Below are 56,453 nucleotides of genomic sequence, written 5' to 3' on the forward strand. Positions count from 1 at the left end.
TTCATTGGCGACCTGCCGGTGCAGCTCACCGCGCTGATCCGCACCAATATCAACGTCCAGGAGCTGACGGTCCAAGCGCTGATGACCGAGAACCGCGAGCACATCTATCACGCGGCGATGATGGACCCGCACACGGCGGCCGAGCTCGACCTCGACCAGATATGGTCGCTGGTCGATGATTTGCTGGTTGCGCATGGCGATTGGCTGCCGGCCTGGGCGCGTGGAGCGCGCAGCGTTCGGGCGGCCTGAGGCGCAGGGCTGTCTGTTTCACTCACCTATGCCGACCATAGGGCCGGCTTTGAAAGCGGAGCGGCGTTGCCGGCAGATGTTTCGAAATCAAAGAGTTTCTGCGTTACGAGAGCAGCCGCTCCCCTTGCCCAGGAATTGTCCTCCCAGTCCAGCAGCATTGGTGGTGCCGCGCGAAAGGTATTTTTCCCAAGCGTCAGCCGCATTGGGCCAAACAGCGCATCGCCAAACGACACGGCTTCACCGCCGACGACAATGACCTCCGGGTCGGTGATGTTGACAAGATTGGCGAGATGCCGGCCGATGCCATGTCCGGCTTCTTCGAGAATGGCGACGGCTCGCGGTTCGCGGTCTGCCAAGGCTGCCATAAGGCTGACTTTGCTATCCGTTTCGTTGTGCCCGGTGGCTTCGCGCCAGGTGCGCAGGATCGCCGGCTCGGCGTAATAGGCCATCAAGCAGCCGCGTTTTCCGCACTCGCAAAGGCGGCCGTTCTCCTCATAAGAGCTGTGGCCGAACTTGCCGGCGGCACCGTTCGCGCCGCGATAGAGTTTGCCATCGAAGACGAGCGCGCAGCCGATTCCGACGCCGATCGCCAGCACGGCCATATTGCGGTGCTGGCGTCCGAGGCCGAAGAGTTGCTGGGCAATGGCATAGGCATTGGTGTCGTCCTCAAGCCACACGGGGACGTCTACCAGTTCGGCCAGCATCGGGCCAAGGGGAACGTTGTCCCAGTTGTAGCGATTGCTGCGGATACACACAGCCTTCTGGTTGTCTATGACGCCAGGCATTGAAATGCCGATCCCGGCAAGCTTGGCAGCGGGCCGATCGACAATCGAAATCAGCTCCGGCACCGCCTTGGCCAAGGTCGCTATGATATGGTCGGGATCGCTGTCCGAGAGCTTGACGCGCAGAGAGCCCAGCGGATTGGTCGCAAGATCGGTGACCACGCATTCGACCGATCCGACCATCAGCTTGAAACCTATGGCAAGGCCGTTGGCATAGTTGATATCCACCGGGATAGGGCGGCGCCCAGCCGAGCCCACGACTGTCTTGCCTTCGATCAGCAGGCCATCCTCGATGAGGTCGGCCACGACGAAGGTGACCGCTGCCGGACTAAGGCCGGTAACTGACGCTATGTCGGCCCGGCTGCGCGCTCCTTCCTGCCGCAAGAGATTGAGGATCAGTCTGCGGTTCATCGCCCGAGTCGTGCTCGGGTCACCCTTGAGCTTCACGGATCCGCTTTCTTAATTTTGTAAATTAATTATTGCCTCTCGAGAAAACGTATGCATAAGTTTGCCCGACTGTTCAACACCCGAACCGGGGGTCAGCGAAATTAATCCGGTTAGCAATATCACCGCGCTCTGAAGGAGCGGGCAAGCATATTCCCTTGCCCGGGAGGTGAGCGGTGCCGGTGAGAAGAACAACCGCGCCGGCCGGTGTGCCAGTAGAGAAATTGACAACACGGGAGGAGTAACAATGACGTTCAAGTGGATTGAAAAGCCGTCGACGCGGCGCAATTTCCTGAAGGGAGCTGGGGGCATTTCCGCTGGAGCCCTCGCGGGCTTCCCGATGCCGGCACTCAGCCAGTCGAGCGAAGTCACCATCATTTCAGACGAAAACAATGCCGATGCCCTGCGGATCTTGCGGCGCATTGCGGCCGACTTCGAGAAGCAGTCCGGCACCAAGGTTGTGATCAACAATATGGATCACGAGGCCCACAAGACCGCGATCCGCAACTACCTTGTCGCCGGGGCGCCGGATGTCTGCTTCTGGTTCTCCGGAAACCGCATGCGCGCCTTCGTCACCCGCGGCCTGTTCGACGACATTTCGGATCTGTTCGAGAAGGAAAAGTACAAGGACGTGCTGGGTGCCATGACCGGTGCCGTCACTGTCGACGGCAAGCAGTATGGCCTGCCGACTGGCGGCACGATGTGGGGCATGTTCTATCGCAAGGACGTCTTTGCCGAGCACGGACTGACGGTGCCGGCGACCTGGGACGAATTCCTGGCTTACGGCCAGAAGTCCAAGGCTGCCGGCCTTATTCCCGTCAGCATCGGCACCAAGGAACTCTGGCCGGCGGCCGGATGGTTCGACCAGATGAACTTGCGGATCAATGGTCTGGACAAGCACTTTGCCTTGATGAACGGCAAGATGGCTTACACCGACCCGGCGCTGACGCCTGTTTTCGACCACTGGGAAGAGCTTATCAAGCAGGGTTTCTTCACCCCGGATCAGACGTCGTTCGGCTGGCAGGAGGCCGGCGCCTTCCTCGCCCAGAAGAAGGCCGGCATGATGAACCTCGGCGCCTTCGTGAAAGCTACTTTCCCTGAGCAGGATCTCGAGCAGCTGACATTCGCGCCTTTCCCGAAGATTGACGGCGCCCTCGACCGCTACGAAGAATTCTCGGTCAATTCGGTCCACATCCCGGCCAACGCCAAGAACAAGGCGGGTGCCCGCGAGTTCCTCGCGTTCTTCTACCAGCCGGCAGGCCCCTATCTGGAACCCGGCGGCAACGTTCCGCCGCGCAACGACCTTCCGGCCAGCAAGGACCCGCTGGTCAACGCGGCTGTGGAAAGCCTGAAGACGGTGGCCGGCACGTCGCAATATTACGACCGCGATACCGATCCCGACATGGCCCAGGCCGGCCTGGTCGGCTTCCAGGAATTCATGGCCAAGCCGGAGCGCCGGGATGCCATTCTTCAGCGTCTCGAGGGAACTCGTCGCCGGATCTTCAAGATCTAGCGCCTCCCAGCGGAGGGGAGCGGGGTTCGTACTCTGCTCCCCGATGCTTTCCGTGAATGAGGTCTCCCAAAATGACGAAGCTTTGGCGCCGCCATCGCTGGTGGCTGACACCGACACTTCTGATTCTGCCCGCCGCTGTGCTGTTTTCCGTCGTCATTCTGGCATCTGCGGTCGAGAGCCTATGGATCAGCCTGCACGAATGGGACGGCTTCAGCCCGATGGTCTGGATCGGCCTCGGCAACTACCGCGAACTGTTCGCCGACCCGCAGTTCTATGTTTCGCTGAAGAACAATCTGATCTGGTTGGTGATGTTCATGCTGGCGCCGCCGCTCGGCCTCGCCATCGCGCTGCTCGTCAACCAGAAAATCCGCGGCATGCGCCTGCTCAAATCGCTGTTCTTCATTCCGCTGGTGCTGGCTTCGGTTGCCGTCGGCGTGGTCTTCACCTGGGTCTATACGCCGGAATTCGGACTTCTCGCCCTGATCTTCCGCACCTTCGGCGCGACCGCCCCGGCAGTGCTGTCGGATGAAAATTTCGTCACCTTCGCCGTCGTGATCGCAGCGTTGTGGCCGCAGATCGCCTTCTGCATGGTGCTCTATCTCGCCGGCCTCAACAATCTCAGCGAGGACCTGATCGGCGCCGGGCGGGTCGACGGCGCCAGGGGCTGGAACATGCTGCGCCACATCGTGTTGCCGCAGCTGACGCAGGTCACCTTTATCGCCATCGCCGTCACTGTCGTCGGCGCACTGCGTTCCTTCGACATGGTCTCGGTGATGACCAGCGGCGGCCCCTTCGGTTCGTCCGAGGTGCTTGCCTATCAGATGTTCGAGCAGTCCATATTTTCCTACCGCTTCGGCTATGGCGCGGCCATTGCCTCGGTGCTGTTCGTGATCATGGCGGTCTTCATCGCCTGGTACCTGACGCGGATGATCCGCGCCGATGAAAGAGGCGGCTGATGTTTCCCCGCCCGATTCCCGAGACTGCTATTTGGCAGCGTGGCCTCTATGTCGTGCTGGTGGTCGGCATCCTGATTGTCTGGCTGGCGCCGCTCTTTGCCATCATTCTTACCTCGTTCCGCTCTACGCAGGATGTCATGGGCGGCAATCTGTGGGGCTGGCCGACCCAATTCGGCCTGGTCGACAACTACACGGCGGTCTTCACCCAGACGCCGATGGCCCGCTACTTCCTCAACAGCCTGACGATCACCATCCCCTCGGTGATGGGCGTTCTCATCTTGAGCACGCTCGCTGGGTTCGTGCTCGCCCGTTACCGGTTTCGCGGCAACATGCTCGTCTTCGCCCTGTTCGTCGGCGGAAACTTCCTGCCGCACCAGATCATGATGATCCCGGTGCGCGATCTCATGGTGCGGCTCAACCTCTACGACACGATGGCGGCCCTGATCATCTTCCACATCGCCTTCCAGACCGGGTTTGCGACACTGTTCATGCGCAACTTCATCGCCGCCTTGCCGGGAGAACTGTTTCAGGCCGCCAGGGCCGAGGGCGCGACGCCGTTTCAGACATTGGTACATGTCGTGGTCCCATTGGTGCGGCCGGCTCTCGCGGCGCTGGCCATCCTGCTCTTCACCTTTATCTGGAACGATTATTTTTGGGCGGTCGTGCTCACCATCAGCGATACCGTCAAACCGGTCACCGCCGGCCTCGCCAATCTGCGCGGCGAATGGGTCTCGGCCTGGAACCTGATCTCGGCTGGCACCATCGTCGTGGCTTTGCCGCCGGTTGCCATGTTCTTCCTAATGCAGAAGCACTTCATCACCGGCCTCACCATGGGAGCGGTCAAGGGATGAGCGCCATGGCTTCAAGGCGTCGCCCACCCGATCCGAAACTGATTTCGCAAGCAGGGCTCCATGACCAGTCTTGAACTCCGGCAGATACAAAAGAATTATGGCAGCTACCACGCGCTGCGCGGCATCGATCTCAGCGTCGAACAGGGCGAGTTCATTGTCACCGTCGGGCCGTCCGGCTGTGGCAAGTCAACGCTGTTGAAGATCATCGCCGGGCTTGAAACCGTCTCGACCGGTGAAATTCTCATCAACGGCCGTGATGTCACCACCACCGAGCCGGGTGAGCGCGGCATTGCCATGGTCTTCCAGTCCTATGCGCTTTACCCGCACATGACGGTCGCCGAGAACATGGGTTTCGGCCTGCGCATGGCGCATCGCCCCAAGGCCGAGATCGATGCCGCCGTGCTGCGAGCCGCCAAGATCCTTCGCATTACCGACCAGCTCGACAAGCGGCCGAAACAGCTTTCCGGCGGCCAGCGTCAGCGTGTGGCCATCGGCCGTGCCATAACCCGCTCGCCCGACGTGTTCCTGTTCGACGAACCGCTATCCAACCTTGACGCAGCGCTGCGCACGCAGATGCGCGTCGAGCTTTCCGATCTGCACGCCAGGCTCGGCGCCACCATGGTCTATGTCACGCACGACCAGACCGAGGCGATGACAATGGCGAGCCGTATCGTCGTGCTCAATCGCGGCTCGGTCGAGCAGGTGGGCGCTCCGCTCGAACTCTACCGCAATCCGGCCAATCTCTTCGTCGCGGGCTTCCTCGGCGCACCCCGAATGAATTTTTTCGAAGTGACCGTCGCCGCTGTCTCCGGCGGCGCCGCCACGCTGTCGACCGCCGGCCTTTCTCCTTTGACTGTCGAACTGACGGAAGCGGCATCCGTACAGGTCGGCGATAGGGTGACGATGGGGATTCGGCCGGAGAGCATCAGCTTGGCCGCGGAAGGGACAGCGAGTTTTGCCGGACGGGTACGGCTGGTCGAGCATCTCGGCCGCGAGACCATCCTCTATGCCGACGCGGGCCCGCTGCAATGCGTCAGTTCTGAAAGCGGCAGCGGCAACGTCACCGTCCAGATCGGCCATGCGAGTGCCGTCGCTGCCGACGCGACCGTCGGCTTCAAGGTCGAGCCGCGTGACGTCTATCTCTTTTCCTCTGTCGATGAGCGGACAATCAGTGCCCGCAAATCCACCATCACCGACTGACCTGCAGGAGTATCCTTCGTGAACAAGACTTCAAAAGGCCGCGCCCTGTCGGTCTGGCGCACGATCCAGACCGACCGCTTTCTGGTCGGCGCGCCGCACTACCCCGAACATGTGGACGAGAGTTACTGGGACAACGACGCCCGGCGCATGGCCGAGGCCGGCTTCAACGTCGCCCGCCTCGGCGAATTCGCCTGGCACATTTTCGAACCGCGTGAAGGCATCTTCGATTTCAGCCTGTTCGACCGGGCAATCGAGGGCCTGGCGCGTCACGACGTCAACACGATCTTGTGCACGCCGACCGCCACTCCGCCGCGCTGGCTGACGGCAAAACATCCGGAAATCCTGCGGCGTGATGGAAATGGCCGGTCGATGAGCCACGGCTCACGCCAGTATGCCGACACCAGCAGCCCGGTGTTTCGCGACTATAGCCGCAAGATCACCAACGCGATGGTGGACCACTACCGCGACAACGCAAATGTCATTGGCTGGCAGACCGACAACGAACTCAACACCAGCATGCCGGAATCCTATTCGCCGTCGGCATTGAAGGAATTCCAGGCTTATCTCCAGGAAACCTACAAGACGATAGACAGGCTGAACTTCGCCTGGGGTGGCGATTTCTGGGCGACGGCTTACGGCGATTTCAGCGAAATTGTCTTCCCGCTGGAATTCTCACCGTCCTTTCCCGGTCCCGGTCACCTCCAGGACTACCACCGTTTTCTCGCCTTTTCGACAGCACGGTTCCAGCACGACCAGGTCGAGATCCTGAGAAAAGCGAATGCCAGTTGGTTCATTTTCCACAATCTCGGCGGATTGCGTGACATCGACTTTCGCGGCCAATTCTCTACCGATCTCGACTTCGTCGGCTACGACATCTATCCGTTCCTCTATGACGAGTTCTTTCGCCTAGGCAACCACGCCAAGATCCAGGCGCTGCATCTCGACATCTGCAGGGGATTTTCCGGCAACTACATAGTGCCGGAACAACAGTCGGGTTTTGGCGCCCAGCCGGGCTTCTGCACGCTGACGCCGGAGCCGGGCGAAATGCGACGCATGGCGATGTCGTCGGTTGCGCGTGGCGCCGATGGGATCATGTTCTTCCGCTGGCGTCCCGCACATTTCGGCGCCGAGATATACTGGATGGGCATCATCGATCACGATGATGTCGCTCGCCGCCGCTATGACGAAGCCAGGCAGTTCGCCACCGAGATGACGGCGCTTAAAGACAAGATCCTGGGCACCCATGTGCGGATGGATGTCGGCATCGCCGGCTCGGACTTCGACAATCAGGAAGCCCACAAGACCTTCCCCATCGGCCTGCCAAGTCCGCAGGATGATGCAATCTTGCTGCATCAGTATTGCTATGACCGCGGCATCGCCTGCGGCTTCATCCACCCGGAAGACGATCTGTCGAAGCTCAAGGTATTCTACGTGCCGCATTGGGTGATCTGGAAGGACAGCTGGACCGAGCGGCTGCAAGTCTTTGCCGAAAATGGCGGTACCGTCATCATCGGCGCGCGCACGGGAACCCGCGACGAAAACAACCACGTCATCCGCGAGACAGCGCCGGGCCAGTCGCTGTCGAAGCTGACCGGCGTTCGCGTCGAGGATTTCGGGCGGCTGGCGGCACCCGGGGCCAATGGCCTGTTCAATACCATGTCGCGCTCCGGCGGGCTCGTCATTCCTCCCGACAGACCGGCCGAATCCAGCCGCCGTATCCGTCGTTTCACCGTCGGAAACCACGAGTTCGATGCCGGTTATTTCTATGAGAACCTCGCAGTCGAACCGGAAGTCGAAATTGTAGGGGTTTGGTCGAACCGCTATGCGGCGGGAACGCCCGCAATTACCTCCCGCGCCGTCGGCAAGGGCCGTGTGCTCTATGTCGGCACTTATCTAACCCCGGAGCTGACAGCTCAACTCGCTACGCGCACTTTCGTGGATGCGAATGTGGAGCCTCTGGTTCCGGATCTGCCGGACGGCGTCGAGGTCACGATGCGCGAGAATGACGAACGCCGGCTGCTGTTCGTGCAAAACATCAAAGACACGCCCGTTGCGGTAACCGGCGTTCCCTTCGGCAGCAACCTGCTCGATAGCGAAGGACCTGTCTCCGGAGTGTTGACGCTGGACGGCTATGGCTGCGCTGTCCTCGAATTGATCTGAGCATTGTCGCGGACGTTAGCCATACGAAACCTGAGTACTCTTTGATCCTGGAATTCGACCGCCATCGGCAGCACGCCGGCATCGATCCATATCGAACCGGCGCTTTGACGTGCGCAAGGAACGGCCGGCGAACTGCTGTTGCTCCCATTCAACGACGGCAGTTACACTACCGGCCGCGACCATCGGAGCCGATGGCGGCATCTCGTTTCATCCTTGTGAGCGCCATGAATTTCGACATTTCCGTCCGAACCGAGGCCTTCCGCAGCCGGATCGCCGATTTCGTCGAGCGCGAAATCCTGCCGCTCGAGGCTGACAAGGCTCGCTATGACGGCCATGGCAATATTGCGCTGCCGCTGCTTGAAACGCTGCGGGGCAAGGCGAAAGCAGCCGGCCTGTGGTGCCTGCAACTGAAACCCGAGACCGGCGGGGCCGGCCTTTCCAAGGTGGATATGGCCGTCTGCTATGAAGAGATGAACCGCTCGATCTTCGGTCCGGTCGTGTTCAATTCCGCGGCCCCCGACGACGGCAACATGATGGTGCTGGAGCGACTGGGGACGCCGGAGCAGAAGCAAAGATGGCTGAAACCGATCGTCGAGGGCAAGGTGCGCTCGGCCTTTGCAATGACGGAACCGCACCCGGGCGGCGGCTCCGACCCGTCGATGATCATGACCAGAGCCGAACGGCGTGGCGACAGATATGTCGTCAAAGGCCGCAAATGGTTCATCACCGGCGCGCAAGAGGCGAGCCACTTCATTCTCATTGCGCGCACTTCGGACGATCCGCGTCACGGCCTTTCGGCCTTGCTGTTCCACAAGGACCAGCCGGGCTGGCGGATCGTGCGCCGCATCGAGATCATGGGACCGGAAGAACATGGCGGCCATTGCGAGCTGGAGTTCGACGGCCTGGAAGTCCCGGTCGAGGACGTGCTTGCCGGCGAAGGCAGCGGCCTCCGGGTTACCCAGGTCCGGCTCGGTCCGGCGCGGCTCACCCATTGCATGCGTTGGCTCGGGCTTGCCAAGCGCTGCATCGAGATCGCGCGCGCCTATGCCGCCGAGCGTAGCGGTTTCGGGCAGCTTTTGGCCGACCGTGAGAGTATCCAGCTGATGCTCGGCGACCTTGCCATGCGCATCGAGATCGGGCGGCTGCTGGTGATGAAGGCGGCCTGGGAGCTCGATCGCGGCGGCTTTGCCCGCAAGGAGGTCTCCATGGCCAAGATCCAGGTCGCCAACGTGCTGCACGACGCCGCCGACGTGGCGATCCAGATCAACGGCGCCCGCGGCTATTCGAAAGACACTGTACTCGAATGGATCTACCGCTACGCCCGCCAGGCTCGCCTGGTCGACGGCGCCGACGAGGTCCACAAGATGGTGCTCAACCGCTTTCTCAACGAGGAAGGTGCGGGCTTCTGGCGCTGGCATGTCGAAGCCGGCAGACAAGACGAAACAGGTCGCGGCGGGAACCGCTGAGCCGGCAATGAGGATGGATTTCGATGCAGTACGCCTGGAGGATTTTCTGAGAGCGCATTTTGGCGATGGCCAAATGTCGCTTGAGCGGATCGTCGGCGGCCAATCCAACCCGACCTATTTCGTCGACTATGGCGGCCGCCGCATGGTGCTGCGCAAGAAACCCCCGGGACCGATCCTGCGCGGCGCTCATGCCATCGATCGCGAGTACCGGGTGATCGAGGCGCTAGCATCGACAAAGGTGCCGGTGCCGCGGCCGGTGCTCTATCACGACGGCGACGAGCCGCTCGGCACGCCGTTCTATCTGATGCAGCGGCTCGACGGCCGGGTGTTCCACGATGGCTCGTTGCCGGGACTGGCGCCGGACGAGCGGCGCGGCATCTATTTCGGCATGGCCGAGGCGCTGGCAAAGCTGCACGCAGTCCGGCCGGAAGAGGTTGGGCTCGGCGACTATGGCCGTCCCGGGAACTATTTTGAGCGACAGATCGCGCGCTGGACCAGACAGTTGCGGGAATCGCCGAGCGAGCGCATTGCCGCGCTCGAAGCCGTCGCCGAATGGCTGCCGCGACATCTTCCGCCAGATGACGGCCACGTTTCGATCGCGCATGGCGATTTCCGTCTCGGCAATCTCATCTTCCATCCCGAGCGGCCCGAGGTGATAGGCATACTCGACTGGGAGTTATCGACCCTCGGCCATCCGCTTGCTGATCTCGGCTTCTGCTCGATGCCCTGGCATTCCTCATCGGACGAATATGGCGGCATCCTCGGCCTTGATCAGGCAGCCCTCGGGATTCCGACACAGCGCGAATTCCTCGATCATTACTTCGCCCACGCCGTGCCGACGGCGCCGCTGCAGCGGTTCCATCTGGTGTTTGCCATGTTCCGCTTTGCCGTGATCTTCGTCGGCATCGCCGACCGCGTGCTGGCCGGCAGCGCGGTTGCGGCCGATGCGGCCGACGTGGCACCGCTGGCCGGCCGTTTTGCTGCACGCGCCATGGAAGTCATCGACGGCGCGCGGCCCTGGTGACGTGAGGCTGGCAGTCGGCTGAGCGAGTTGCAGCGATACGCGTTCAGTTCATGCGAACTTCCGGTTCGGCAAGCAGTGGAATCTCCAAGCCACGCCGCAAGCCGGTCGCCACGACCGACACCCTGAATTTTCCGGCGAGTGCCTTGTCGAAGATGGCGCCGACGATGATGTCGGCATCGTTGTCGACCTCCTCGCGGATGCGGGTAGCGGCTTCGTCGACCTCGAACAGCGTCATGTCCATGCCGCCCGATATCGAGACAAGGACGCCCTTGGCGCCCATCATCGAAGCTTCGTCGAGCAGCGGGTTGGCGATTGCCGCTTCCGCTGCCTTCTTGGCGCGGCCTTCTCCGGCGGCTTCGCCGGTTCCCATCATGGCGCGGCCCATGTCGCGCATCACCGACTTCACATCGGCGAAGTCGAGATTGATCAGGCCTTCCTTGACGATCAGATCGGTGATGCAGCCGACACCCGCATAGAGGACCCGGTCGGCCATGGCGAAGGCGTCGGCGAACGTGGTTCTGGCGTCGGCGATCCTGAACAGGTTCTGGTTGGGAATGACGATGACGGTATCGGCGCTTTCGCGCAGGCGCTCGATGCCCTCATCGGCAGCGTACATGCGGCGCCTGCCTTCGAAGACGAATGGCTTGGTGACGACGGCAACGGTCAGTATTCCGGCTGCCCGCGCTGCCTGCGCTATAACAGGCGCGGCACCAGTGCCGGTTCCGCCTCCCATGCCGGCGGTCACGAAGCACATGTGCGTTCCAGCAAGGTGATCCATGATCTCGTCGATGGATTCCACGGCCGCGGCACGGCCGACCTCGGGCAGGGACCCGGCGCCGAGACCTTCGGTGATATGAGCGCCCAACTGGATCAGCCTCGTTGCCTTCGACATGGCAAGGGCCTGGGCATCGGTGTTGGCGACGATGAATTCCGCGCCCTGCAGGCCTTCGGCGATCATGTTGTTGACGGCGTTACCGCCGCCGCCGCCGACCCCGACGACGGTGATCTTGGGTCTCATCTCCGAGATTACCGGCCTCGTCGCGGTGTTCATTGCCGTTCTCCCTGGATACGCCGAGTGGTCGCTGGAAGCTTGTCCCGGGCGCACTGCGAAAACTCTGAACCGGGCAGTGCGAATCAGGACAGCCCAGAATGCAGGGAATCAGAGCGCGGAGCGGGCTGCAAGTGCGCGATGTGCCTCATAGGCGACTTGCGACTGAAAGTTCACGCGATGCGCCTTGATACAGTGCAGATCGCGGCGGGGCGCCGCACGCTACAACTTCGGCGCGAGGCACTGCGCGACATGGTCGGCAATCGTCAGGCAGGAGGTCAGGCCGGGGCTTTCGATGCCGAACAGGTTGACCAGGCTATCCACGCCGTGCACCGCCACGTCCTGGACGACGAAGTCGGCATTGGCCTCACCGGGACCGGACAGTTTTGGCCGGATGCCGCTGTAAGCGGGTTGCAGGCTGCCATCGGCCAGGTCCGGCCAGTATTTGCGGATCTCGCTGTAGAAGCGCTCGCCACGAGCCGGGTCGACGCGATAGTCGAGTTGATCGGTCCATTCGACGTCCGGCCCGAAGCGGGCGACGCCATCAAGGTCGAGTGTCAGATGAACACCGAGCCCGCCGGGTTCGGGCACCGGATAGACCAATCGCGAGAACGGCGCCCGGCCGGCCACCGAAAAATAATTGCCCTTGGCATAATGGAGCTTTGGCACGAATTGCTGATTGAGCCCTTCAAGCGAACCGGCAAGTGCTGCGGCGCCAAGCCCGGCGGCATTGACGAAACGCGGAGTGGCGATCTCGAAGCGCTCGCCGCCGGCAGCGTCCACCGTCTCGAGCACGACGCGGCCTGCTTCGATGCGGCCGGAGGCGATGCGCGTGTTGAGACTAAGTGCCGCCCCGTGCTCCTCGGCGTCGCCCAACAGGGCGAGCATCAGGGCATGGCTGTCGATGATGCCGGTGGCGGGCGACAGCAGCGCCGCCGTGCACTTAAGGCTGGGCTCCAGCGCATGCGCCTCGGCTTCGCGCAACGGCACCAGGTCGCCGGCGCCGCAAGCGCGTGCATTGGCCCGGATTGAGGCGAGCACCGGCTCCTGTTCGGCATTTGTGGCAACGATGAGCTTCCCGCAGCGCGCGTGCGGGATCGCCCGCTCCTCGCAATAGCGATAGAGTCTTTCCCGGCCGGCCACGCAGAACCGGGCTTTCAGCGATCCAACCGGATAGTGGAGGCCGGCATGGATGACCTCGGAATTGCGCGAACTTGTTCCGGTGCCGATAGCGCTCTCGGCTTCCAGGACCAGCGTATCGATGCCGCGCTGCGCCATCTCTCGCGCGATCGCCAGGCCAACAACGCCGGCGCCGGCGACAATGCAGTCGACATGGTCCACGGTCAGGTCAAGCCGAAGTTCTGCATGCGTCCATCCATCCGCTGGCCCTGTCGAAAGCGCTTGACACTATACCGTTCGAGAAAGATGCATCAAACGGCATAACGCACGGGGACCTGCTGAGCCGGACCGGCGGCAGGACTGTTCCGCGTGCAGCACAGGAGCCGTCATGGACGCAAGACCGAATTCACCCGAAGCCCGCGACATAAGCTTTCACATGCATGGCTATACGAATGCGCGCAAGCATCAGGAGTCGGGGCCGCTCGTCATCGAGAAGGGCGACGGCATCTATGTCGAGGACCTTGCCGGCAACCGCTATATCGAGGCGATGGCGGGGCTCTGGAGCGTCGCGGTCGGTTTTTCGGAGAAGCGGCTGGTCGATGCGGCAGTACGGCAAATGTCGAAGCTGCCTTACTATCACGATTTCGGCTCCAAATCGCATTCGCCGCTGATCGATCTCGCCGAGAGACTGGTGCAGATGGCGCCGGTGCCGATGAGCAAGGCGTATTTCACCAATTCCGGCTCCGAGGCCAACGATACGGCCATGAAGATGATCTGGTACCGGTCGAATGCGCTCGGCCAGCCGGCGCGCAAGAAGATCATCAGCCGCAAGAAGGGCTATCACGGCGTCACCATCGCCTCGGCAAGCCTGACCGGACTGCCCAACAACCACACTTCGTTCGATCTGCCGATCGCCAATGTGCTGCACACCTCGACGCCGCACCATTGGCGCGAGGCGCTGCCGGGTGAAAGCGAAGAGCTGTTTTCGACGCGGCTCGCCGACGAGCTGGAAAAGCTGATCCTCGCCGAAGGACCGGAAACCATCGCCGCCTTTTTCGGCGAACCGATCATGGGCGCCGGCGGCGTCATCGTTCCGCCGGCCGGCTACTGGGAGAAGATACAGGCGGTGCTATCGAGATACGACATCCTGCTCATCGCCGACGAGGTGATCTGCGGCTTTGGCCGAACAGGTGAGATGTTCGGCTCGCAGACCTTCGGCATCAGGCCCGACATCATGGTGTTGTCGAAACAGATCTCTTCGTCCTACCTGCCGATCTCAGCCCTGCTGATCAATGACAAGGTATTCGAGCCGATCGCCGACGAGAGCAACCGTATCGGCACCTTCGGCCACGGTTTCACCGGCGGCGGCCATCCTGTTGCGGCAGCGGTCGCGCTCGAGAACCTGAAGCTGATCGAGGAGCGCGACCTTGTCGGCAATGCGCGTGCGGTCGGCGCGCATTTGCAGAAGCGGCTGCGCACGCTCGCTTCGCACCCGCTTGTCGGCGAGGTGCGCGGCATCGGCCTGGTCGCGGCGGTCGAGCTGGTCGGCGACAAGGCAAACAAGACGCCGTGGGGGAAGACCGGTGAACTGGGCGGGCTCGTCAACGGCTTCATGCAGCAGAACGGCGTCATCTCGCGCAATATGGGCGACGCGCTGGCCTTCTGCCCGCCGCTGATCATCACCGAGCCGCAGGTCGACCAGGTGATCGACGCGTTTGAACGGTCGCTCGAGGCTGCCGTCAAGCAGGTCCGATCGCAGAGCTGAATAGGCAAAGTCGATTTTGAAACCTGAAAACAAAAACGCCTCGGCGACGGCTGGCAGAAGGTTACCCTCCACACCCGTTGCTGCCGTTTAGTCTCCGTGCTTTGTTTTCGCAGATGAGCCGCTGAATCCTTCCAGTTCCTCGCCGATTCCTGAAAGTGCGTTGACGATCGTCGCCTCGACGTCGCCACGCTGTTTCTGGGGAATCAAGCCAAGTCCTTTTTGTATCGCTTCACGCCAATGTTTCCCCCTGTCCCACGCTTCCGAAAACGCGATGGCGAGATCGTCCTGGCGACGGGTAGCTTCCAGTGCCTCGACCAGAAGTGCTGCCTGGTGGACATCCTTTTCCCGCTTGCCCACGCCGTTTGCGTTGTTCTGTCGGCGCGAGGCAACGATCAGCTTGTGAACCGCATATCGTCCGGGCGACGGTACCACGACAGGCACTCCCGATCGATGCAGCAGCACAGTTCTGATTGGTTCGTGGATCAGGAAATCGAGAAACCGAAGAGGCTGCGCGGATGCACCGCCCAAAGACGGCATCGAGGTTGCATGATCGGCGTAGTCATCGCTGCCCGTGTTCGGTGTAAGGAACTCGACCTTGTATCGGACTGCGTTCTCGAATTGCGTCGCGTGTCCGGGATCTGATCTGTAAGGGATTTCCCTGAAGGTTGGGTCGATCTCCCTCAAGATTTCGAGGATGGGCGGCAGGCTGTCCTCGACCGCGGCCGACACGGAATGGAATAGGGCGAAGTCTGCATCGCCCGTCTGCAACGCTGCACCGGGCAGCTTCACGCCCAGATAGCCCGCGTAGGACTGAAAGGCGACTGTGCCGACCAGGACGCCGCGCAAGCGGAAGATGCCAGCCTTCCCCAGCGCCTCGACGACATCCCCGGTGAACCTTTCGGGTTCTGTCAGCCCTGCCTCGCGCACGAGCGTGGATACCAGCTTCCTGCGGGCGCGGAGGTCGTCCTTGATCTGACGGAAGGATTCGACGCGTTTTGCAATCTCGGGATCGCTGTCAGGCCCGACATACCGTCGCGTCTTCGTCGGCTGCGTTTCCTCGAAATACCAGTATACCTTGCCCTTGACGGGCACCTTGACGAGATTGCCCGTCGTAGGGAAATCCGTTTCGAAGGCTGCGTCCAAGGATCGCTGGACGAGTTCCGCATACATCGTGCGGTAAACGAGGTCGACCGTCTTCATGTCAGGCGGCTCCGGTTATAAGAAAAATGCGGTTCTCTTATAGCGGCATGACCTCAAGGGACGCAAGCGGGAGTTATAAGAAAATCGCGAAAACCTTATAACGCCGCAGGAGAGGGTCAGGAATCCTTGTTGCCGGCGTGCAGCCAAATCAGAAGGGGTTTTGCTCATTCAGATAAACAAAGCCATCACGAAAACGCTGCTTGGATGTGGCGCTCGACCTCACCGCGTCCGCGAACGGCCCGAGCCTGTCATAGGCGTTTTTGGTCGACGCGCTATTTTGGCGATCGCATCCGGCACGACGACCAGCTTGCCAACGAAATCCTTGGCGATGAAATCCGCCTGGGCGCGATGGAAATCGGACAGCTTGTAGACGCCGCCGACCAGCGGCCGGATCTTCTTCTCCTCGATGTAGCGCACGATGCGGCGGAAATCCGCCCGTGTGCCCTGGCTCGAGCCATGCAGTTGCAGCTGTTTCAGATACATGGTGCGCAGATCCAGCTGCACGACCGGGCCGGCAATTGCACCAGCCGTGGTATAGCGGCCTTCCGGCCTCAAGATGCGCAGGAGGTCGTTGAAGATCGCGCCGCCGACCAGATCGGCCACCACGTCGATCGGCTGGCCCCCGGTCGCCGCGCTGACGGCGGCCGGCAGATCGGCAACGCCACGGGTGATCACCGCCTCGGCGCCGATGTCACGCACGGCCTGTTCCTTGCCCTTGCCGGCAACCGCATAGGGAATGGCGCCGCGCGCCCGCGCCAGCTGCACGATGCCCGAGCCGACGCCGCCCGAGGCGCCGGTGACCAGCACACGCTCGCCGGCCTTCAATGCGGCGCGTTCCAGCATCTGCTCGCCGGTGAGATAGGCGCAGCAGAAAGTGGCAAGCTCGACGTCGCTCAGATCGGTATCGACGACATGGGCATTCTCTGCAGGCACCGCCTGGTATTCGGCATAGCCGCCGTCTCGACCGTGGCCCATATAGTCGATGTCGGCGAGTGAATCGTCGTCGCGATTGTAGATGGAGAAATCGACCATCACCCGCTCGCCGATGCGGGCCGGCGACACGCCGTCGCCGACGGCAACGATGTTGCCGACCGTGTCGGTGCCCTGGATGCGCGGGAAGCTCAGCGTATTGCCCTGACGACGCCAGGTCGACACAGCGGCGGCATCCTCCTCCGTTCCATAGGCGCCCTGGCGCACCCAGACGTCGGTGTTGTTCATGCCGCAAGCGGTGACCTTGATCAGCACTTCGCCCCGGGCGGGCGAGGGCACTTTCACATCGGTGCGGTAGACGAGCTTTTCCGGTCCGCCGTGACCGATCAGCTGCACGGCGGCCATGGTGGCGGGGAGGGTCTTGGTCATGGCATTCATGTCGGTTCTTCAGATGTCGGCAAACACGCTTTTCACCGCATCGGCTGTTTTCGACACGACGATGTCGGCCTCTTCGCGGGTGAGGCAGAGCGGCGGCGCGAAACCGAGAATGTCGCCCTGCGGCATGGCCCGGCCGATGACGCCGCTTGCCGCAAGGGTGGTCGCGACCTGCGGCCCGATTTTTTGCGTGGCGTCGAAGAACACGCGATCGTTCTTGTCGGCGACGAACTCGATCGCCGCCAGCATGCCGTCGCCGCGCACCTCGCCGACGTTTTTGTGGCCGCCGACGGCTTTCGTCAGCTCGGCGCGGAGATAGGCGCCGGTCTCGCCGGCGTTCCGCACTAGGTCCATCTCGTCGATCAGTTCCAAGTTGGCGACGCCGGCGGCGACGCAGATCGGGTGCGCCGAATAGGTCCAGCCATGGCCGAGCGAGCCGAGCTTGTCGGAGCCTTGGACGAGCACCTGCCAGACCTTGTCTGAGACTATGACGCCGGAGAGCGGCGCATAGGCCGAGGTCAGGCCCTTGGCGATGGTGATCAGGTCAGGCTTGATGCCGTAATGGTCGGAGCCGAACATGGTGCCCAGCCGGCCAAAGCCGGTGACGACCTCGTCAGCAACCAGCAGCACGTCGTACTTCTTCAGTACCGCCTGGATCTTTACCCAGTAGCCGGCCGGCGGCGGCACGATGCCGCCGGTGCCGAGGATCGGCTCGCCGATGAAAGCAGCGACTGTTTCCGGCCCTTCGGCGAGGATCATCTCCTCGAGCTTGTCGGCACAGTATTGCGAAAACTGCTCCTCGCTCAGCGAGCGGTCGGCGCGGCGGAAATAGTAGGGCGCCTCGGTGTGCAGGACCGGCGCGCGGGGCAGGTCGAAGGCGTTGTGGAACAGGTCGAGGCCGGTCAGCGATCCGGTCATGATGCCGGAGCCGTGATAGCCGCGCCAGCGCGAGATGATTTTTTTCTTCTCCGGCCGGCCGAGCACGTTGTTGTAGTACCAGATCAGCTTGATGTTGGTTTCGTTGGCATCGGAACCGGAGAGGCCGAAATAGACCCTCGACATGCCCTGCGGCGCGCGGTCGATGATCATCTTGGAAAGCGTGATCGATGCCTCGGTGCCGTGGCCGACATAGGCGTGGTAATAGGCGAGGTTCTTGGCCTGCGCGGCGATGGCGTCGGCTATCTTCTGGCGGCCATAGCCGACATTGACGCAGTAGAGCCCGGCGAAGGCATCGATGCTCTTGCGACCGTTATTGTCCCAGATGGTGACGCCTTCGCCACCGGCGATCACACGCGTCGGGCTCTCGCCACGCGCATGCGTGCCCATATGGGTCGAGGGATGGAAGAAATGATCGCGATCCCAGGCGGCGAGTTCGTTGGACTGGTCGAGCATTTTTTACTCCTTGAAAGCAAAAGCCTGACGGGGCGTTACGCCACGTCGAGGCAGAGATATTTGAAGTCGGTAAAGGCTTCGAGCCCGTGACGCGAGCCCTCGCGGCCGATGCCGGACTGCTTGACGCCGCCGAACGGGACCGGCGCGCCGGTGATCTTGACGCGGTTGATGGCGACCATGCCATAGTCGAGCGCGCGGCCGATGCGCAATTGCCTACCGCCGTTTTCAGTCACGACATAGGCGACCAGGCCGTACTCTGTCGCATTGGCGCGGGCGACGACTTCGTCTTCGCTGTCGAAAGGCGTCACTGCCGCAACCGGACCGAAGGTCTCCTCGCGCATGATCAAAGCGTCGTCTCCAACGTCGGCCAGCAGGGTCGGCTGGTAGAACAGCGGCCCGGCAGGATGGCGCTTGCCGCCGGTCAGGCAACGCGCGCCTTTGGCGAGCGCATCGGCCACCTGCTCCTCGACCTTCTTGACCGCGCGTTCGTGCATCAAGGGTCCGATTTCGGTGTCGTCAGCGAGGCCATTGCCGGCCCGCAATGCCTCGACGCGTTTAGCGAAAGCAGCGCAGAACCGATCGTATATCGGACGCTGGACATAGATGCGGTTGGCGGCGAGGCAGTCCTGGCCGGAGGTGGCGAATTTAGCGTCGACGGCGATGGTCACAGCCTTGTCGAGATCGGCGTCGGCGAAGACGATCAGAGGCGCATGACCGCCAAGCTCCATCACCAGACGCTTCATCGTCGGCGCACTTTGCGCGGCGATCAACCTGCCGATCTCGGTCGAGCCGGTGAAGCTCATGGCGCGAACCCGCGGGTCTTCGCACATCCGCCCGACGATGATCGAAGCCCTGCCGGTGAGGGCGTTGAACACGCCAGCCGGCAGGCCGGCACGTTCGCCAAGCTCGGCCAACGCCAGTGCAGACAGCGGCGTTTCCGAGGAAGGATGCGCGACGATGGTGCAGCCGGCGGCGAGGGCGGCCGCCGCCTTGCGGGTCAGCATGGCCGCGGGAAAATTCCACGGGGTGACGACGCCGACGACACCAAGCGGTTCGCGTCGCACCACCATCTCGGCGTTTGGCAGATGGCTGGTGACGCTTTCGGCGTTGAGGCGTTTGGCCTCCTCGGCATACCATTCGACAAAAGAGGCGGCGTAGTCGATCTCGCCGCGCGATTCCTTCAGCGGCTTGCCTTGTTCTAGCGTCATCAGCAGGGCCAGGTCATTTTTGGCGGCGACGATCAGATCGAACCATTTTCGCAAGATTTTCGACCGTTCCTGCGGCAGCAATGCGCGCCAGGCAGGAAAGGCGCGCGATGCCGCATCGATCGCCAATGTGGTCTGCCGGGCATCGAGCGCGGCAACGAAAGCGACGGTGGATCCGGTGGCCGGATCGGTCACCTCGAAACTCTCCGCGGTCTCGCTCGCCGTCCAGTGGCCAGCGACATAGGCGAGTTCGCGCAGCAGCCGCCGGTCGGCAAGGCGATCAAGCGCTTCATGGCGGTGCGAGCGGGCAAAATGTGCGGACATCATCGGGCTCCCGGTTCGGGTGATGCCGCAAGACTATCTCTGCCGCGCAAACAGAGAGGCTGTTTGCGTGCCTGCACGTAGAGAGATTGTCTCTATTGCACCGAGCGGGCAGACGATCTCTCCGGCCGTACGTCAGACTGTAGCAAACCGTGGAGAGATTGGCTGCACCTCCTCAGCCTCGTCATCCCTGGGCGAAGCAGGAGCGAAGCTCCGTCGCGGAGACCCTGGGATCCATTCCGTGACCTTCGCAGAGGGAATGCAGCGGAGCAGAATTCTGCGCCGTGGCGGCGCCCTGATGTCACGGAATGGATCCTGGGGTCTGCGCCGCGTCACTTCGCTCCTTGCTTCGCCCCAGGATGACGAAGCAACAAATGTCTCGACCAATCTCCTAGACGTGTGGTCCGGCAGATCGACCTCACGACTGCGCCGGCAACAGGTCCGCCACCGGCAGCACACTCTCCTCCTTCACCGTCTTGGTGACGATATAGGTGAAATAGCGGTCGATGCCGATCTCGCGCTCGAGCAGAGTGTCGACCAGCCGCTGATAGGCGTCGATGTCGCGCGCCATCACCTTCAGCAGGTAATCGACGCCGCCGCCGACAGACCAGCAGGCGACGATCTCGGGGATGTCGCGGATGACGCGCTCGAAACGGTCGAAGTCGGCCTGGCGGTGGCTAGCCAGCGTCACCTCCATCAGCACGGTAGCGACCGGCGCGATGGCGCGCATGGCGATCCTGGCATGGTAGCCCGAGACGATGCCGGCCTTTTCCAGCTTGCGCAGCCGCATCCAGCACGGCGTCGGCGACAGGCCGACTTTCTCGGCCAGCGCCAGCTTGGTGATGCGCCCGTCGCGCTGGATGGCGTCGAGGATTTTCATATCGATCGGATCGAGTTTCGCTGCAGCCATGATCGCCCACTTCCAGTGCCGGACACCATGACGGCGCATTATTTCGATTGTCAATTGCACTGATTTCGATCTCTAATAAGTCATGACATTTTGGCGACCAGATCCCGCTCTTATCCGGCGGCCGGCCTATCAATCGCTCGCCGACCAGTTCGCGCGGGCCATCCATGACGGGCGCCTGGCCAACGGTGCGCGATTGCCGACGCACCGGCAGTTGGCTGACGATCTGCAACTTTCCGTGCAGACGGTCAGCCGCGCCTATGAGGAGCTGATCCGCCGCGGGCTGGTGTCCGGCGAGGTCGGCCGCGGCAGCTTCGTGCAGACACAGCGCCGCGAGCCGGAGCCCCCCTATCTGCCGGAGCGGCTGGGCGAGGTCATCGATCTCTCCATCCTGAAGCCGGTCTGCGAACCGATGCATCTGGAGCGGCTGAGGCAGGCGCTGGGCTGGCTCGCCGAAAACCTGCCGTCGAGCTCGGCACTGTCGTTCAGGCCGAACATGGTGTTCCCGCGCCACCGCGCGGTGGGTGTCGAGTGGCTACGCCTCTGTGGCCTCGACGCGTCGCCGCAGAACATCAGCCTGACCAACGGCGCCACCGCAGGGATGACAGTGGCGCTGATGAGCGTGGCGCCGCCCGGCTCGACCGTCGCCACCGAGGCGATCGGTCACCACACGCTGATCCCGCTGGCGCGTTATCTCGGCTTCAATCTCGAGGGTTTGCCGATCGACGACAATGGGCTGATCCCGGAAGCGCTGGACGAGGCCTGCCGGCTGTCGGACATCCGCGCCGTGTTCGTGCAGCCGTCGGTGATCAACCCTACGGCCACCCTGATGGATGCCGGCCGGCGCGAGCAGATCGCGGCGGTGGCGCGCAGGCACGACATCGCCATCATCGAGAACGACGTGCTCGGCCCGCTGGTCGAGGATCGGCCGCCGCCCGTCGCGGCGTTTGCCCCCGAGCGCACGCTGTATGTCACCTCCTTCACTAAAATCGTGGTGCCGGGCCTGCGCATCGGCTATCTCGCGGCGCCCGATCGTTATGTCGCCGCGGTTGCCAACCGCCACCTGGTCTCGAACTGGATGGCGACTCCGATGGTGGCCGAGATCGCCAGCAAATGGGTGACCGACGGCACCGCGATGGAACTCGTTCGATGGCAGCGTATGGCTTTGCGGCGGCGTCTGGACATCGCCGCCGAGGTGCTCGCCGGAGTGGACTATCGGGCTCATCGCGACGGGCTGCATATCTGGCTGCAACTGCCCGATGACCGCGGTGAGGAAAGCTTTGTTTCCCAGGCCCGCCTGCAGGGCGTGGCGATCGCGCCCGGCACGTCGTTTCGCATTTCGCAGATGCCTTGGCATCCAGCCGTACGGATTTCGCTGGGCTCGACCACGGAGGGGGAACTGCGTGCCGGTCTCGGCGTTGTCACCAAGCTTCTGCTCGGCGATCCCGAGCATCTCCTGCTTGCGATCTAGGCGACAAATGGCGCGAAATTGTGCGGAATCCGAAATATTGTCATGATATTATTTTCTTGATTGACATGATTTGCCGCGATCCGCATCGTTAAAGGCAAGCTTCTCCAGCACGGGAAATTCATTGTCGGCTCCCATCATCAAGATCGACGGCATTTCAAAAAGCTTCGGCACCTTCAGGGTGCTGGACGGCCTCTCGATGCAAGTCATGCCCGGCGAGAAGCTGGCACTGATCGGTCCATCGGGTTCGGGCAAGACGACGATCCTGCGCATCCTGATGACGCTAGAGCGTATCGACAGCGGCCACATCCAGGTCGACGGCGAACAGTTGTACCACATGGAGCGTAACGGCCGGCTGCTGACGGCCGATGAACGGCATTTGGCAAAGATGCGCCAGAAGATCGGCATGGTCTTCCAACTGTTCAATCTGTTTCCGCACAAATGCGTCATCGACAATGTGACGCTGGCACCGATGCTGACCAAAGGCGTGCCGCGGGCCGCCGCCGAAAAGCGGGCGATGGAACTGCTCGACATGGTCGGCATGGTCGACAAGGCCAAGGCGATGCCGGCGCAGCTTTCAGGCGGCCAGAAGCAGCGCGTCGCGATTGCGCGGGCGCTGGCGCTGTCGCCGAAAATCATGCTGTTCGACGAGGTCACCTCGGCGCTCGACCCTGAGCTCGTCGACGAGGTGCTCAACGTCATGCGCAAGCTCGCCGCCGAGACCGACATGACCATGCTGCTGGTCACCCACGAGATGGGTTTCGCCCATGACTTCGCCGACCTGGTGCTGTTCTTCGATCGCGGCAGAATAGTCGAGGAGGGCAAGCCCGACGAGATTTTCCGCCATCCCAAACAGGAGCGTACGCAAGGTTTCCTGAAGAAGATCATTGCGGCCGGACATCGGGTCTGACTGCCATGCGAGGCGGCGACGCCTCAAGCAAGCCAAGAAGACAGACAAACAAGGAGTTGGGAACAATGAAGAAATTTGCCATTTTGGCCGGCGTCGCCGGTATTGCGCTGACGGCGGTGCTGGCCGCCTCGACGGCCGGCTCGGCCGACGACAGCAAGCTCGAAGAGCTCAAGGCGCAAGGCTTTGCCCGCGTCGCCATCGCCAACGAGCCGCCCTATACGGCGGTCGCTGCCGACGGCAAGGTTTCGGGTGCGGCGCCTGACGTTGCCCGTGAAATCTTCAAGCGCCTTGGCGTCAACGATATCGTCGCCTCGATCTCGGAATATGGCGCCATGATTCCCGGCCTGCAGGCCGGCCGTTTCGACGTCGTCACTGCCGGCCTGTTCATGAAGCCGGAACGTTGTGCTGCGGTCGCCTATTCGGAACCGGTGCTGTGCGACGCCGAGGCGATGCTGGTGAAGAAGGGCAACCCGAAGGGTTTCAAGAGCTACGACGACGTCGCGAAGGACGCGAGCGCCACGATCGGCGCGCCGGGTGGCGGCACTGAAGAGAAGCTGGCGCTCACCGCAGGTGTGCCGCGCGAGCGCGTCATCGTCGTGCCGGACGGCCAGAGCGGCCTGAAGATGCTGCAGGACGGCCGCATCGATGCTTATTCGCTGCCCGTGCTGTCGATCAACGACCTGGTCAAGAAAGCCAATGATCCGAACCTCGAAGTCATCGCGCCGGTGGTCGGTGCGCCGGTCTATTGCGACGGCGCGGCCTTCAAGAAGGGCGACGAAGCGCTGCGCGACGCCTATGATGTCGAGCTGGCGAAACTGAAGAAGTCCGGCGAGTTCGCCAAGATCATCGAGCCTTACGGCTTCTCGGCGGCGGCGGCAATGTCGACGAGCCGCGACAAGCTCTGCTCGGCGAAGTAAAAAGTGCCGCTCACCCTAGCCTCTCCCCGTCAAAAACGGGGAGAGGGGGGCGTCAACGCTGGAGCTTCACCCTTCTCCCCGTCCCTATAACGGGGAGAAGGTGCCGGCAGGCGGATGAGGGGCGGCGCCGGCGTTCTGCAATGATCACCAAGCGAGGAAACGCTTAGCCCCAATGACCCAATGGTCCGGCTATTTCGGCCTGATATTGCAAGGAGCGCTTGTCACCATCGAGCTGACGCTGATGGGGTCGGTGCTGGCCTTGGTCATGGCCTTTCTTGCCGGGCTGGGGCGGCTGTCGCGGTTTTTCGTGCTACGCGCGCTGGCCACCGCCTATATCGAGTTCTTCCGCGGCACCTCGATTTTCGTGCAGCTGTTCTGGGCTTATTTCGTGCTGCCTTTTGCCGGCATTTCGTTGACGCCGCTGCAGGCCGGGGTGCTGGCGCTGGGCCTCAATGTCGGCGCCTATGCGGCGGAAGTGGTGCGTGGCGCCATCAAGTCTATCGGCCGCGAACAATATGAGGCCTGCACCGCCCTCAATCTCGGCCGCTGGCAAGCCATGCGCCATATCATCCTGCCGCAGGCGCTTCTGGTGATGCTGCCAACCTTCGGCAACAACGCCATTGAATTGCTCAAGGCCACCGCCGTCGTTTCGCTAATCTCGCTCGCCGACCTGACCTTCCAGGCGCAGGTGGTGCGCTCGCAGACCGGCAATACTCTGGTGCCGTTCAGCACCATCCTCGTCATCTATTTCGTGCTGGCGCTGCTCATCTCCTGGGGCGTGCGGTCGCTGGAACGCCGCATGGCTCGTGGCCTCGACGGGGTGCGCGTATGATGGATCGGGCCTGCTAATGGAATGGGATTGGGATTTTGTCCGGCAGATCCTGCCGACGCTGATCGAGGGGGTGAAGATCACCATCCTGGCGACGCTGCTCGGCTCGGTGCTGGCGGCCATCGTTGGGCTGGGCATCGCGTTGGCGCGCCGGTCGCCGAACAGGGCTCTGTCGCGCACCGTCGGTTTCCTTGCCGAGTTCATCCGTGGCACACCGCTGTTGGTGCAGCTCTATTTCATCTTCTACGTGCTGCCGGATTTCGGCATCCTGTTGCCGCCGCTGGTGGCGGGCGTCATCGGTCTTGGGCTGCATTACGGAACTTACACGGCCGAGGTCTACCGCGCCGGCATCGAGAATGTTCCGCGCGGCCAGTGGGAAGCGGCCAAGGCCTGCAATCTGAACGCCACGCAGACCTGGACGCACATCATCATTCCGCAGGCAATTCCGCCGATGATCCCGGCGCTTGCCAATTATTTCATCGCCATGTTCAAAGAGACGCCGCTGCTGTCGGCGATCACCGTGCTCGAACTAATGAACCAGGCCAAGAGCGTCGCCAATACCTATTATCGGTATATCGAACCGATCACCTTGGTCGGCGCCTTCTTCCTCGCCATCAGCCTGTTCTCGGTGGTGCTGCTGCGCTGGCTGGAACACCGTTATGGGCGAATCGAACGATGAGCGCTGCACCCGATATCCGCCTGCACTCGGCCCGGCCGGCGCTCGATGCGCGTCCGCTGGAAAAGCGGGTCGGCCTGATCATCCTTGCCACCGACCATACGAGCGAACCGGATTTTCACCGCATGGTGGCAAGCGACCGCATCGGCGTCTATGTCGCGCGCATCCCCTACGCCAACCCGACGACGCCGGACAATTTGCGCAAGATGCAGCCGTCACTGACGGCGGCCGCGGCCCTGATCCTGCCCGACGAGCCGCTCGATGCGATCTGCTATTCCTGCACCTCAGCTTCCGTCGTGATCGGCGATGCCGAAATCGAGGCGGCGGTGCAGGCCGCCAAGCCCGGCGTGCCGGTGGTCACGCCGCCGATGGCCGGGGTGCGCGGCCTGAAGGCGCTGGGCGCCAAGACGATCAGCATCCTCACTCCCTATACGGTCGAGACCAGCCGGCCGATGGCGGCCTATTTCAGCGAGCATGGTTTCGAAATCGTCAGCTTCACTTGCCTCGGCTTCGAGGATGATCGCGAGATGGCGCGGATTGCGCCGAAATCCTTGGTCGACCTTGCCGGTGATGCGATGGCCCCGCAGGCCGACGCGCTGTTCGTGTCCTGCACGGCGCTGCGGTCGGCGGCGGCGGTTGTGGGTATGGAAGAGGCAATCGGCCGCCCTGTTGTCACCAGCAACCAGGCGACGGCCTGGAATTGCCTGCGCCTTTGCGGCGACGACGAGCCGCGTCCTGAATTCGGCCGTCTGATGACGCTGCCGTTGAACTGATTGCAGAGCCATGACCACGTCTAGGATAAGCCTTTCCGACATCCGGGCCGCGCGCGAGCGCATCGCAGGCAAGGTCGAGCGTACGCCGACCGTCACCTCCCGGAGTCTTTCCCAGCACTTGGGCGCTCCTGTTTATCTCAAGCTCGAACATTGGCAGACCACCGGCGCCTTCAAGCTGCGCGGTGCCTCGAACGCTATCGCTTCGCTGACAGACGAGGAGAGGGCGCGTGGCGTCGTCGCTGCCTCGACCGGCAACCACGGCCGGGCGCTTGCCTATGCCGCTCGACTGCAAGGCATCCACGCGACGATCTGCATGTCGCGGCTGGTGCCGCAGAACAAGCTGGACGAGATCCGTCGGCTCGGCGCCGAGATCCGCATCGTCGGCAACAGCCAGGACGATGCGCAGCGGGAGGTCGAACGGCTGGTCGCGGAAGAGGGGCTGATCATGCTGCCGCCCTTCGACCATCCTGCCATTGTCGCCGGGCAAGGCACGCTCGGGCTGGAGATCATCGAACAGGTTCCGGACGCCGCCTTGGTGCTGGTGCCGCTTTCCGGCGGTGGGCTGGCGGCTGGCGTAGCTGCTGCCGTGAAGGGCGTCAGCCCGGCGACGAAGGTGATGGGCGTTTCAATGGCGCGCGGTGCGGCGATGAAGGCGAGCCTCGACGCCGGACATCCGGTTTTGGTCGAGGAACTGCCGACACTGGCCGATTCCCTCGGCGGCGGCATAGGCCTCGACAACCGGCTGACCTTTTCCATGTGCCGCGACCTGCTCGACGATGTGATCCTGCTCAGCGAGGGCGAGATCGCCACCGGCATCCGCCATGCCTATGAACAGGAGCGCGAGATCGTCGAAGGCGCCGGCGCGGTCGGCATCGCAGCCGTGCTTGCCGGCAAGGTCAGGGCGAGCGGCCCGACGGTGCTCGTGCTGTCCGGCCGCAACATCGATATGACACTGCACCGCAAGATCATCTGCGGCGAAGCAATTGCGGAGAGCGCAGCATGAGCCGGATGACGATCCTCACCGAAGCTGAATTGCGCGAGATCGTGAAGCTCGATCTTGATGCCATCGCCTGCGTCGAGAACGCGTTCCGGGCGCTCGCTACCTTGCCGGTGGCGATGCCGCCGATCCTGCGGCTGGACATTCCAGAGCATCGCGGCGAGGTCGACGTCAAGACCGCCTATGTACCGGGTATCGACGGTTTTGCGATCAAGATCAGCCCCGGCTTTTTCGATAATCCCAAGCTCGGCTTGCCCAGCGTCAACGGCATGATGGTGCTGCTGTCGGCGAAAACCGGATTGGTCGAAGCGCTGCTGCTCGACAATGGCTATCTCACCGACATCCGCACGGCCGCCGCCGGTGCGGTCGCCGCCAAACATCTGTCGCGGCCGGACTCCTCCGTTGCCGCGATCTTCGGCGCCGGTGTTCAGGCCGGACTGCAGCTCGAGGCGCTGATGCTGGTGCGGCCAATCACCGAGGCTCGCATCTGGGCAAGGGATGCCGCCAAGGCCGAGGCCGCGGCCGACGCATTGTCCGAAAGACTGGGCATCGCCGTTCACGCCGAGCCGGACGCGGCAAAGGCTGCGGCCGATGCCGACATCATCGTCACCACGACGCCGTCGACCGAGCCGCTGATCAAGGCCGGCTTCGTCTCCGCCGGCCAGCATATCACTGCCATGGGCTCGGATGCCGAGCACAAGAACGAGATCGCGCCGGCGATCCTGCGCATGGCCGATCTCTACGTCGCCGACAGCGCCAAACAGACGCGCCGGCTGGGCGAACTGCACCATGCTATCGCGGCGGGCGTGATGGCGTCCGATGCCGAAATCACCGAGCTTGGCCACATCATCGCCGGCGAAAGGCATGGCCGGCGCTCGGACAGCGACATCACCATTGCCGACCTGACCGGCACCGGCGTGCAGGACACGGCGATCGCCACGCTCGCCCGCGACCGTGCGCGTGCAGCCAAGACCGGTACGATTTTCGAAAGCTGATGCTGGCCGCAAGGCCCAACAAACGAGGACCAAGAACAATGCAGCCCAATTTGAAATTCTCGCGCGGCGAATATGCGGAGCGCCTCGCCAAGACGCGGAAGGTCATGGAGGCCAAGGGCGTCGATCTATTGATCGTCAGCGATCCGTCCAACATGGCCTGGCTGACCGGCTACGACGGCTGGTCGTTCTACGTGCACCAGGCTGTCATCGTGCCGCCGTCGGGCGAGCCGGTGTGGTACGGGCGCGGCCAGGACGCCAACGGCGCCAAGCGCACCGCCTATCTCGCGCACGACAACATCGTCGGCTATGCCGACCACTATGTGCAGTCGACCGAGCGCCATCCGATGGATTTTCTGTCCAGCGTGCTCTCCGATCGCGGCTGGGGCAAGCTCAGCATCGGCGTCGAGATGGACAATTACTGGTTCTCGGCCGCTGCCTTCGCAGCGCTGCAGAAGCACTTACCCAATGCCCGCTTCGTCGACGCCACGGCACTCGTCAACTGGCAGCGCGCGGTGAAGAGCCCGACCGAAATCGACTACATGCGCAAGGCCGCCCGCATCGTGGAAGCGATGCACCAGCGCATCGTCGACAAGATCGAGGTCGGCATGCGCAAATGCGACCTGGTCGCCGAGATCTACGATGCCGGCACGCGCGGCGTCGACGGCATCGGCGGCGACTATCCGGCGATCGTGCCGCTGCTGCCGTCGGGCGCCGACGCATCGGCGCCGCATCTGACCTGGGACGACCGGCCGATGAAATCGGGCGAGGGCACCTTCTTCGAGATCGCCGGCTGCTACAACCGCTATCACTGCCCGCTGTCGCGGACCGTGTTCCTTGGTAAACCGACGCAGGAATTCCTCGATGCCGAAAAGGCGACGCTGGAAGGCATGGAGGCGGGACTTGCCGCCGCCAAGCCCGGCAACACATGCGAGGACATCGCCAACGCCTTCTTCGCGGTGCTGAAGCGGTACGGCATCGTCAAGGACAACCGCACCGGGTACCCGATCGGGCTTTCCTATCCGCCTGACTGGGGCGAGCGCACGATGAGCCTGCGTCCAGGCGACCGCACCGAGTTGAAGCCCGGTATGACCTTCCATTTCATGACCGGCTTGTGGCTTGAGACGATGGGGCTGGAAATCACCGAATCCATCCTGATCACCGAGACGGGCGTCGAGTGCCTGGCGAATGTGCCGCGCAAACTGGTGGTGAAGAATTGAGCCCGATGTCCAGCCTTCGCCCGTCACCGATCACGCCGACCGTCGATTTCGAGCGCGACGGCGTGCAGCACGGTTTCCTGCGCCTGCCTTACAGCCGCGACGATTCCGCCTGGGGATCGGTGATGATCCCGATCTGCGTCATCCGCAACGGCAAGGGGCCGAGCGCATTGCTCACCGGCGGCAATCATGGCGACGAGTACGAGGGGCCGCTGGCGCTCTATGACCTCGCCCGTACGCTCGACCCGAAGCAAGTCAGCGGCACGATCATCATCGTGCCGGCGATGAACTATCCGGCGTTCCGCGCCGGCACGCGCACCTCGCCGATCGACAAGGGCAATCTCAACCGCAGCTTTCCCGGCCGGCCCGACGGCACGGTGACCGAGAAGATCGCTGATTATTTCCAGCGCGAGCTTCTGCCCCGTACAGACATCGCGCTCGACTTCCACTCCGGCGGCAAGACGCTCGACTTCGTGCCGTTCTGCGCCGCCCACATCCGGCCCGACAAGGTGCTGGAAGCGAAGGGTTTCGCTGCGGTTGAAGCCTTCTCCGCACCATGGTCGATGAAAATGCTGGAGATCGACGCGGTCGGCATGTTCGACACTGCCGCCGAAGAGATGGGCAAGCTGTTCATCACCACAGAGCTTGGCGGCGGCGGGACTTCGCGCGCGGAAACGGTGCGGATCGCACGTCGCGGCGTGCTCAATGTGCTGCGCCATGCCGGCATCGTCGCCGGCGCGGTCGAGATGCAGCCAACCCGCTGGCTCGACATGCCGTCCGGCGATTGCTTCTCGTTCGCCGAGGACGACGGGATGATCGAAACCATGATCGATCTCGGCGAGCCGGTGGCAGAGAACCAGGTGCTGGCACGTATCCATTCCATAGGCCGCACCGGCGGCGCTCCGCAGGAGATCCGGGCCAAAATGTCCGGTCTGTTGGCGGCGCGGCATTTTCCGGGGCTGGTCAAGGCCGGCGACTGCGCTGCCGTGGTCGCCGTGCTGGTCGATTGACGGTTAGGAAGCCGATGTCGGGAACGGCTCGGTCCTGCCTTTGGGGCGATCGCCGATCGCAAAGACGGCGCTCGCCTCGCTGACGATCGAGACATGATCCTTGGCGGCTGTTCCGGCCGCCGCACTGTCGCCGCGCATGATTGCGGTGACGATGGCGTCATGTTCTTGCCAGGACTGGGCCAGCCGCCCGGGCAGCATGAATTGCGCGCGCCGGAACGGCGCCAGGCGGCCGCGGGTCATGACGGTCAGTTCATAAATGTGCTTGCTGTGGGCGCCGCGATAGAGCCGGGTGTGGAATTCGGTGTTGAAAAGCTCATACTCTTCTTCGGCACCGAGCTGCACGAAGCGCGCCGAGGCCTGGTGTTCGGCCTCCAGCGTGCGGCGCTCGCCAGCGGTCATGCGCTCGGCCGAGAACCGCGCGCAGATCGCTTCAAGCTCGGCCATGCTTTCGAACATCGAGGCGAGGTGCTCCTGCGTCACCACGGCGACGGTGGCGCCGCGGTTCGGCCGCCTTTCGACCAGCCCCATGGCGCTGAGCCGGCTGAGCGCTTCCCTGATCGGCGTGCGTGAGACGTCGAAGCGGGCGGCGAGCGAGGCCTCGTCGAGCTTTTCGCCCGGGCGCAGGAAACCGGTGACGATCCGGTCGCTGATCGCCCTCACCATCTGATCGACGGTCGTGCCCGACCTGATCAAATTGCGCTTTCCCGACACGTCTCCTCCGTCCAGTCTTTTCGCTAGAGCCGTAAGCCACTCACCGGCTTCGATTCCTCCGCATCTCTGTATGCCTATGTTTTAGCCTTCATGTCAAATTGGCGATTTTGGAGGCAAAAAGTGTATGCAATTGCTCCGGCTTTGTGCAGTCCACATCGGCACACTCATTGATATTGCTGAATAAATCTCATTTCTGAAACTGGCATGCCGATTGCATACACTTCTTTCATTGAGATGTTAACCGGCCCCAAAGGCCCCACAGAGGGAGCATTCAATGTCCAAGAGATTCATGCTTAGCCGCCGCGACCTGCTCAAAACCTCCGCCGCCGGAGCGGCGCTCGGCCTTGCGTCCGCATCGTTTCCGATCAGCAGGGCCTTCGCCGCGACGGCCACCGTCGGCTTCATCTATGTCGGGCCAAAGGACGACTACGGCTACAACCAGGCGCATGCCGAAGGGGCCGCCACGCTGAAGGGGATCGAAGGAATTTCCGTCGTCGAGGAGGAGAACGTGCCGGAGACGGTCGACGTTCAGAAGACGATGGAATCGATGATCAATCTCGACGGTGCGTCGCTGATCTTCCCGACCTCGTTCGGCTATTTCGATCCGCACATGCTCGCCATGTGCGCGAAATTCCCCGACGTGCAGTTCCGCCATTGTGGTGGCATGTGGAACAAGGACAAGCATCCGATGAATGCCGGTTCCTATTTCGGCTATATCGGCATGGGCCAGTATCTGAACGGCGTCGTCGCCGGTCACACCAGCAAGACCAAGAAGCTCGGCTTCGTCGCGGCAAAGCCGATCCCGCAGGTGCTGCTCAACATCAATTCCTTCCTGCTCGGCGCGCGCTCGGTCGACCCGACCATCACCTGCCAGGTGATCTTCACCGGCGAGTGGTCGCTGGCGGTCAAGGAGGCCGAGGCCACCAATGCGCTGGTCGACCAGGGTGCCGACGTCATCACCTGCCATGTCGACAGCCCCAAGGTGGTGGTCGAGACGGCGGCCGGGCGTGGCGCCTTCGTCTGCGGCTATCATGCCAACCAGAGCCCGCTGGCGCCGGAAAAATACCTGACCGGCGCGGAATGGAACTGGGCCAAGGTCTACAAGATGTTCGTCGACGATCTGGTGGCGGGCACGCCGCTGCCCAATTTCACGCGCGGCGGCCTGGCCGACGGCTTCGTCAAGATGAGCCCGCTCGGCCCCGCCGTCGGCGACGCCGCCCGCAAGCAGTTCGACGACACGCTGGCCGAAATGATGAAAGGCGGCTTTTCCGTCATCAAGGGTCCGCTGAAGAGCAACAAGGGCGTCGTCGTCGCGACCGAAGGCCAGGCCTTCGCCGAGACCGCGCTCGAACTCGAAAGCATGGACTACCTGGTCGAGGGCGTCGTCGGTTCGACCGCCTGAACGGGATCGGAGACGGGCCATGGCAGACACGGTCAGCACTGCGGGCGCACCGGCGCTGTTTGGCGCCAGGAATTATCCGGCGGCGCTCGAATGGGCGGCGCGGCGGGCGGAAGCCTTCGTCATACCGCTCGCGGCGCTGCTCGTCGGCATGGCGCTGTTCAGCCTGTTCATCGCGCTGGTCGGCAAATCGCCGGTGCAACTCTACGAGACGATGTGGCGCGGCGGCTTCGGCTCGTGGTTCTCGATCCAGAACTCGCTGTCGCGGGCAGCACCGCTTTTACTGGCAGCGCTCTGCGTGGCGCTGCCGGCACGACTAGGCCTCGTCGTCATCGGCGGCGAAGGCGCGATCGTGCTGGGCGGCGTTGCCGCCGCCGCCATCGGCGTCGCGGCGAATGGCGCGCCGGCTTTTCTGGTCATCCTACTGATGGGCGTGGCGGGCGTGGTCGCCGGCGGCATCTGGATCGGTGCCGTCGGCGCACTCCGCCACTACCGCGCCGTCAACGAAACCATCTCCAGTCTGCTGATGGCCTATATCGCCATCGCGCTGATGAACCATCTGGTCGAAGGGCCTCTGCGCGATCCGGCTTCGCTCAACAAACCCTCGACCGAGCCGCTGGCGGATGCCTACCGCATCGGCAACATTCCAGGCATGGACGTGCACTGGGGCCTCGTCGTCGGCATCCTCGCCTGCGTCCTGTCCTGGCTGTTGATCGAAAAGACGCGCTGGGGGTTTGCCGCTCGCATCGCCGGCGGCAATGTCAGGGCGGCCCAGGTGCAAGGGCTTGCCGTCGGGCCGCTGATCGTCGGCTTCACCGGGCTCGCCGGCGGCTGTGCCGGGCTGGCCGGCATGCTGGAGGTCGGCGCCGTGCAAGGCAGCGCCAACGCCTCGCTCGCCGCCGGCTACGGCTATACCGGCATCCTCGTTGCCTTCCTCGCCCGCCACAATCCGCTCGCCATCATCCCGGTCGCTTTCCTGCTCGGCGGTATTGGCGCTTCCGGCGGGCTGATCCAGCGCCGCATGGACCTGCCCGACGCCACCGTGCTGGTGCTGCAAGGCATGCTCTTCGTCGTCATCCTGTTCGGCGAAACCTTTTACGGCCGCTTCAAGGTCTTCAATCCCGATCTGTGGAAGAGGGGCTCCTGATGGACGCGACCGAGATCGGCCTGTGGGGCGTGCCGCTCGCCATTCTCGGCGGCGCCATCCGCGTTTCGACGCCGTTCATCTTCGTCTCGCTCGGCGAAGCCATCACGGAGCGCTCCGGCCGCATCAATCTTGGCCTCGAAGGCACGCTGGTCTTCGGCGCAATGACCGCCTATGCGGTCGCAGTGATGACCGGCTCGCCATGGCTCGGTCTGCTGGCTGCCGCAGGTGCCGGTCTTTGCTTCGGCCTGTTCCATGGCTGGATCTGCAAATTCCGTGGGGTTAACGACATCGCCATCGGCATCGCGCTGATGCTGTTCGGCTCGGGTCTCGCTTTCTTCTTCGGCAAGCCGTTCATCCAGCCCTCGGCGCCAGACCTGCCGGCCATCGCCTTCGGTGGCTGGTCGGATATCCCGCAGGTGCAGGCGGCGCTCAACGTCAACGTGCTGTTCCTGATCGGGGCCGCACTTGCGCTGTTCCTGTGGTGGGCCTTTCGCAACACCCGCGCCGGCCTGATCGTGCGCGTCGTCGGCGACAGCTCCGATGCGGCGCGCGCCATGGGCCTCAATCCCAACACCGTGCGCCTGCTTGCGACAGGTGTCGGCGGTGCGCTCGCCGGCATCGGCGGCGCCTATCTGTCGCTTTATTACCCCGGCAGCTGGACCGAACGCATCTCGTCGGGGCAGGGCCTGATGGCGGTGGCGCTGGTTATCTTCGCGCGCTGGAATCCGCTCGGCTGCTTTGCCGCGGCACTATTGTTCGGCGGCGCCGGCGCGCTGGGCCCGGCGTTGCAGTCGGTCGGGGTGACGCAGGGCTACTATCTCTTCTACGCCGCACCTTACATCCTCACGCTCATCATCATGATCGCCACCTCGTCGCCGAACCGCTCGCTTGCCGGCGCGCCGGGCGAGTTGTCGATCACCAAATGACTGGAGTTTTTTCGATGAACGCCAGAGCCGAGATCACCCAGCGCTACATCGATGCCGACCCCTATCCATGGCCCTATAATGGCGAGCTGCGGCCGGACAATACGGCATTGATCATCATCGACATGCAGACCGATTTCTGCGGGCCGGGCGGCTATGTCGATCATATGGGCTACGATCTTTCGCTGGTGCGGGCGCCGATCGAGCCGATCAAGTCGGTGCTCTCAGCCATGCGGGCCAAGGGTTACACCATCATCCACACGCGCGAGGGCCATCGGCCCGATCTCGCCGACCTGCCGGCCAACAAGCGCTGGCGCTCGCGCCGCATCAATGCCGGCATCGGCGACCCCGGGCCTTGCGGGCGCATCCTGGTGCGCGGCGAACCCGGCTGGGACATCATCCCCGACCTCTATCCGGCGGCTGGCGAGCCGATCATCGACAAGCCGGGCAAGGGCTCGTTCTGCGCCACCGACCTCGAGCTGATCCTGCGCCAGCGCGGCATCGAAAACATCGTGCTGACCGGCATCACCACCGATGTCTGCGTCCACACGACGATGCGCGAGGCCAACGATCGCGGCTTCGAATGCGTGATGCTGGAGGATTGCTGCGGCGCAACCGACTACGGCAACCATCTCGCGGCGATCAAGATGATCAAGATGCAGGGCGGGGTGTTCGGCGTGGTGTCGAACTCGGCATCCTTCGTCGCGCAGCTGCCGTGAGGACACGATCTTGAGCGGAAGCATCGGTAAGAAAGCCGTCGGCGTCGAGACCATCGGCATGACCATGCGCTTCGGCGCCTTCACCGCGCTGGACGACGTCTCGATCAAGGTGCCGGCGGGATCGTTCCATGCGCTGCTCGGCGAAAACGGCGCCGGCAAATCGACGCTGGTCAAATGCATGATGGGTTTTTACCATCCGACCGCCGGCGACATGCTGGTTGATAGCCGCGAGGTCGCGATCGCCAGTCCGAAGGATGCCTCGGCATTGGGGCTCGGCATGGTCTACCAGCATTTCACGCTCGTCCCGTCGCTGACCGGCGCGGAGAACCTGGTCATTTCGCGCGAGAAGGTGCCCGGCGTCATCGACTGGCGCAAGGAGCGCGCCGCACTTGCGCAATTCATGCAGCGTATGCCGTTCAAGCTGCCGCTCGACGTCAAGGTGGCGGAACTTGCGGCCGGCGAGAAGCAGAAGCTCGAAATCATCAAGCAGCTCTATCTCGGCCGCAGTTTCCTGGTGCTCGACGAGCCGACTTCGGTGCTCACTCCCGGCGAGGCACACGAAGTGCTTGGCCTGGTGCGCGACATGACCAGGACCGGCGACCTCACCGTGCTGATGATCTCGCATAAATTCCACGAGGTGACGGCCTTTGCCGACGATATCACCGTGCTGCGCAAGGGCAGGCTGACCGGAACCGGAAAGGTCTCCGAACTTTCCCACAAGCAGATGGCGGCGATGATGATCGGCGACCAACCGATCGCCGCACTCGACAGCCGCGCCCCGGTGCCGGCCGGCGCCAGACAGGTGCTGACGGTAAAGTCGCTAAAGGCGCCCGACCGCACCGGCTTGAAAACCATCGACATCGGCGAGTTCGATGTGAAGTCCGGCGAGATCGTCGGCGTTGCCGGCATCTCCGGCAACGGCCAGAAGGAGTTTCTCGAAGTCCTTGCCGGACAGCGGGCGCGCAATTGCGGCGACATTCTGGTGAAAGGCTCGCCCTATGGTGCCAGCCGCAGCGAGGCGCGCACGCTCAATGTCCGCTTCATTCCGGAGGAGCCGTTGCGCAATGCCTGCGCGCCGAAGATGACGGTGGCGGAAAACATGGCCTTCCGGACCTTCGACCTCAACGAGGCCGGCAAGCCGGTCAGCTGGATCAGGATGAGCGCGATCAGGGACTACGCGGCCCGTCTGGTCGAACAGTTCAAGGTCAAGACGGCCTCGCTCGCTTCGCCGATTTCGTCGCTCTCGGGCGGCAATGTGCAGCGCGCGGTGCTGGCGCGGGAACTGACCGGCGAGGTCGATTTGCTCATCGTGTCGAACCCCTGCTTCGGTCTCGACTTCTCCGCCGTCGCCGAAATACGCGCCCGCATCATGAAGGCGCGCAATGCCGGCGCCGCGGTGCTCCTTATGTCGGAGGACCTTGATGAGCTGCTCGAGCTCTCGGACCGCATCTTCGTCATGTCGGACGGCGCGCTGGTCTACGAGACGCCGATCGCGCAGGCGAGCGTGCAGACGATCGGCGAGCACATGGCGGGACATCACTGATGGCGGAGATCGAGGCGCTGCCGTTTCCGTTCGCCTTCAAGCCTGAGGCGATGGCGCTGGTCGTCATCGACATGCAGCGCGACTTCGCCGAACCCGGCGGCTTCGGCGCCAGCCTCGGCAATGACGTCAGCCGAGTCACGGCGATCGTGCCGACGGTGAAGAGGCTGATCGAGGGGTTTCGCACCGCCGGCCTGCCGGTGATCCACACGATGGAGTGCCACAAGGCAGACCTTTCGGATCTGCCGCCGGCCAAGCGCAATCGCGGCAATCCGTCGATCCGGATCGGCGATGTCGGGCCGATGGGTCGCGTGCTGATCGTCGGCGAGCCGGGAACGGCGATCCTCGATGAACTTGCGCCACTGCCTGGCGAGATCGTCATCGAAAAGCCGGGCAAGGGCGCGTTCTATGCCACCAGCTTCGGCGATGACCTGAAGCGGCTCGGCGCACAGCAACTGGTCTTTGCCGGAGTGACGACGGAGGTCTGCGTGCAGACGACGATGCGCGAGGCCAACGACCGCGGCTATGAATGCCTGCTGGCCGAGGATGCTACCGAGAGCTATTTTGCCGAGTTCAAGGCGGCCGCCCTGGCGATGATCAGGGCACAGGGCGCGATCGTCGGCTGGACGGCGACGACAGACCAGGTGCTCGAGGGGATTGCCAATGCCTAACCTTGCCTTTGCCGGCCTCCTCAATGGTGGCTGGCGCGATCTGCCGTTCGAGCCTTTCCGCGATGGCATTACGGCGCATTGGCTGCTCAAGGGCGGACCGACGGAACCGTCGGTCGCCATCCTGAATTACCGGGCTGGCGCCAGCGTGCCGCGTCATCGCCATGCCGGGCTGGAGACGATCATCGTGCTGGAAGGCACGCAGAGCGACGAGAACGGCGATCATGCCGCGGGCAGCGTGATCCTGAACCCGGTTGGAACCGAGCATTCGGTGTGGACGAAGGATGGCTGCGTGGTGCTCATCCAGTGGAACCTGCCGGTAGTCATTCTGGACGAGGCCAAATGAGCGACATCCGCTTCGATATAGCGAGCTTGCACGCCGCCTATCAGGCCGGCGTCGGCATTGGCGAGGTGATCGATATGGTCCATGCGCGGCTCGCGGCGGCCGATGACCCCGGCATCTTCATCCATCTGGCGAGCAGGGCGGCGTTGCTTGCCGAGGCGGAAAAGCTCGGCCCGTTCGATCCCGCGGCAAAGCCGCTGTGGGGCGTGCCATTCGCGGTCAAGGACAACATCGACGTCGCCGGCATGCCGACCACGGCGGCTTGTGCGGAATATGCCTACTTGCCGGCGAAAGACGCCACCGTCGTCGCGCGGCTCAAGGCCGCCGGCGCGCTGGTTGTCGGCAAGACCAATCTCGACCAGTTCGCCACCGGCCTGGTCGGCGTTCGCACGCCCTATCCAATCCCGAGGAATGCGATCGACCCGAAACTGGTGCCGGGCGGTTCCTCGTGCGGCTCGGCCGTGGCGACGGCGCGCGGCATCGTCTCCTTCGCGCTCGGCACCGACACCGCCGGTTCGGGGCGCATACCCGCTGGCCTCAACAACATCGTCGGGCTGAAGCCGAGCGTCGGCGCGCTATCAGCCGCCGGCGTCGTGCCGGCCTGCCGCACGCTCGACTGCATCTCGGTCTTCGCGCTCACCGTCGATGACGCCTACCGCGTGTTCGAGGCGGCGGCGGCAAAGGACGACGCCAACCCCTATTCGCGTGACCCCGGCGTCCAGGGCCTTGCCGCGCGCCCGCCGGTGCTGACTGTCGGCGTGCCGGCCAGGACCGACTGGACCTTCTTCGGCGACGAGGCGATGCAGGCGGGTTTCGAGGCCGCCCTTGCCTCGCTGGAGACGCTGGGCTGCCAGCTGGTGGAAATCCCGTTCGCCGATTTCTACGCCACCGCCAACCTGCTTTACGAAGGCGCCTGGGTAGCCGAGCGTTACGCCGCGATCAGGGACTTCATGGATGCCAACGAGGCCGCCATGCATCCGGTGACGCGGCAGATCATCGGCGGTGCGCGAAAACTTTCCGCCGCGGACGCTTTCAACGGGCTCTATGCCCTGCAAGGCTATAAGGCCAGGCTTGCGCCGGTCATCGCCTCGGTCGACCTATTCTGCGTGCCGACCGCGCCGACGCACTACACAGTCGAAGCGGTGCTGGCCGATCCGATCGTCACCAACAGCCGGCTCGGCACCTACACCAACTTCGTCAATCTGCTCGACATGTGCGGCATTGCCGTGCCGAGCGGAACCCGCAGCGACGGTCTGCCGATGAGCGTCACCTTGCTTGCCGCGGCGGGCAAGGACCATCTGCCGGCGTCGCTTGCGCGCGATGTCCATGCGGCAAGCGGCCTTGCGCTGGGCGCTACAGGCTGGCCGCTGCCGCGTGGCGATGTTCGCGTCGACGTGGACGAGGGCACGATCGAGCTGGCGGTGGTCGGCGCGCATCTGTCGGGGATGGCGCTGAACGGCCAGCTGCAGCAGCTCGGCGCAATGTTCGCCCGGGCTGCAAGAACGGCGCCGCTCTATCGGCTTTATGCGCTCGCCGGCCAGTCGGTGCCGCGACCGGGGCTCGAACGGATCTGCAACGGCAAGGGCGCAGCGATCGAGGTTGAAGTCTGGCGGCTCTCGCCACAAGCCTTCGGCCGTTTTGTTGCCGCGATCCCGCCGCCGCTCGGCATCGGCACGCTTCTGCTCGATGACGGAACTTCGCCGAAAGGCTTCCTCGTCGAAAGTGCCGGCCTCACCGATGCAAAGGAGATTTCGCATTTCGGCGGCTGGCGCAATTTCGTGGCGGGTCAGCTGCAGCGAAGCTGACGCTATCACTCGACCTTTTGCCTGAACTTCGAATGGCAGCTCGAGCAATCCTGCAAGATGAGATGCAGGAGGTGCTCCGCCGGCAATTTAGTGGGATCGGCTTCCGCGAGGGATGGTCGCTTGCCAAGCAGGCTGCCACCGCCCATCGCCAGGCCGGAACCCATTCTCATGTCGTCGGTGATGCGCGGCGGCGCCCGCTCGGCGTCGGAGGCCAAGGCGCTGGCCAGCGTCCCGATGTGGCGAGCCAGCTCATCGAACTCCGCGCGGGCGGGGTCGATATCCGGCCTGGCGCCTGAAGGCGCGCCCAATGTCGCGCTGGGGAATTCGGCAATCAGGGCAGGGCCGGTGCGGGCGCGGATGGTCTCGGCCGCCGCCTTGAAGGCTGCGGCGTCGTACGCCTGCTTGCCGTCGAACATCCCGGCGATCGCCTTTGCCGCCGCGGCCATTTCCTTCATCGAGGCCTGGCGAGCCTGGATGACCGCATCACGACCCGAATGGGCGGCGGCGAGCACGACAGAGGCGCAGGCAAGCGACAGGACCGCTATGATAGCTGCTCGTCTCATCGTTGGCACATGAGGAGCTAGAGAATTCTTGTGACCAGACTGTCCAGTCGGGAGTTCTCGCGATAGGCCAATCGGACCACAACGGCACCTAAGACGCCAGTGATGGCACCCCCTATCACGTCGGTGAGATAGTGGGTGCCGATATAAATTCTCGACCAGCAGATCAGCAATGCCATGATGGAGAGGGCCAGCGTCCGGCGCGGCAGACCTTGCATTGCAAGAGCCGCAACAACCGCAAAGCTGGCTGTCGCGTGGTCGGAGGGAAACGACCAGTCGGCGCTGGGCGCAATCAGCAGATGCGTCAGGCCGGCATCGTAGGGCCGCAGCCGGTGGACGAATAGCAAAATGAACTGATTGATCGCCAGACCGAGCAGGAACGCCAAGCCGGCGGACAAGGCAGCATGGCGCACATGGTAGCGGTCGGCCTTTGCCCACCATTGCAGGGCAACAGCCAGCACCATCAGCGGAACGCCGATTTGTGAGACGGCGATCATTGCCTTATCAAGAAAAGGGCTGATCCCGGCTGCCGCGTTGATCCAGTGGGTTAGGGCTGCATCCATCGTTTCTCGTTTCCGCTGTTGTCGATCGCAAGGTGAATTTTGTGAAAGCAGTAGACGAACGCCGCATCCATCAGATTTTCGAGCTCAGCATCTGGCTTAAAGGGGCGCATGCCCTGATCGAATGCGTGGGCGGGATCCTGCTTTATGTCGTCACCACCGACGCCATTGCCTCCTGGGTCAATACATTCACTCAAGAGGAATTGATCGAAGATCCGAACGATTTCATAGCTGGCTATCTGTCGCAGATGGCAAGCCACTTTTCCGTCGCCAGCAAGGAGTTTTATGCCTTCTACCTGCTTAGCCACGGCTTGATAAAACTGCTGCTCGTTGTCGGGCTTTTGAGAGGCAAGCTGTGGTCGTATCCGGCATCGCTTGCGGCGCTGGGCGCATTTATGTTCTATCAAGTCTACCGCTACTCCTACACCCATTCGTTCGGCCTGCTTGTCCTGACCGTATTCGATGCTGTCGTCATGGTGCTGATCTGGCATGAATGGAAGGTCGTGCGGCAGCACAAGCCGGCATGACAGCGAAGTTTGCACGTCAGCCGCTCCGATTTTCAATCCACCTCACTGGGCGACGCCTTGTCCTGCCAGCTCGTCGATGATCGGGCAATCCGGCCGCTCGTCGCCGTGGCAGTGACTGACCAATTGGTGAAGCAAGCCGCGCAATCCGACCAGTTCGGCGATCTTCCTGTCGATCTCCACCAGCTTGGCTTTCGCGATCGCCTTCACGTCGGCGCTGTCACGTTCCCTGTCTTGATACAGCGAGAGCAACTGGCGGCATTCGTCGACCGAAAATCCCAGGCTTCGCGAGCGCTGCAGGAAGCGCAGCCGGTGAATATCGGCCGTCGAGTAATCGCGATAGCCATTGTCTGTCCGAGCCGGATGCAAGAGCCCGATGTCCTCGTAATAACGGATCGTCTTGGACGGCAGGCCGGATTTTTCGGATGCGATACCGATGTTCATGGTGGAAAATCTCCTTTGTCGGAGGAAATAGACCTTCCAGTAGATGGAAGGTCAACATGATGTGGCGATTTTGGATGCCCGACGCAACCGCCCGCCCGCTCCAACCGTTTCCCTGCCAACAGCGCACACTGAACCTTCGGGAAGAAATCAGTTTTCGGAAACGTTTATCGAACAGCGCTCAAAACCCGGTGTTCGACACCGGGTAACGATGAGCAAGGACCCTCCGGCGGCACGTTACACCGTGCACCCGCCGAGGAGACAGAATATGCCCGTCAACGCCTATATCAACCGGATCGCGACGGCGGTGCCGGAGCACGAGGTTCATCAATTCTACCTGCGTTTCGCGGCCTCCATGCTCGCGGCCGATCGCCGGAGGATCTTCGAACGCATGGCCGATCTTGCCGGCATCGAGCACCGCTATTCCTGCTTTGCGCCGGCGTCCGACCCCGAAGGACCAACTGCCGACCTGGCCGGGACCTTCATCCGGGGCGCGTTTCCCGGAACAGCGGCGAGAATGGCGATGTTCGACGATGCCGCACCTGTTCTGGCGCAAAAGGGCATCGACGGATTGCAGCTTGGCGACGACGCTTCCCGCATCACCCATCTTATCGTCACCACCTGCACTGGCTTTTCGGCGCCGGGCATCGATCTGGAGCTGATCGCGCGTTGCGGGCTTCCCGATAGTGTCGAACGCACGATGATCGGTTTCATGGGTTGCTACGCGGCGATCAACGGCCTCAAGCTGGCCCGCCACATCGTCCGCTCCGACCCGCAGGCCAAGGTCCTGCTGGTCAATGTCGAACTCTGCACGATGCATCTGCGACAAACCACCGAGCTCGAAAAACTGCTGTCGTTCTGCCTTTGGGGAGACGGCTGCGCGGCCGCGCTCGTCACCGCCGAGCCGGCCGGCATCGAGCTCGATAGCTTTCACTGTCTGGTGGCGAGGGAACGGCGGGACCTGATGCGCTGGAACATTCGCGACCACGGCTTCGAAATGGTTCTTTCCGGCCAGGTGCCGGCAGCGATTCATGAAGCGTTGCGGAACAGCCAGGCCGCCATCCTCGGAGGCCGATCGGCGAAAGACATCGACCTTTGGGCCGTGCACCCGGGTGGACGTTCGGTGCTCGACGCCGTCGAAAGGGCCTTGAAACCGGACCCCACCGCGCTGGAACCATCGCGCGAGGTGTTGCGCCAATATGGGAACATGTCGTCGGCGACCGTCATGTTCGTGATGAAAGAGATGCTGAAGGCGCGACCCGGCCTGCTCGGTTGCGGCATGTCGTTCGGACCCGGGCTGACGGCCGAAACCATGCTCTTTCGAACGGTGTCATGAGCGGCCTGGAGCACCGGCAGCTTGCGCCGGAAATCCTCGACGGACTTGCGGCCAACGATCCGCGAGCGCTGACCGCGCGCCGCGATCTTCGGCGCATCAATATGCTGATGTTTCAGGTGCCGATCATGACGTCGTTGCTCAGGAGGTTTGTGCCAAAGCCGCCACGCCGCATTCTGGAGATCGGCGCGGGCGATGGCTCCTTCATGCTGGCGGTGGCGCGGCGCATGGCCACGCATTGGCCTGGGGTCGAACTGGTAATGCTCGACCGCGTCGGCCTCGTCACCGCGCAATTGCGCGGTGATTTTGACAGGCTGGGATGGAAGGCCGAAGGCGTCACCGCCGATGTCTTCGACTGGGCAGGAAAGATCGAGGGTTCGCCGTTCGACGCCGTCACCGTCAATCTGTTCCTGCATCACCTCGACGATGCGCAGCTCGTGCGTCTGTTTTCGCTGATCAGGCCGAAAGCCCCGTTGCTCATCGCGACAGAGCCGCTGCGGGCGAAACTGCCGCTGGCCGCGACCCGTCTTCTGCCGGCAATCGGCGCCAACGACGTCACACGAAACGACGCGGCGCAAAGCGTGCGTGCCGGCTTTCGCGGCAGCGAGCTTACCGGTCTCTGGCTTGCGGCCAACGGCAAACCGGTCGAGGAGCGGCGCGCCGGCCTGTTTTCCCACATCTTCGTCGGCGCCAGTGCCAGTGTCGAGCCATGACGGGATTGTCGACTCATGACGCGATCGTCATTGGTGCCGGCCCGGCGGGCACCTCCGTCGCGCTCACGCTGGCCCGGCGCGGATGGGCCGTGGCAATTGTGGAAAAAAGCGCGTTCCCGCGCCGCAAGGTCTGCGGCGAATACATCTCGGCAAGCAATCTTGCGCTTCTCGGCCGGCTCGAGATCGGCGATGCCTGGCGTACCAATGCCGGCCCCGAAATCCGCCGCGTCGGCTTGTTTTCCGGCGAGACCTGCGTCGAGGCGGCAATGCCACGTGCAGGAGCTGGGCCTCGTGCGAAAGACAGCTTCGGCCGGGCGCTCGGCCGGGACATTCTCGACTCTCTGCTTTTGCAAGCGGCGCGATCGGCGGGTGTCGAAATCTTTCAACCCTGCCGCGCCGTCGCCATCGAGCCGGACGGTGAGATGCAAAGGGTGCGAATTCAGGCCGGGGATGAAGCGGCGATGTTGCGTGCGCCGGTGATTGTCGCCGCTCACGGCTCGTGGGAACCGGGACCATTGCGCAGCCAACTCGCAAAGGCCAATCGGCCGTCGGACCTGCTCGGCTTCAAGGCGCATTTCACCGGGTCGTCGCTGGCGCCGGATTTGATGCCTCTGCTGGCCTTCCCTGGCGGCTATGGCGGAATGGTTTCGGCGGATCATGGCCGGTTGTCGATCTCGTGCTGCATCCGGCGCGATATGCTCGCGCGGCTGCGTAAACAATATGGCCCCAAACAACGGAGCCACGTGTCGGCCGCCGATGCGGTCTCCCGGCATCTCCTGAATTCATGCCGGGGCGTGCGGGACGCCCTGGAACCGGCTCTCCTCGACGGTCCGTGGCTTGCCGCAGGTCCGATCCGGCCGGGAATTCGCTCGTGCTACGAAGGGGACATCTTCCGCGTCGGCAATGCAGCCGGAGAGTCTCATCCTGTCATCGCCGAGGGCATCTCGATGGCGCTTCAGTCCGGCTGGCTGCTGGCTTGCGAACTCGCATGCGCGCCAAGTGGCCGAGCAGGGCGCGAGGCTGCAGCCAGACGCTACGAGGCGGCCTGGAAAAGACTGTTTTCGACACGGGTCTACGCCGCCGCGGCTGTTGCCGGAATTGCCCTTCGCCCCGGCAGCGCCACCTTGATGGCGGCGATCGTCCGGAATTTCCCGCAGGCACTGACGCTGGGCGCGCAACTGAGCGGCAAGACCAAGCCGGTTCCAGGCTTCGTCTAGGCGACATAGCGGTCCCATGAGCCGTAGTGCTCCTTGCTTCGGCGCCCCCGAGGCAGGCTGAGGCCGATCACAACTAGCCCTGCAACGGCATTGTTCAATGTCGAACCTCTGGTCGCGCCGTCGAGCAGCCAGGGCGCTGCGATCAGCCATAACCCGAACGGCAGGTTGAGGAAACGCAACGGCCGTGCCACCTCGGCCATGGCGCAGACCGCGATCGTGATGATCATGGCGCCCGAGAGGTGATCGCTGTTTGCAATGGCGCCGGCCGTGCCGAAGACCAGCCGCGAGACCATCAGCCAACCGCCGACGATACAGCATGCGACCAGCGTCCATGGAAACGTGACACCGCGAATGGCTGCGGCGGACTGTGCGGCAAGCGCGGCGGAAAAGCCGGGATCGTTCTTGTCCGCCTCGCCGTTCGGCTCCGGCCCGCCTTGGAAAAAGGTGCGCCAGAACGGACGGTCTGCCCGCACGCTGCGCAGCATGTACTGGCCCATGGCGACCACCTCGTCCAGCGTCAGCGGGATCATGACCAGCATGGCCGCCGCCGCGATGAGGCACAGTGTGCAATAGGTGCCGATCATGATCGGCTGGATGATGATGAAGAAGATCGAGACGCCGCCGAGCGGCACCACCAGGATGAAGAAGAAGGTCACCATCCAGGGCATGGTGCGCCAGCGGGTCGCCGTGCCCATCGCGCCCATCAGGGTTTCGATCGTATAGGCCACGGCGCCAAGCCCGGCATCAGCGACTGGCCAGGCTTGAGAAACGTCGGATGTGATGATGAATTCCGTGCCGTTCCTGCCGTCTCCGCCGGAGAAGAACGGCTCCCAGACAGCACCCACATGGCCGAGCTGGTAGGCAGTGAGATAGCGGGCGATGAGGAAACCGAAGAAACCGAGCGCGATGATCGGCAGGCGCTGCAGCCAGGATGACGGCGAGTAGGTCCAGCCAGGCGGAACGGTGCTCTCGTCCATCATCCCTTCGTGGCTCATGCCCGGCATCATCGGGACGAGCACCGAGAAAGCGATGGCCAGCGCGCCGACGATCGTGTCGTTCATGGTGGCGGCGGCGCTCGGCGTCCAGAAGAACAGCGGCGCGAACAGCAGCCACAGGCCGGCGATCGTCGTGCCCCATTGCGCCCAGGAAAAACGCGGCGACAGTGCGAGCCCGCCAAACAGCATCAGCAGCAAGCCCGAGACAATGTCGCTCCAGCCGGTGAGCGCGTTGCGCAGCACCGGTTCCCACAGTCCACGCTCTTGCGTGACGTCACGCACAGTGCCGGCCGCCGCCGGATCGAACAGCGCGAACTGAAGCGGGCTGGTGAGGAGCCACACGCCAAGCGTGATGACCAGGAAATGAGCCCAGAGCATCTGCTTGCCCATCCCCGCCATCTCGGCCATGTGTCCGGGTTTCATCTTGTCGTGTTTGGCCTCGAACGCCTTGTCTTTCTCTCGCGCTTTTGTTCCGCTGCCGGCCACCTTGGCGGCGTTGAGCTTGTTGGCCCGATACCAGCCGGCGGGATCTGCCTTGAGCGCGTCGACGATCCGCGGCAACGTCTCGCGCAGGGAATGCCGGGGCTGCCAGCCGAGGACATTGCGGGCACGGCTGATATCGATCGCGTAGTGGTCGTCGGCGATATCGACCATCCAGGGACGAACGAATGATTCTTCGCCCAGCACGTCCTGTTGGACCCAGGCACCCGCCTTGGCGAGCGCCTTCGGCACCTCCCGTGTCTCCCAGTTCTCGCCACGGATCAACCGACCAATCTCGGCTTGAAGTTCGCCGTAGCCCATGACCTCAGGCTCGCCGAGAAGCAGCGCCAGCTCCGTGGGAAGTTTCTTCCGCCGATCTATAAGGCGCGCCACCGCATCGGTGAGGTCTTCCAGATGCAGAAACGACTGCCCTGTGCGCAGGTCACCCGGATATACATGCCCGGTCGGATCCTCTTCGTAGATACGCGCAATCTGATTGGCGAGGAATGCGTTACGGCCGAGATCATCATAGACGCCGGCCGGCCTGGCATAGACGACAGGGATCGCCCCGTGCTGCTCATGGATCAGGCGCTCGGTCTCGATCTTCGAGGTGCGGTAGGGTAGGTTCGATTCGAGCGGCCAATCCTCATCGATGATGTCGCCCGGTCGGCCACCCTTGTGCGCCAGCATCGAACTCATGAAGACAAACTGCTCGACCTCAAATTGTTTCAGGGCGCGCAGGAGCTTCTCGGTGCCGCCAACCGTAATCTCTTCGTAGAGCGGGTTCCGTTCGCCTGTGAGATCGAAATAGGCCGCAAGATGGATCACCGAGGCGAGGCGGGCGCCATAGGCCGTCCGCACGCGCGCCAAACCGGCTGCCACGGCGTCCTCCGATGTCAGGTCGATGCAGACGCACTCCGCGGCCGGCGGCGGCTGACGCGTCGCCGCCCGGTCGAGGCCGACGAGAGCAAACCGGTCGGCGAAGCTGTTGACCAGAGCCGAGCCGATGAAGCCGGTGCTGCCGGTAACAATAACCGTGTCTTTGCGCTTCGCCATCCAGACCTCATAGCCGGCGATTTGCCACTCCTGAGAGGGCCGAAGGCGACAGACGTTAAGAGCCGAGGGGCCGGACCAGTTCCGACGCCGACCCGATGACGCTGCTGCTTCCGATGACGACTACAACTTTCCGCCCTTTTTGCTCTTTTGACCCCGACTGCCTATGCCGTCAGGTTCGCAAATATTTGACCAGCGCCGCGATCGCGAGCACGAGGGTGACAAGCACCAGGACCCAAATGAGCGCCATGCCGCCCATCATCCACATTGAACCGTCCATCATCATCACAATCATCCCTCCCGCCGCCGCTGCCACCGGCGATTGCGAGGGGAACTAGTTCGCCATGTACGCCCGTCAAGGCGAACTCGATCAGCCCACGAAGGCAGTGGCTTGCCGGTCAATCAAGGCACGTTCAACGCTATCGACGAACGAGTTCATAATAGGCTTCTGTCAGAACATGCTGACCGCGCGGTAACTCCGAAAGGGCAAGGCTTTAATCCAGCGCCTCCAGTGCCCGCAGCAAGTGTTCCGCGACATCTGATCTGCCTTGCCGATATGCCTCTCTAACAGGGCCAGTAGCTGCCTTTCGAAATTCATGGTTCGGTCCGCAATTGGACGACCTCCGGAAGTTAGCAATGAGCCTAACGGTTCCAGCCACCGGGAGGTCAAGCGCTCCTTTCAAGAAGGTAGAACAGGTTGAGAGCGCTTGTTGAACCGCAGCCGAGTTGTCGCCGGCTCTACTCTCCTCCGCCGCAACCGTCTGAGAGATCCCAGACGTCGACGACCTGCTTGCCGGTGAAACCGTGCTCGCGGATCAGGAACTTCGCCAGCCCGCCATACACTTTCCAGCGCCAGCATTGGCAGCAGCATGGGCCTTTCTCGTTGGAATTGGCCATCGCATAGTCGTAGGCCTGCTGCTCTTCGCCGGAGAGTTTCACATCGTAGTAGGGCATCATCTTCTGTGCGATGCCGGCCGGAATATCGTACGGATCGCTTGGGATCATCGCGATCTCGCGGTACCTGGCCAGGCCGCTCACCTGCTCGGCATAGCGCTTCGTCTCCATTGGGCTGCAGCACGAGCCCGTGATCCGCGACATCGCCGGCATGGTCGCGATCGATTCCGTGAACTTGGTCGAACACGTGCTGTTGCCGTTCTGGCTGAGATATCTGAAACGGCGTGCCAGATCGGGATCCTCAGCGGCGATCGCCAAATCCGGCCCCTTGAGCAGGCTCACGACCGCAGCGGCGCCAAAGGCGCTCCCCAGAACAACCGTCCGTCGGTTTGGGCAAAATATTCGGCTCATTTGCTGGTCCTCGCCTGCTCGATCAGTTTCTTCATCGTTGCGAGGTCGGTCGCGCCGGGGAAAATCTGCTCGCCAACGACGAAGCTTGGCGTTCCGCTGATCTTCAGCGCCTGGGCCAGTTGCGTATTCCGGTCGATCGACGCCTGGATATCGGGCTGCTGCATGTCGGTCTTCAGTTTAGCCACATCGAGACCGACGTCGGCAGCCACCTTCAGTACGACCGCTTCGGTCACCCGCGTCTTCACCGCATACAAGGCCTTGTGGAACGCCATGTATTTGCCCTGGCGCACGGCGGCGAGAGCCGCCTTGGAAGCAAATACGGAATCCGTGCTGAGGATCGGGAATTCCTTGTAGACGATCTTGAGCTGCGGATCGTCGGCCATTGCTTGCGCCATGATCGGCGCAACCTGCCGGCAATAGGGGCAGTTGTAGTCGAAGAACTCGACCATGGTGACGTCGCCTTCGGCGTTGCCGCCGACCGGGCTCGCCGGGTCCCGGAAAATCTCGTCCGCCTTGTCCGTCAAAGCGGCTTTCGCCTCTTTTGCGGCAGCCTCGCGCTGGCGGGCGTCGAGGCTCTGCAGCGACTGCACGAGCACCTCGGGATGCGCAAGAATGTAGTCGTGAATGCGCTGGTCGAACTGGTCCTGGGACATCTCGCCCGCGGCGATCGCCTGATTGTGGAGACCGAGCGCGAGCCAGATCGTCGCGCCGGCCAGCATGACGGCACGGGCCATTTTGCCGACGGCTCCGCTCAATGGATTGGACTTGTGGGTCACAGGGTTCTCCTTCCCTCTGTTTCGCCGGACCGCCGGCACGTGCAAATGATGCCTCAGAACATGCCCTTGATTTTCGCCCACCATCCCGTTTCCTGCTCATGGTGCGGGCGCTCGACATTGTTGGTAAGCGCATTGACGAATGTGACGAGATTGACCGATGCGAAATCCAGGCCATGGAAATTCGCCCGCCAGCGGCCCTCCTTGTCGATCACATGGGTGATGGTGCCGTGCATCTGATAACCATCATCCGTCAGCGTGAACTTGTGGCCGAAGGCCTCCGCCAGTCTGCGGGTCGCATCCTCCGGCTGATCCTCCATCGTGGTCAGGAACAGCCAATTGACGGGATCGAGCCCGTGCGCCGGCCCGTATTTGCTGAGCACGTCCGGCGTGTCCCTGGTCGGGTCGGTGGTGATGGTCACAAAGCTGACCCGGTCCTTCATCGGCGTGCCGTTCACCATTTTCTGGATCTCGGCGATCTTCTCGGCATGAAGAGGGCACACATCCGGGCACGACGTGTAGATGAAGTGGAGGACGACCACCTTGCCGCGCAGATCGGCCGTCCGCACGACACGCCCGTCGGCGGTGCGCAGCGTGAAATCAGGCGCCGGCTTGTCGATCGGCTGGAAATATTTCTCGTCGGCCTCAAGCGTGGCGTCGATTTCGTCGAGCGAGTGGGCTTGCGCCTGATACGAAAAGCCCGCGGTCAGCGCCGCAATGGCAATTACGTTTAGCAGCAAGCACCTCCATTCGTTCAAAGCCGATGCAACGCAGCGAGCCTTTAGCCCGAACATATCTGTCCCTTTCTCACTTGGCGGCGATGCGGCTGCGGATGAAGTCGACCATGTCGGGGACGTCCCATTCGGCCGGCCCAATCAGCCGGCCGATCTCCTTGCCGTCGCGGTCGACCAGCAGGGTTGCCGGAAGGCCGACGGTGCCGATGGCGAACATGGCCCTGCCCGAGACGTCGATGTTGAGGGCGAGGTGCTTGATGCCGATGTCGGCGAAGAACTTCTTCACAATCTCAGGACCGGCGCGGTCCATGGACAACGCGACGACCTCGAAATCCGGACCGCCGAGTTTGGCCTGTAGGCGATCGAGCGTCGGCATCTCCTTGCGGCAGGGCGCGCACCATGTCGCCCAGACGTTAAGCAGCACGACCTTGCCGTGGAAATCCGCAAGCATTTTCGGCTTGCCATTGCCATCCTCGAAGCTGATTTCCGGCACGGGGACGGGCGCCTCGTGAACGGCAAAGTTCTGCGGCGGCTCAGCGGCTGATACCGGCCACGAAAACGCCAGCAGCATGCCAACCAGGACCATAGCTAGTTTGCTCACAATGTCCTCACTCGGTCGCGTAGACGGTGGGCGCCTTGCCGTCCTTGGTGAAGGCGTAGACGACGAAGGGGCCTTGCTTCTCGCCACCCATGCCTGGGGCGCCAGCCGGCATGCCGGCGAGCGTTATGCCGGTGATGGCAGGGCGCTCGGTCAAAAGCTTCTTGACGATCTCGACCGGCACCAGGCCATCGACGATATAGCCGTCGACCATCAGCGTGTGGCAGCCTTCGAGGTCGGCCGGCACGCCGGCATCGCTGCTGATCTGGGAGAGATTGTTGACCGGCTTGATGTCGACCTTGAAGCCGTTGTGCTCGAGATAGTTGGCGTAGGACTCGCAGCAGCTGCATTGCGGGTTCTTGTACATGACGGCGTTGATCGTTGCGGCGAAGGCGGGCAGCGGCGTTGCGATCAGCAGGGACAGTGCGGCAAGGCGGTAGGTCAGTTTCATTGCAGTTCTCCTTGGTTGGATAAAAGTTTCAGGTCACGCGGAACGTCGTCATCAGGCCGGCCATCTGGTGATCGGCGACATGGCAGTGCAGCATCCAGTCGCCTGGATTGTCGGCGACGAAGGCGCATTCGATCGTATCCTTGGGGGCGAGCAGCACCGTGTCCTGCCATTGCCGGTGCGGCACCGGCGAGCCGTTGCGCGAGATGACCGACAGGCTGAAGCCGTGGACATGCATCGGGTGCCACCAGGCGGTTTCGTTGCGCATGGTGAGATGGCAGGTCACACCGCGTTTCAGCGTGAACTGCGGCGCCATGCCGGCATGGCCGTCGCCGGTCATCGACATGCCGTTGATCGCCCAGGCCGCACCGCCGTTCATGCCCATCATCCCCATGCCCATCATGCCGCCGACGCCCTTGAGCTTGCCGCCGCCCATCATGCCGCCCTGCAAGACGATCTCCTGGCGCTCGGCGCCAGCGAGGTCGGGCTGGGGCAAGGGGTTGCGCGGCAGGCCGACAGGCGTGTCGAGCGGATGGGTTCTCAGCGGCGGCGCTGCGTCATAGGCCAGCGTGGTCAGCGTATAGGCGAGGCCGTCGTAGAAATCGTCGATCACCGCGTGGCGGCTACCGGGGTGGCCCTGCATGTCGAGCACGATGTCGATGCGCATGGCGGGCGCCAGCACCAGGCGACCGCCCTCCGGTTCATGCGGATCGCAGGGCTGGCCGTCGATGGCGACGACGACCGGACGGTGGCCTTCGAAGCGCAGCGCCATCATGCGGGCAAGCGAGGCATTGGCGAGCCGCAGCCTGACGCGCTCGCCGGCCTTCACGCTCCGATCGCCTGGCCCCGTGCCGTTGACGGTGACGACATTGCCGACGCGGCCCGACATCGACGCATCCATGGCACTGCCGAAGCCGCCGGCGATCTGCCCATCGGCCGCAAGCCGCCAGTCCTGCAGCAGCCACAGAATGTCACGGTCGACGGCGACCGGCTCGACCTCCTCGACGACCAGTGCGCCGGCAAGGCCACGGCCGAGCTGGACCAGGCTGTTGGCGTGCGGGTGATACCAGAAGGTGCCGGCATCGGGCGGGGTGAATTCATAGATGAAATTTTCACCTGGCCTGATCGGCTTCTGCGTCAGGCCGGGCACGCCATCCATGGCGTTCGGCAGCCGGATGCCATGCCAGTGAACCGTGGTGTCTTCGTCCAGTCCGTTCTCGACGATGATCCGAGCGGGCTGCCCCTGGCGTAAGCGCAGTGTCGGGCCGGGGACCGTGCCATCATAGGCCCATACCGGAGTGCGCGGACCATCAGGGCCGGCGAACCGTGCCTGGCTCGGCGCCACCCTGATCCGGTATTCGCCGGTGGCCATCGCCAGCGCAGGGCGGATCGGCACTGCGGCGGCAATGCTCGCTGCCGCAAGCAGGAATTTGCGGCGCGTTATGAACGGATTTGAAACGGAATTCACTTTTGTGACCCCTGCGGTAACCGACGGCGAACGTCGCGACGTCGATTGAATTGCTACCGCGCCCGCTGCGCAGTTACGCGCAACCGGGCGATCAAACGCCGCTAATCAGCCGTGGAACGGCAGAAACGGCGTCAGACGAGAGCGCTGGGTCTTGGAGGGAATGGCTCGGGCAGCAGACTTCGCCCGTGCAGGAACGGGGCGGGAAGCGCCGACGGCAGCTCGGCTTGCGGCAGTCCCGTCACGGGGAGAGCCTCCGGCAGCACCGCCAGAACCGGTGCGACACAGGTCGGCGCACATTGCATCGGTTTGTCATTGCCGGCCGAGCCCTTGAGGCAAGCGTTGCAGTCACCGTCCCTGGCATCGGCCATCTTGGCCATGTCGGCGTCGGTGGTGCCGGTATCCGCGGCCATGGTCATGCGGCCGTCGACTGCCATCCTGGCCGACATGACGGCAGCCTGAGCGGCGGACAGGCTGAACCCGGCGGTCACGACGACCGCGAGAAGCATGACCAGGAGGTGTTTTGGTGACAGGCGCGCCATCATCCGCTCAGGTTGACCGTAAAGTGCGGCTTTTGCAAGCTCCGGATGCCGCGACATCGGGGCTGACGCGAGCTCTGCTCTGGCAAATCAATGGTGAGGATGCTCGCATTTATCGTGATCCGCCAGCACCTCGATGACACGGCATTCGCAGACTTTTCCGTGCCGGCAGCCTTCGACCATATGCTCCAGCTCGGCTTTCAACGCTGTAAGGCTGCGTATCCGCTGAACCACGTCGGCCAGACGCGCCTGGGCAATGGCGTCGGCGGTCGCACAAGGCTGGCTGGGATTATCCTGCAGCGTCAGCAGCGCCCTGATGGCTTCGATCCCGAACCCCAACTCGCGCGCGTGCCTGATGAAGGCGAGCCGGCGCAAGTCTGCCGCTTCATAATGCCGGCGATTGGTTTCGCTGCGGGCAGGGGCAGGAAGCAACTCGATCTGCTCATAGTAGCGGATGGTTGGAACCTTCACGCCGCTGTGTCGGGCCGCTTCACCGATGGTCATACCTGCTGGCATTTTCGCTTGCTCCTCTAGTCGCTAGAGGATGTAGCGTCGCGCTCGAAGATACAAGAGGTTCACCATGGCTGCGACCAAACAACAGACCCGCTACCGCGTGGAAGGCATGGATTGCGCCGGTTGCGCCAGCAAAATCGATACGGCCGTGCGGCGGATGCCTGGTGTTCAGGACATCAACGTATCCGTTTCGGCGGGCACTCTGACGGTCACTCATACTCCCGAAAGCAATCTCGGCGCGATCGAGAGGAAGGTCACCGGCCTCGGCTACGCCGTCGCTCCGCTGACCTCCAAGTCTGGGACGCCGGCGTCCGATCAATCCGCCGACAACAATGCCGACGGAAGGCGCAATCACGACGAGAACGTAGCGGGGTTACATGATAACGATGATGCGCCGGCGTCGGAGCTATGGTGGGACAGCGCCAAGGGCCGCCTGGCCATCGCCAGCGGGGTCGCCTTGGCCGCGGCTTTCGCGATTGATTACGCCTGGCCCGCGACCGGCCCGTGGGCCTTCATCGCCGCAATGCTGCTCGGCCTGGCGCCGATCGCGCGCCGAGCGGCCATGGCCGCAGCGGCAGGCATTCCGTTCACAATCGAAATGCTGATGACTGTGGCGGCGGCTGGGGCCGTCATCATCGGTGCCGGCGAGGAAGCGGCGACGGTGGTCTTCTTGTTCCTGATCGGCGAGTTGCTCGAAGGGGTTGCGGCCGGCAACGCACGGTCCAGTATTCAAGCGCTCACGACCCTCGTTCCCAAAACCGCGTTCGTCGAGAAAGACGGCCAGACCCGCGAGGTGCCGGCCGAAAGCCTGGCTGTGGGCGCCATCATCCTCGTGCGGCCGGGCGACCGGATTCCGGCTGACGGCGAGATCACCGAAGGCGGGAGCGCCATCGATGAATCACCCGTCTCCGGTGAAAGCGTGCCGGTGCGCAAGGACGTCGGCGACACGGTCTTTGCCGGCACTATCAACGGCGACGGCGTGCTGCGCGTCAAGGTGACGGCGACCGCCGCAGACAACACGATTGCACGCGTGATCAAGCTGGTCGAGGAGGCGCAGGAAAACAAGGCGCCGACCGAGCGCTTCATCGATCGCTTTTCGCGCTGGTACATGCCCGGCGTTGTCGCCGTCGCGGCGCTCGTGGCCACCACACCGCCGCTGCTCTTGGGCGGCGATTGGAACGAATGGATATACAAGGGGCTGGCGCTGCTGCTCATCGGCTGCCCGTGCGCGCTGGTCATTTCAGTTCCGGCGGCGATCGCGGCGTCGCTTTCGGCCGGAGCCCGGCGCGGCCTGCTGATGAAAGGTGGGGCGGTGCTGGAAGGGCTCGCGACCATCAACGCCGTGGCGCTCGACAAGACCGGCACGCTGACGCTCGGCAAGCCGCAGGTCACCGATCTCGTTGCGGTGGGCGCCGGTGAACGCGACATCCTTTCGCTGGCGGCAGCGCTTGAGATCGGCTCGAGCCATCCCTTCGCTTTGGCCATCCTCCAAAGGGCCAAAGCCGGCAACATTCCCGTGCCGCCTGCCGCCGAAGCCAAAGCGATCGGCGGTAAAGGGGTTATCGGTCGTGTCGGCGGCAAGAACCTGTTTCTGGGATCGCCAGTCGCGGCGGGCGAGATAAACCTGCTGCCAGCAGACCAGGCGGCACGCATCGTGGCATTGAACGATGAAGGCAAGTCAGTGGCGGTGCTGCTTGTAGACAACGCGTTGGCCGGCTTCATTGCCATGCGCGACGAACCCCGGCCGGATGCTTTCGCCGGGCTAAAGGCGCTGACCAATGCAGGCATCAGGACAGTCATGCTAACCGGCGACAATAAGCGCACGGCGGCTGCCATCGGCAAACAGCTCGGCATCGAGGTGCGCGCCGAACTGCTCCCGGAGGACAAGCAGCGCATCGTCGGCGAGTTGAAGGGGCAGGGGCTTAGGGTAGCCAAGGTCGGCGACGGCATCAACGATGCGCCGGCACTTGCCGCGGCCGATGTCGGCATTGCGATGGGCGGCGGCACCGATGTGGCTCTTGAAACGGCTGACGCAGCGGTGCTGCATGGACGCGTCGGCGACGTTGCGGCCATGATCAGGCTGTCCCAAGCAACCATGGCCAACATCAAGCAGAACGTCACCATTGCGTTGGGCCTGAAGGCAGTGTTCCTGGTGACGACGATCGCCGGCATCACCGGCCTCTGGCCCGCC

Annotated in this window: 53 protein-coding genes (2 of these 53 running past the window's edge); 32 read left to right on the forward strand and 21 right to left on the reverse strand. The window is 63.2% G+C overall.

The window, feature by feature from the left end:
• Positions 1-249: the final stretch of an alpha-glucosidase/alpha-galactosidase gene (locus NKJ73_RS08860; protein ID WP_352569053.1), read on the forward strand. 1,122 nt of this gene lie to the left of the window's left edge; 249 of the gene's 1,371 nt are visible here — the last part of the coding sequence; its start codon lies off the left edge, out of view; it ends in the stop codon at positions 247-249.
• A gap of 26 nt (positions 250-275) precedes the next feature.
• Here NKJ73_RS08860 and NKJ73_RS08865 read toward each other — a convergent pair whose 3' ends face one another.
• Positions 276-1,478 carry an ROK family transcriptional regulator gene (locus NKJ73_RS08865; RefSeq protein ID WP_352569054.1) on the reverse strand — a complete coding sequence of 401 codons (1,203 nt, stop codon included), beginning with the start codon at positions 1,476-1,478 and terminating at the stop codon, positions 276-278.
• 244 nt (positions 1,479-1,722) lie between these two features.
• Here NKJ73_RS08865 and NKJ73_RS08870 point away from each other — a divergent pair, with 244 nt between their 5' ends.
• From NKJ73_RS08870 to NKJ73_RS08900, 7 genes are all read left to right on the forward strand, one after another.
• Entirely contained in the window at positions 1,723-2,988 is a 1,266-nt protein-coding gene (locus tag NKJ73_RS08870) for an ABC transporter substrate-binding protein (protein WP_352569055.1), read from the forward strand.
• Between the two features lie 71 nt (positions 2,989-3,059).
• Positions 3,060-3,944: a carbohydrate ABC transporter permease gene (locus NKJ73_RS08875; RefSeq protein WP_023677182.1), complete on the forward strand. Its 885-nt coding sequence runs from the start codon at positions 3,060-3,062 to the stop codon at positions 3,942-3,944.
• Positions 3,944-4,795: a carbohydrate ABC transporter permease gene (locus NKJ73_RS08880; RefSeq protein ID WP_352452362.1), complete on the forward strand. Its 852-nt coding sequence runs from the start codon at positions 3,944-3,946 to the stop codon at positions 4,793-4,795. The genes NKJ73_RS08875 and NKJ73_RS08880 overlap by 1 nt, the downstream gene beginning before the upstream one ends.
• Before the next feature lie 60 nt (positions 4,796-4,855).
• The gene (locus NKJ73_RS08885) at positions 4,856-5,995 is read left to right on the forward strand and encodes an ABC transporter ATP-binding protein (protein ID WP_352455369.1); all 1,140 of its coding nucleotides are present in this window, start codon (positions 4,856-4,858) and stop codon (positions 5,993-5,995) included.
• An 18-nt stretch (positions 5,996-6,013) separates the two neighbouring features.
• Entirely contained in the window at positions 6,014-8,155 is a 2,142-nt protein-coding gene (locus tag NKJ73_RS08890; protein ID WP_352569057.1) for a beta-galactosidase, read from the forward strand.
• Positions 8,156-8,379: 224 nt separating this feature from the next.
• Positions 8,380-9,621, forward strand: coding sequence for an acyl-CoA dehydrogenase family protein (locus NKJ73_RS08895; protein WP_352569195.1), 1,242 nt, complete (start codon positions 8,380-8,382; stop codon positions 9,619-9,621).
• A gap of 7 nt (positions 9,622-9,628) precedes the next feature.
• On the forward strand, positions 9,629-10,645 hold the full coding sequence (locus NKJ73_RS08900; protein WP_352569197.1) for a phosphotransferase family protein: 1,017 nt from the start codon (positions 9,629-9,631) through the stop codon (positions 10,643-10,645).
• Positions 10,646-10,688: 43 nt separating this feature from the next.
• On the opposite strand, the gene ftsZ is transcribed toward NKJ73_RS08900, so the two are convergent.
• Positions 10,689-11,696, reverse strand: coding sequence for a cell division protein FtsZ (gene ftsZ, locus NKJ73_RS08905; protein WP_023677189.1), 1,008 nt, complete (start codon positions 11,694-11,696; stop codon positions 10,689-10,691).
• Between the two features lie 219 nt (positions 11,697-11,915).
• The gene (locus NKJ73_RS08910; RefSeq protein ID WP_352569058.1) at positions 11,916-13,034 is read right to left on the reverse strand and encodes an NAD(P)/FAD-dependent oxidoreductase; all 1,119 of its coding nucleotides are present in this window, start codon (positions 13,032-13,034) and stop codon (positions 11,916-11,918) included.
• Positions 13,035-13,200: 166 nt separating this feature from the next.
• Between NKJ73_RS08910 and NKJ73_RS08915 the strand changes: the two genes are divergently transcribed.
• Positions 13,201-14,577: an aspartate aminotransferase family protein gene (locus NKJ73_RS08915; protein ID WP_352455373.1), complete on the forward strand. Its 1,377-nt coding sequence runs from the start codon at positions 13,201-13,203 to the stop codon at positions 14,575-14,577.
• An 87-nt stretch (positions 14,578-14,664) separates the two neighbouring features.
• Here the strand turns inward: NKJ73_RS08915 and NKJ73_RS08920 are convergent, their stop codons facing one another.
• The 5 genes from NKJ73_RS08920 to NKJ73_RS08940 all read right to left on the reverse strand — a co-directional run bounded on the left by NKJ73_RS08920 (position 14,665) and on the right by NKJ73_RS08940 (position 20,970).
• Positions 14,665-15,777 (reverse strand): nucleotidyltransferase family protein, encoded by a 1,113-nt coding sequence (locus tag NKJ73_RS08920; RefSeq protein WP_352569059.1) that lies wholly within the window; start codon positions 15,775-15,777, stop codon positions 14,665-14,667.
• Between the two features lie 219 nt (positions 15,778-15,996).
• The gene (locus NKJ73_RS08925; RefSeq protein ID WP_352569060.1) at positions 15,997-17,145 is read right to left on the reverse strand and encodes an alcohol dehydrogenase family protein; all 1,149 of its coding nucleotides are present in this window, start codon (positions 17,143-17,145) and stop codon (positions 15,997-15,999) included.
• Positions 17,146-17,154: 9 nt separating this feature from the next.
• Positions 17,155-18,534, reverse strand: coding sequence for an aspartate aminotransferase family protein (locus tag NKJ73_RS08930; RefSeq protein ID WP_352569061.1), 1,380 nt, complete (start codon positions 18,532-18,534; stop codon positions 17,155-17,157).
• Between the two features lie 35 nt (positions 18,535-18,569).
• Positions 18,570-20,063: an NAD-dependent succinate-semialdehyde dehydrogenase gene (locus NKJ73_RS08935; RefSeq protein ID WP_352569062.1), complete on the reverse strand. Its 1,494-nt coding sequence runs from the start codon at positions 20,061-20,063 to the stop codon at positions 18,570-18,572.
• 415 nt (positions 20,064-20,478) lie between these two features.
• The gene (locus tag NKJ73_RS08940) at positions 20,479-20,970 is read right to left on the reverse strand and encodes an Lrp/AsnC family transcriptional regulator (protein ID WP_352569063.1); all 492 of its coding nucleotides are present in this window, start codon (positions 20,968-20,970) and stop codon (positions 20,479-20,481) included.
• Between the two features lie 82 nt (positions 20,971-21,052).
• Here NKJ73_RS08940 and ehuR point away from each other — a divergent pair, with 82 nt between their 5' ends.
• The 10 genes from ehuR to doeB all read left to right on the forward strand — a co-directional run bounded on the left by ehuR (position 21,053) and on the right by doeB (position 30,756).
• A complete protein-coding gene (gene ehuR / locus NKJ73_RS08945; protein WP_352569064.1) occupies positions 21,053-22,438 on the forward strand; it encodes a MocR-like ectoine utilization transcription factor EhuR in 1,386 nt (461 codons plus the stop codon).
• Positions 22,439-22,559: 121 nt separating this feature from the next.
• The gene (ehuA, locus tag NKJ73_RS08950; protein WP_352569065.1) at positions 22,560-23,345 is read left to right on the forward strand and encodes an ectoine/hydroxyectoine ABC transporter ATP-binding protein EhuA; all 786 of its coding nucleotides are present in this window, start codon (positions 22,560-22,562) and stop codon (positions 23,343-23,345) included.
• Between the two features lie 65 nt (positions 23,346-23,410).
• Positions 23,411-24,262 (forward strand): ectoine/hydroxyectoine ABC transporter substrate-binding protein EhuB, encoded by an 852-nt coding sequence (ehuB, locus tag NKJ73_RS08955; protein WP_352569066.1) that lies wholly within the window; start codon positions 23,411-23,413, stop codon positions 24,260-24,262.
• A 172-nt stretch (positions 24,263-24,434) separates the two neighbouring features.
• Positions 24,435-25,094 carry an ectoine/hydroxyectoine ABC transporter permease subunit EhuC gene (gene ehuC / locus NKJ73_RS08960; protein WP_254819481.1) on the forward strand — a complete coding sequence of 220 codons (660 nt, stop codon included), beginning with the start codon at positions 24,435-24,437 and terminating at the stop codon, positions 25,092-25,094.
• Between the two features lie 16 nt (positions 25,095-25,110).
• Complete coding sequence (gene ehuD, locus NKJ73_RS08965) at positions 25,111-25,770, forward strand: ectoine/hydroxyectoine ABC transporter permease subunit EhuD (RefSeq protein WP_352569067.1); 660 nt, start codon at positions 25,111-25,113, stop codon at positions 25,768-25,770.
• Positions 25,767-26,540, forward strand: a complete 774-nt coding sequence (gene eutA, locus NKJ73_RS08970; protein WP_352569068.1) for an ectoine utilization protein EutA — start codon at positions 25,767-25,769, stop codon at positions 26,538-26,540. Before ehuD ends, eutA begins: the two co-directional genes overlap by 4 nt.
• Before the next feature lie 10 nt (positions 26,541-26,550).
• On the forward strand, positions 26,551-27,543 hold the full coding sequence (gene eutB / locus NKJ73_RS08975) for a hydroxyectoine utilization dehydratase EutB (protein WP_352569069.1): 993 nt from the start codon (positions 26,551-26,553) through the stop codon (positions 27,541-27,543).
• Positions 27,540-28,532: a cyclodeaminase gene (locus NKJ73_RS08980; RefSeq protein WP_023677205.1), complete on the forward strand. Its 993-nt coding sequence runs from the start codon at positions 27,540-27,542 to the stop codon at positions 28,530-28,532. The genes eutB and NKJ73_RS08980 overlap by 4 nt, the downstream gene beginning before the upstream one ends.
• 38 nt (positions 28,533-28,570) lie before the next feature.
• The gene (gene doeA, locus NKJ73_RS08985) at positions 28,571-29,749 is read left to right on the forward strand and encodes an ectoine hydrolase DoeA (RefSeq protein WP_352569070.1); all 1,179 of its coding nucleotides are present in this window, start codon (positions 28,571-28,573) and stop codon (positions 29,747-29,749) included.
• 5 nt (positions 29,750-29,754) lie between these two features.
• Entirely contained in the window at positions 29,755-30,756 is a 1,002-nt protein-coding gene (gene doeB, locus NKJ73_RS08990) for a N(2)-acetyl-L-2,4-diaminobutanoate deacetylase DoeB (protein WP_023677207.1), read from the forward strand.
• A 3-nt stretch (positions 30,757-30,759) separates the two neighbouring features.
• Here doeB and NKJ73_RS08995 read toward each other — a convergent pair whose 3' ends face one another.
• A complete protein-coding gene (locus NKJ73_RS08995) occupies positions 30,760-31,419 on the reverse strand; it encodes a GntR family transcriptional regulator (RefSeq protein WP_023677208.1) in 660 nt (219 codons plus the stop codon).
• 322 nt (positions 31,420-31,741) lie between these two features.
• Between NKJ73_RS08995 and NKJ73_RS09000 the strand changes: the two genes are divergently transcribed.
• Genes NKJ73_RS09000 through atzF form a run of 8 tightly spaced genes read left to right on the forward strand, consistent with a single transcriptional unit; the run spans position 31,742 to position 40,011 of the window.
• Entirely contained in the window at positions 31,742-32,869 is a 1,128-nt protein-coding gene (locus NKJ73_RS09000; RefSeq protein WP_352569071.1) for a BMP family ABC transporter substrate-binding protein, read from the forward strand.
• Between the two features lie 19 nt (positions 32,870-32,888).
• Positions 32,889-34,013 (forward strand): ABC transporter permease, encoded by a 1,125-nt coding sequence (locus NKJ73_RS09005; RefSeq protein ID WP_352569073.1) that lies wholly within the window; start codon positions 32,889-32,891, stop codon positions 34,011-34,013.
• The gene (locus tag NKJ73_RS09010; protein ID WP_352569074.1) at positions 34,013-34,939 is read left to right on the forward strand and encodes an ABC transporter permease; all 927 of its coding nucleotides are present in this window, start codon (positions 34,013-34,015) and stop codon (positions 34,937-34,939) included. The genes NKJ73_RS09005 and NKJ73_RS09010 overlap by 1 nt, the downstream gene beginning before the upstream one ends.
• Before the next feature lie 14 nt (positions 34,940-34,953).
• The gene (biuH, locus tag NKJ73_RS09015; protein ID WP_352569075.1) at positions 34,954-35,655 is read left to right on the forward strand and encodes a biuret amidohydrolase; all 702 of its coding nucleotides are present in this window, start codon (positions 34,954-34,956) and stop codon (positions 35,653-35,655) included.
• A 10-nt stretch (positions 35,656-35,665) separates the two neighbouring features.
• The gene (locus NKJ73_RS09020) at positions 35,666-37,198 is read left to right on the forward strand and encodes an ABC transporter ATP-binding protein (RefSeq protein ID WP_352569076.1); all 1,533 of its coding nucleotides are present in this window, start codon (positions 35,666-35,668) and stop codon (positions 37,196-37,198) included.
• A complete protein-coding gene (locus NKJ73_RS09025; RefSeq protein WP_352569077.1) occupies positions 37,198-37,866 on the forward strand; it encodes a cysteine hydrolase family protein in 669 nt (222 codons plus the stop codon). Before NKJ73_RS09020 ends, NKJ73_RS09025 begins: the two co-directional genes overlap by 1 nt.
• Positions 37,859-38,209, forward strand: coding sequence for a cupin domain-containing protein (locus NKJ73_RS09030; RefSeq protein WP_352569078.1), 351 nt, complete (start codon positions 37,859-37,861; stop codon positions 38,207-38,209). The genes NKJ73_RS09025 and NKJ73_RS09030 overlap by 8 nt, the downstream gene beginning before the upstream one ends.
• Positions 38,206-40,011, forward strand: coding sequence for an allophanate hydrolase (gene atzF, locus NKJ73_RS09035; protein WP_352569079.1), 1,806 nt, complete (start codon positions 38,206-38,208; stop codon positions 40,009-40,011). Before NKJ73_RS09030 ends, atzF begins: the two co-directional genes overlap by 4 nt.
• 5 nt (positions 40,012-40,016) lie before the next feature.
• Here the strand turns inward: atzF and NKJ73_RS09040 are convergent, their stop codons facing one another.
• Both NKJ73_RS09040 and NKJ73_RS09045 read right to left on the reverse strand, forming a co-directional pair.
• Positions 40,017-40,574 carry a cytochrome c gene (locus NKJ73_RS09040; RefSeq protein ID WP_352569080.1) on the reverse strand — a complete coding sequence of 186 codons (558 nt, stop codon included), beginning with the start codon at positions 40,572-40,574 and terminating at the stop codon, positions 40,017-40,019.
• A 17-nt stretch (positions 40,575-40,591) separates the two neighbouring features.
• Complete coding sequence (locus NKJ73_RS09045) at positions 40,592-41,134, reverse strand: phosphatase PAP2 family protein (RefSeq protein WP_352452337.1); 543 nt, start codon at positions 41,132-41,134, stop codon at positions 40,592-40,594.
• 41 nt (positions 41,135-41,175) lie between these two features.
• Here NKJ73_RS09045 and NKJ73_RS09050 point away from each other — a divergent pair, with 41 nt between their 5' ends.
• Entirely contained in the window at positions 41,176-41,658 is a 483-nt protein-coding gene (locus tag NKJ73_RS09050) for a DUF2127 domain-containing protein (RefSeq protein WP_352452336.1), read from the forward strand.
• 42 nt (positions 41,659-41,700) lie between these two features.
• Here the strand turns inward: NKJ73_RS09050 and cueR are convergent, their stop codons facing one another.
• Positions 41,701-42,099 carry a Cu(I)-responsive transcriptional regulator gene (cueR, locus tag NKJ73_RS09055; RefSeq protein WP_352569081.1) on the reverse strand — a complete coding sequence of 133 codons (399 nt, stop codon included), beginning with the start codon at positions 42,097-42,099 and terminating at the stop codon, positions 41,701-41,703.
• 265 nt (positions 42,100-42,364) lie between these two features.
• Between cueR and NKJ73_RS09060 the strand changes: the two genes are divergently transcribed.
• The 3 genes from NKJ73_RS09060 to NKJ73_RS09070 are packed head-to-tail and all read left to right on the forward strand — an operon-like array spanning position 42,365 to position 45,359.
• Positions 42,365-43,432 carry a type III polyketide synthase gene (locus tag NKJ73_RS09060; RefSeq protein ID WP_352569082.1) on the forward strand — a complete coding sequence of 356 codons (1,068 nt, stop codon included), beginning with the start codon at positions 42,365-42,367 and terminating at the stop codon, positions 43,430-43,432.
• Entirely contained in the window at positions 43,429-44,142 is a 714-nt protein-coding gene (locus NKJ73_RS09065; protein ID WP_352569083.1) for a class I SAM-dependent methyltransferase, read from the forward strand. The genes NKJ73_RS09060 and NKJ73_RS09065 overlap by 4 nt, the downstream gene beginning before the upstream one ends.
• Positions 44,139-45,359, forward strand: coding sequence for an NAD(P)/FAD-dependent oxidoreductase (locus tag NKJ73_RS09070; protein WP_352569085.1), 1,221 nt, complete (start codon positions 44,139-44,141; stop codon positions 45,357-45,359). Before NKJ73_RS09065 ends, NKJ73_RS09070 begins: the two co-directional genes overlap by 4 nt.
• Here the strand turns inward: NKJ73_RS09070 and NKJ73_RS09075 are convergent.
• The 9 genes from NKJ73_RS09075 to NKJ73_RS09115 all read right to left on the reverse strand — a co-directional run bounded on the left by NKJ73_RS09075 (position 45,356) and on the right by NKJ73_RS09115 (position 54,253).
• Entirely contained in the window at positions 45,356-47,890 is a 2,535-nt protein-coding gene (locus tag NKJ73_RS09075) for an NAD-dependent epimerase/dehydratase family protein (RefSeq protein ID WP_352569086.1), read from the reverse strand. The genes NKJ73_RS09070 and NKJ73_RS09075 overlap by 4 nt on opposite strands.
• A 735-nt stretch (positions 47,891-48,625) precedes the next feature.
• Positions 48,626-49,192 carry a hypothetical protein gene (locus tag NKJ73_RS09080; RefSeq protein ID WP_352569087.1) on the reverse strand — a complete coding sequence of 189 codons (567 nt, stop codon included), beginning with the start codon at positions 49,190-49,192 and terminating at the stop codon, positions 48,626-48,628.
• Positions 49,189-49,968 carry a DsbA family protein gene (locus tag NKJ73_RS09085; RefSeq protein WP_031211922.1) on the reverse strand — a complete coding sequence of 260 codons (780 nt, stop codon included), beginning with the start codon at positions 49,966-49,968 and terminating at the stop codon, positions 49,189-49,191. The genes NKJ73_RS09080 and NKJ73_RS09085 overlap by 4 nt, the downstream gene beginning before the upstream one ends.
• 53 nt (positions 49,969-50,021) lie before the next feature.
• Positions 50,022-50,705 (reverse strand): SCO family protein, encoded by a 684-nt coding sequence (locus NKJ73_RS09090; protein WP_502902184.1) that lies wholly within the window; start codon positions 50,703-50,705, stop codon positions 50,022-50,024.
• A gap of 67 nt (positions 50,706-50,772) precedes the next feature.
• Positions 50,773-51,300, reverse strand: a complete 528-nt coding sequence (locus NKJ73_RS09095) for a TlpA family protein disulfide reductase (RefSeq protein WP_156937355.1) — start codon at positions 51,298-51,300, stop codon at positions 50,773-50,775.
• 7 nt (positions 51,301-51,307) lie between these two features.
• Positions 51,308-51,748, reverse strand: a complete 441-nt coding sequence (locus NKJ73_RS09100; RefSeq protein WP_352452325.1) for a DUF411 domain-containing protein — start codon at positions 51,746-51,748, stop codon at positions 51,308-51,310.
• Positions 51,749-51,776: 28 nt separating this feature from the next.
• A complete protein-coding gene (locus NKJ73_RS09105) occupies positions 51,777-53,213 on the reverse strand; it encodes a multicopper oxidase family protein (protein ID WP_352569090.1) in 1,437 nt (478 codons plus the stop codon).
• Between the two features lie 131 nt (positions 53,214-53,344).
• A complete protein-coding gene (locus NKJ73_RS09110) occupies positions 53,345-53,752 on the reverse strand; it encodes a hypothetical protein (protein WP_031211926.1) in 408 nt (135 codons plus the stop codon).
• Between the two features lie 87 nt (positions 53,753-53,839).
• The gene (locus NKJ73_RS09115; RefSeq protein WP_023677233.1) at positions 53,840-54,253 is read right to left on the reverse strand and encodes a MerR family transcriptional regulator; all 414 of its coding nucleotides are present in this window, start codon (positions 54,251-54,253) and stop codon (positions 53,840-53,842) included.
• 76 nt (positions 54,254-54,329) lie between these two features.
• Between NKJ73_RS09115 and NKJ73_RS09120 the strand changes: the two genes are divergently transcribed.
• Positions 54,330-56,453, forward strand: the 5' portion of a protein-coding gene (locus tag NKJ73_RS09120) for a heavy metal translocating P-type ATPase (RefSeq protein WP_352569091.1). The gene runs 78 nt beyond the window's last position; 2,124 of the gene's 2,202 nt are visible here — the first part of the coding sequence; its start codon is at positions 54,330-54,332; its stop codon lies off the right edge, out of view.

This window comes from Mesorhizobium sp. M0074 (assembly GCF_040322975.1).
In the GTDB taxonomy this organism is placed as follows: Bacteria; Pseudomonadota; Alphaproteobacteria; order Rhizobiales; family Rhizobiaceae; genus Mesorhizobium.

What these genes read in the sequence shown, in the direction of transcription:
- NKJ73_RS08870 (WP_352569055.1), top strand. Translation starts at nt 1,723, where the DNA reads ATGACGTTCAAGTGGATTGAAAAGCCGTCGACGCGGCGCAATTTCCTG.
- NKJ73_RS08875 (WP_023677182.1), top strand. Translation starts at nt 3,060, where the DNA reads ATGACGAAGCTTTGGCGCCGCCATCGCTGGTGGCTGACACCGACACTT.
- NKJ73_RS08880 (WP_352452362.1), top strand. Translation starts at nt 3,944, where the DNA reads ATGTTTCCCCGCCCGATTCCCGAGACTGCTATTTGGCAGCGTGGCCTC.
- NKJ73_RS08885 (WP_352455369.1), top strand. Translation starts at nt 4,856, where the DNA reads ATGACCAGTCTTGAACTCCGGCAGATACAAAAGAATTATGGCAGCTAC.
- NKJ73_RS08895 (WP_352569195.1), top strand. Translation starts at nt 8,380, where the DNA reads ATGAATTTCGACATTTCCGTCCGAACCGAGGCCTTCCGCAGCCGGATC.
- NKJ73_RS08900 (WP_352569197.1), top strand. Translation starts at nt 9,629, where the DNA reads ATGAGGATGGATTTCGATGCAGTACGCCTGGAGGATTTTCTGAGAGCG.
- ftsZ (WP_023677189.1), bottom strand. Translation starts at nt 11,696, where the DNA reads ATGAACACCGCGACGAGGCCGGTAATCTCGGAGATGAGACCCAAGATC.
- NKJ73_RS08915 (WP_352455373.1), top strand. Translation starts at nt 13,201, where the DNA reads ATGGACGCAAGACCGAATTCACCCGAAGCCCGCGACATAAGCTTTCAC.
- NKJ73_RS08920 (WP_352569059.1), bottom strand. Translation starts at nt 15,777, where the DNA reads ATGAAGACGGTCGACCTCGTTTACCGCACGATGTATGCGGAACTCGTC.
- NKJ73_RS08925 (WP_352569060.1), bottom strand. Translation starts at nt 17,145, where the DNA reads ATGAATGCCATGACCAAGACCCTCCCCGCCACCATGGCCGCCGTGCAG.
- NKJ73_RS08930 (WP_352569061.1), bottom strand. Translation starts at nt 18,534, where the DNA reads ATGCTCGACCAGTCCAACGAACTCGCCGCCTGGGATCGCGATCATTTC.
- NKJ73_RS08935 (WP_352569062.1), bottom strand. Translation starts at nt 20,063, where the DNA reads ATGTCCGCACATTTTGCCCGCTCGCACCGCCATGAAGCGCTTGATCGC.
- NKJ73_RS08940 (WP_352569063.1), bottom strand. Translation starts at nt 20,970, where the DNA reads ATGGCTGCAGCGAAACTCGATCCGATCGATATGAAAATCCTCGACGCC.
- ehuR (WP_352569064.1), top strand. Translation starts at nt 21,053, where the DNA reads ATGACATTTTGGCGACCAGATCCCGCTCTTATCCGGCGGCCGGCCTAT.
- ehuB (WP_352569066.1), top strand. Translation starts at nt 23,411, where the DNA reads ATGAAGAAATTTGCCATTTTGGCCGGCGTCGCCGGTATTGCGCTGACG.
- ehuC (WP_254819481.1), top strand. Translation starts at nt 24,435, where the DNA reads ATGACCCAATGGTCCGGCTATTTCGGCCTGATATTGCAAGGAGCGCTT.
- ehuD (WP_352569067.1), top strand. Translation starts at nt 25,111, where the DNA reads ATGGAATGGGATTGGGATTTTGTCCGGCAGATCCTGCCGACGCTGATC.
- eutA (WP_352569068.1), top strand. Translation starts at nt 25,767, where the DNA reads ATGAGCGCTGCACCCGATATCCGCCTGCACTCGGCCCGGCCGGCGCTC.
- eutB (WP_352569069.1), top strand. Translation starts at nt 26,551, where the DNA reads ATGACCACGTCTAGGATAAGCCTTTCCGACATCCGGGCCGCGCGCGAG.
- NKJ73_RS08980 (WP_023677205.1), top strand. Translation starts at nt 27,540, where the DNA reads ATGAGCCGGATGACGATCCTCACCGAAGCTGAATTGCGCGAGATCGTG.
- doeA (WP_352569070.1), top strand. Translation starts at nt 28,571, where the DNA reads ATGCAGCCCAATTTGAAATTCTCGCGCGGCGAATATGCGGAGCGCCTC.
- doeB (WP_023677207.1), top strand. Translation starts at nt 29,755, where the DNA reads ATGTCCAGCCTTCGCCCGTCACCGATCACGCCGACCGTCGATTTCGAG.
- NKJ73_RS08995 (WP_023677208.1), bottom strand. Translation starts at nt 31,419, where the DNA reads ATGGTGAGGGCGATCAGCGACCGGATCGTCACCGGTTTCCTGCGCCCG.
- NKJ73_RS09000 (WP_352569071.1), top strand. Translation starts at nt 31,742, where the DNA reads ATGTCCAAGAGATTCATGCTTAGCCGCCGCGACCTGCTCAAAACCTCC.
- NKJ73_RS09005 (WP_352569073.1), top strand. Translation starts at nt 32,889, where the DNA reads ATGGCAGACACGGTCAGCACTGCGGGCGCACCGGCGCTGTTTGGCGCC.
- NKJ73_RS09010 (WP_352569074.1), top strand. Translation starts at nt 34,013, where the DNA reads ATGGACGCGACCGAGATCGGCCTGTGGGGCGTGCCGCTCGCCATTCTC.
- biuH (WP_352569075.1), top strand. Translation starts at nt 34,954, where the DNA reads ATGAACGCCAGAGCCGAGATCACCCAGCGCTACATCGATGCCGACCCC.
- NKJ73_RS09025 (WP_352569077.1), top strand. Translation starts at nt 37,198, where the DNA reads ATGGCGGAGATCGAGGCGCTGCCGTTTCCGTTCGCCTTCAAGCCTGAG.
- NKJ73_RS09030 (WP_352569078.1), top strand. Translation starts at nt 37,859, where the DNA reads ATGCCTAACCTTGCCTTTGCCGGCCTCCTCAATGGTGGCTGGCGCGAT.
- atzF (WP_352569079.1), top strand. Translation starts at nt 38,206, where the DNA reads ATGAGCGACATCCGCTTCGATATAGCGAGCTTGCACGCCGCCTATCAG.
- NKJ73_RS09040 (WP_352569080.1), bottom strand. Translation starts at nt 40,574, where the DNA reads ATGAGACGAGCAGCTATCATAGCGGTCCTGTCGCTTGCCTGCGCCTCT.
- NKJ73_RS09045 (WP_352452337.1), bottom strand. Translation starts at nt 41,134, where the DNA reads ATGGATGCAGCCCTAACCCACTGGATCAACGCGGCAGCCGGGATCAGC.
- cueR (WP_352569081.1), bottom strand. Translation starts at nt 42,099, where the DNA reads ATGAACATCGGTATCGCATCCGAAAAATCCGGCCTGCCGTCCAAGACG.
- NKJ73_RS09060 (WP_352569082.1), top strand. Translation starts at nt 42,365, where the DNA reads ATGCCCGTCAACGCCTATATCAACCGGATCGCGACGGCGGTGCCGGAG.
- NKJ73_RS09065 (WP_352569083.1), top strand. Translation starts at nt 43,429, where the DNA reads ATGAGCGGCCTGGAGCACCGGCAGCTTGCGCCGGAAATCCTCGACGGA.
- NKJ73_RS09070 (WP_352569085.1), top strand. Translation starts at nt 44,139, where the DNA reads ATGACGGGATTGTCGACTCATGACGCGATCGTCATTGGTGCCGGCCCG.
- NKJ73_RS09075 (WP_352569086.1), bottom strand. Translation starts at nt 47,890, where the DNA reads ATGGCGAAGCGCAAAGACACGGTTATTGTTACCGGCAGCACCGGCTTC.
- NKJ73_RS09080 (WP_352569087.1), bottom strand. Translation starts at nt 49,192, where the DNA reads ATGAGCCGAATATTTTGCCCAAACCGACGGACGGTTGTTCTGGGGAGC.
- NKJ73_RS09100 (WP_352452325.1), bottom strand. Translation starts at nt 51,748, where the DNA reads ATGAAACTGACCTACCGCCTTGCCGCACTGTCCCTGCTGATCGCAACG.
- NKJ73_RS09110 (WP_031211926.1), bottom strand. Translation starts at nt 53,752, where the DNA reads ATGGCGCGCCTGTCACCAAAACACCTCCTGGTCATGCTTCTCGCGGTC.
- NKJ73_RS09115 (WP_023677233.1), bottom strand. Translation starts at nt 54,253, where the DNA reads ATGACCATCGGTGAAGCGGCCCGACACAGCGGCGTGAAGGTTCCAACC.